We start from the raw sequence: 56,539 nt of genomic DNA, 5'->3' as shown, positions 1-56,539 counted from the left end.
CACCGCGTGCGCCCACCGCGTGCGCCCACCGCGTGCGCCCACCGCGTGCGCCCACCGCGTGCGCCCACCGCGTGCGCCCACCGCGTGCGCCCACCGCGTGCGCCCACCGTAGTACGCACCCGTATCTCCCCAGTCACTGTCCGCGGCCACGCGTATCACTTCCCCGTCATACGAGCGGATATCCCCTGGTGTTGCGGCTTCTCGCCTCGTGTAACGGTGGAGAAGGCCCAACACGAGTGGATATCCGTTCATGTGCCGACGTCGGGCAGCGGCGGGGAGGCGCGGGGTGCCGCCGGGGGTGACGGGTGACGCGATACGTCGAGTGGGTCGAGGCCTCGCCCTGCCCGACGTACGCACCCGCCTACCCTGCCACTGTCCGCCGCGATGTGCGTCACCTCTCGGTCACACGAACGGATATCCCGTGAAGTTGCCCCTTCTGGCCTCCTGTGCAGACGGAGAACGAGCACCGCGAGGGGATATCCGTTCGTGTGCCTGGTGCTGGTGCCGTGTGCCGGTGATGCCGGTGGTGCCGACGAGGGGTGCCGGGGTGTCGGCGAGGTGCCGTGGCCGGTGGCTGGCGGGTGACGCGATACGTCAGGGGAGGGTCGAGGCCTCACCCGACCACTGTCCGCCGCGTTCGTGTCACCCCGGTCACGCGAGCCGATATCCCTCGCGTTGCCACTGCTCGCCTCCTGTGAAGACGGGAGGACGATCAGCACGAGGGGATATCCGTTCGTGTGCTGGTGCTGGTGCTGGTGCTGGTGCTGGTGCCGGTGGGGCGGTGGAGTGCCGCAGGGCTGTCGCTGGTGTCGGTGGTGCCGCGATGTCTCCGGTCACACGAACCGATATCTCCTCGGGTTGCTCCTTCTCGCCGCCTGTGCAGATGGGAGAACGAGCAGCACGAGGGGTTGTCCGTTCGGGTGCCGGTGGTGGTGACACGGGGGGCGGCGAGGTGCCGGGGGCACCGCGGGGTAGCGCGGGGTGGTGGGGTGGGTCGTGCGGGTGGGTTAGTCGCGGAGGTATTCGGCTCGCCAGCGGAGGACGGTGTTGTCGGCGGGGCTGGGGGAATGGTCGAGTTGGATGAGGTGGAGGTCGGGGGCGGTGAAGGACTGGATGGTGGCTCGGGTGAGGGGCCACGGGGGGCCTTGGGTCTCGGCGTCGGGTTGGTCGTCGGGGCGGGCGGCGGCGATGACGAGGAGTGTGCCGCCGGGCGCGACCAGCTCGGTGACTTGCTGGACGGCAGTCGGTTGCAGGTGGATCGGCAGCGCCTGGACCGTGTAGATCTCCACCACCAGATCGAACGCGCGATGCCAGTCGGCCGGAGGCGCCAGCAGGTCGGCGACCATGTAGTGCGCCTTGGAGCCCGGGTGGTTGCGGTGCGCCGCCTCGATCGCGCTGGGGGAGATGTCGAACGCGGTCGTGTCGTACCCACGGTCGGCGATCAGCTCGGCGTCCCAGCCGGTGCCCGCGCCGACAACCAGCGCGGTCTTGTCGGCGCCGTCTGGTTGCGACTCGTCGACCCAGTCGGCGAGCAACTGGTGCGCCGTACCGCGGTCCCACGGGACGACCGCCGATCCTTCCGCGGCAGCGGCGTACAGGTGCTCGAACCAGCCGGTCGGGTCGTCGCGCTCGAGGGACTCGCGGGCGATCCGCCGGGACACGACGTCGGGGTCCTCACTCATCACGCAAACCTTCTTCCGCCAGGTCCGGACCGGCGTGGATCGCACGCACGGTCTGCACCGTATCAACGTCGGCGGGCCGCTTGTCCTTGCGATAACGAATCACCCGGGCGAACCGCAACGCCATGCCGGCCGGGTATCGCGGCGAGGTCTGCACGCCGTCGAACGCGATCTCCACCACCACCTCCGGCCGGAGGTAGACAGCCCAGTCGTCCCGCCGTACGGCGAGCTCCTGGAAGCGCTCGGTCTGCCAGCGGAGCAACTCGTCGGTCAGGCCCTTGAACGTCTTCCCGAGCATCACGAACTCGCCGGTCTCCTCGTCACGCGCGCCGAGGTGCAGGTTCGACAGCCAGCCCGTCCTGCGCCCGTGGCCCCACTCCGCCGCGAGCACGAGCAGATCGAGTGTGTGCGTCTGCTTGACCTTCACCCAGCCCGACCCGCGCCGACCGGCCTCGTAAGGCACCGTCAGCGACTTCACCATGACACCCTCGTGTCCCCGCCGCACCGCGTCAGCGAAGAACGCCTGTCCTGCCTCTGCGTCGTCGGTCACCAACCGCGGCACCCGACGCTCCTCCGGCACCAGCTTCGCCAGGCGCTCGTGCCGTGCGGCGCCGTCGAGCCCGAGCAGATCGTCACCGTCCTGATGCAGGATGTCGAAGAAGTACGGCGTGAGCGGCACCGACTCCGGACCGGTCGCCGCACGCGTCGCCGTCCGCGACCCGGTGACCTGGAACGGCTCGGGCCGCCCGTCCGCCCGCAACGCGATCAGCTCACCGTCGAGGACAACCTGCTGCGCCTCCAGGGCAAGCACTGCGCTCACCACCTCCGGCACGCGCGTCGTGATGTCGTCGAGCGTCCGCGTGTAGACGACGACCTCGTCCCCGTCCCGATGCACCTGGATGCGGATCCCGTCGAGCTTCCACTCGAGCGCGGCCGGCGTCCCCGTCTTGGTCAGCGCCTCCGCGACCGTGGTCGCCGACTGCGCCAGCATCGGCTGCACCCCACGCCCGACCTCCAGGCCGAACTGCGCCAACCCCGCCTCACCCTGGGTCAGTACGGCGACCGCGACCGGAGCAGCCGCCCCGCGGAGCATCGCGGCGGTCCGGATCTTGTCCAGCGGAATCCCGGTCGCCCGCGCCACCGCGTCCGCCATCACACCGTCGAGCGCACCCTGCCGCAGCTCCCCGCCGACGAGCTGACGCAAGAACTGCTGCTCCTCTGCCGTCGCCCGCCCGAACAGCGCATCCACGGCCGCCCGCCGCCGGGCCTGCACGCCGGCTCCCGACATCTCGGCGAGCTCCGCAAAAGCCTGGTCGACCTCCTCGACCGTCAACGACGGCTCGGCGGCCGGCTCCGGCGCGTCCATCAACGTCCGCCAGCCCACGCCGGTGCGCCGCTGTCGCAGCTCGCCGGACAGGTACGTCACGACGATCTCGATCCCGGCCGGTTCTGTGGCCTTGGACAACAATCCGGCGATGAACTCCGCCTTCTTCAGCCGCGACCGGGTCCCGGCCAGCGCGGCCGACGTCTCGACCACCTCGGTGAGCAACATGAATCCAGTCTGGCCCATGGCACCGACAGGTTGGCTTTCACAACTTTCGAAGTGACACCTGCATCGAGGAGATTGAGCGAAACTTAGCACCGAAGGGGGAATGAACATGCGAAAGATGATTGCGGCGGCGGCCGGCCTACTGCTGGCCGGTCCCGTCCTCACGAGCATCGGTCCGGCGTCCGCCGCGCCGGCTGCTAGCACGACCACCACTGCCACAACCGCCACTGCCACCGCCTGCGCCATCGGGGCCGGCTCGGTGACCGCTGGGAAGGACTTCCTCGAGAAGTACGTCCAGGCCACCTCGCCGATCTCGGTGAATCCGATCGAGACGATGGCCAAACAGCCGTTCGCCGGCACCGTCGCCCTGAGCAGCGAGTGGGTCTGGGACAACGACCAAGGAGACAACGGCGAGGACACCGCGCTCTACGGCGCAGTCGTCACCGGCGGCGTCCTGTACGACGGCGCCATGCTCGTCGAGACGGGTAGCGGCGGGAAGATCGTCAGCAACCATATGGACCGCATCGGCGGTGGTTGGAGCAACTTCCGCACCCTGAACAAGTCGTGGTCGTCGGACGGCGGAAGCAGCTACCGGACGTACGCCCTCCGCAATGACGGCGTGCTCTACCGCTGGTTCGTCAGCGACGTCAACGGCAAGTCTGCCTGGCGCGCCGCGGGTTCGTACCCCGGGTTCGCGTCGGTGAAGGCAGTCGCGCTGATCAGTCGTACGTCGACGTACGACACGTTGCTGGCGACGACTCGCGGCGGGGCGCTGTACACGATCCGGATCCCGCTCAGCTCGCCGATGAAGCCTGTCGTCAAGGCAGTGCGGACGAGCACCTGGCAGGGCTTCGAGTCGCTGCTGACGACGCGCTGCGGTCAGTACGGCACGCTGCTGCTCGGCGTCGACAAGGACACCGGCTCGGCGTACCTGTACGCCGTTGGCCACGCCAACGGCACCGCGACGGTGATCAACAGCCTCGGCAAGGTCCCGGGCACGTTCAGCGACCCGGTCAACTACAGCTGGGCGAACTACTTCGACCCGCCGCTGAACGGCGAGTGAGCCTCAGGGCGCCGGCGGCAGGTCGTCGAGGAAGTCCGAGGTCGGTGTGAAGAACAGGCCGCCCGTGACCGCGGTCGAGAAATCGAGCAGCCGGTCATGGGTGCCCTCGGGCACCCCGATGAACATCCGGCGGAGCATCAGCTCCGTCACCGCCGGCGTCTTGGCGTAGCCGATGAAGTAGGTGCCGAACTCCTGCGCGCCGATCGTGCCGAACGGCATGTTGTCGCGCAGGATCTGCAACTGGTTGCCGTCCTCGTCCTCGACCACGTTCAGCACGATGTGTGCGTTGGCAGGCTTCTTGGCGTCGGGGAACTCGATGTCGTCGAGCTTGGTCCGGCCGACGGCCATCTCCTGCTGCTCGACGGTCAGCGCGTTCCAGGCCTTCAGGTTGTGCAGGTACTTCTGCACGATCACGTAGCTGCCGCCGGAGAAGTCGGGGTCATCGTCGCCGACGAGGACCGCGGCCTGGGCGTCGGACCCGGCCGGGTTCTCGGTGCCGTCGACGAAGCCGAGCAGGTCGCGCATCTCGAAGTACTTGAAGCCATGCACCTCGTCGACGACCTTGGCGGCGCCGTCGAGGACGTTCATGATCTGGCCGGCCAGCTCGAAGCACTGGTCCTGGTGGGACGCCCGGATGTGGAAGAGCAGGTCACCCGGCGTGGCCGGCGCGTGGTGGGTCGCGCCCTTGAGCTCCACGAACGGGTGCAGCTCGGCCGGTCGTGGCCCGCTGAACAGACGGTCCCAGACGTCCGAGCCGATGCTAGTCACACACGAGAGGTTGCCACCCGGCACGCGGAAGCCGACCGAGCGAACGAGGCCGCTCATCCGCTCCAGCAGGTCGCGGGTCCGGTCCTCGCCGCCTGGCTCGACCTCGACGACCAGGAAGATGGCCGAGCCGCTGAGCGGCATCAGCACGGACTGCGGCAGCGCATCCGTCGACCTGGACGTTTCCGGCGCCGGATCAGTGACCACCGTGTTCTCCCTCCGTCTGCTTGGCCCGATCTTCTAGAGTCCAGTCATGGACCCGCAACAGCCCGGGCCGCCACCGCAACACCAACCGCAACCGGGCCCATACTCCCAGCCGGGGCAGTACCCACCGCCGCCGCCCCACCCCGGCCCGTACCCAGAGCAGTGGGGAGCGCCGCCGCCGTACCCGGTCCAGTACGCCTACCGCGAGCCCCGCATCATCCCCGCCCCGTCCGGTACGCCGTTCCACCGGCTGGCGCGTACGCCGAAGCACGCGTGGTGGCGCCCCCTGGTCGGAACACTGCTCCTCGGCGCCTTCGTGCTGTTCCTGACGACCGGCGTGGTGGTCGCCTGGACGATCGCGCACCGCGCCTTCGCCGGACCGATCCCGACGCCGAGCGGGTCGGACATCTTCCCGAGCGACACCGAGAATCTCGCGGTCACGCTGGTGATGCTGGGCATTCTCACCCCGTGCGTCGGACTGGCCGCGTGGGTCGTCCAGCGCCGTCCGTTCTGGAGCGTCGCCTCGGTCCTGAACCGGATCCGTTGGCGCTGGCTCGCGCTCTGCTGCGTGCCGGCCATCGGGTACCTCGTGCTGACCTACGCGATGGGTGTTCTGGTCGACGCGATCTTCCCGCCCGAGGACGCGATCGGGAACGACGACGGATCGTGGATCGGGTTCGGCGCGTTCGTCGTGCCGGCGCTGGTGATTCTGTTGCTGGTGCCGTTCCAGTCGGCCGCCGAGGAGTTCATGTTCCGCGGCTGGTTGATCCAGGCGGTCGGCGCGTACGGACCGGACAACCCGAACGGCAGGGCGCGCTGGCTGCGGACGATCTTCCGTTCGCCGTGGCCCGGCATCGTCATCGGTGGCGCGGCCTTCGTGTCGGCGCACGGGTACACCGGGTGGGCGATGGCGGATGTCTTCCTGTTCGCGCTGACGGTCGGCTGGCTGACGATCCGGACCGGGGGACTGGAGGCGGGGATCGCGCTGCACGCGCTGAACAACCTGCTCGCCTTCCTGTTGCCTGCGGCAACCGGTCAGCTGTCCGGGTGGGCCGAGCAAGGCGGCGCCCCGTGGACGCTGCTCGCCTCGGACATCCCGTGTCTGGCGTTCTACGCCTTCGCGATCACCTGGCTGGCCAAGCGCCAGCAGGTCGCCAGAGTCAGCTGAGATGTCAGCTGAGATGTCAGCTGAGCAGTGTCGAAAAGCAGGCGAGAACTGTCGGCGAGCTCTGGCAGGCTGTGCCGCGTGACGAACGTGAAGATCGAGGCCGTCCTGTTCGACTGGGGCGGCACTTTGGCGACCTGGCACGACATCGACCTGCGCGAGACCTGGCGAGCCGTCGCCACGGTCCTCGACGAGGCGCAGGCCGACGAGCTGGCGGCCCGGCTCGTGGCGGCCGAAGGGTCGATCTGGCGGCGCTCCCGGGACGAGCATCTCAGCAGCACTCTTGAAGAGGTGTGCACGCTGGCCGAGGTCGTGATGAACCCCGCGGCGCAGGCGGAGTACGACCGGCAGTGGGACCCGCACACCGAGCTGGAGCCGGACGCGCTCGACACGCTGCGGGAGCTCCGCGCGCGGGGGCTGAAGGTCGGCGTGCTCTCGAACACGATCTGGCCCCGGCAGCGGCACGAGGCGATCTTCGCGCGGGACGGTGTCCACGAGCTGCTCGACGGCGCGGTCTACACCAGCGAGATCGCGCACACGAAGCCGCACCCGGAGGCGTTCCTGGCCGTGATGCGGGCGGTAGGTGTGTCCGAGCCGTCACGCTGCCTGTTCGTCGGCGACCGGCTGTTCGACGACGTCTGGGGCGCGCAGAACGTCGGCATGCGGGCCGCGCACCTGCCGCACAGCGCGATCCCGACCGAGCAGATCGGCCACACCGAAGGTACGCCGGATGCCACGATCCAGCGCTTGTCGGAGCTGCCGGCGCTGATCGACAGCTGGAACTGACCCCTACCTACCGAAGGACCCCCGGGCCGGATCGCGGCTCGGGGGTCCTGAGGGGTTTCGGAGTGGGGCGTTACGCGGCCAGCGTCGGGTCTGCCATCAGGCGGAGGCGGCCCAGCGCCTCGCGCTCGATCTGGCGGACTCGCTCCGCCGAGATGCCGTGCACCGCGCCGATGTCGGCCAGCTTGGCCTGGCGGCCGTCGTGCAGGCCGTAGCGGCGCCGGATCACGTCCGCGGACCGCGGGTCGAGCTGGTCGACCAGGCTGAACAGGCCCGAGCGGTCGGACGCGTCCGCGACCAGCTGGTCCGGACCCGGCGCGGTCTCGGCCGCGATCAGGTCACCCAGCGAGGTCTCGCCCTCGTCGTCGACCGGGCTGTTCAGGCTGATGTGGTCCCGGCCGATGCGGATCAGTTCGGTGACCCGCTCCTGGTCCAGGCCCAGCTCCAGCGCGATCTCTTCGATCTCCGGCTCGCGCCCGAGCTTGCGCTCCAGCGTGCGCCGCGCGGACCCGATCTGGTTCAGCTGCTCCACCACGTGCACCGGCAGCCGGACCACCCGGGCCTGCTGCGCGATACCGCGGGTGATGGCCTGCCGCACCCACCAGGTCGCGTACGTCGAGAACTTGAAACCCTTCCTGTAGTCGAACTTCTCCACCGCGCGGATCAGCCCCGTGTTGCCCTCCTGGACCAGGTCCAGCAGCGGCATCTGGGACCGCCCGTACCGGCGGGCGATCGACACCACGAGCCGGAGGTTGGCGGTCACGAACCGCTGCTGCGCGCGCCGGCCCGCTTCGGCCAGCCACTCCAGCTCTTCCTCCGTCGCATATTTGGGCGCTCCGCCCTTCTTACGTCCAACCCGCCCCTCGGCCAGCAGTTGCTCCGCGAGGAGTCCTGCTTCGACCGTCTCAGCGAGCTCGACCTCTTCCTCAGCCGTCAGCAAAGGCGTGCGCGCGATCTCTTCGAGGTAGAGACCTACACTGTCCTTGCCGTCGATACCGTCGTCCGTGGACCGGACACGAGCCATGCGAGCCACCGAAACTCCCTTCGTCGTTACATGGAGAGCAACGCTCGAGTAGGGTTCAAGATTCCGGTACCAGTGTGTAAACACCCTGAAGGTTCCCTGAGAGTTCCCGGCAGCGAATCCGCCGTGGAAACCGGTGTCCGGCAGCTTTGCCGAAGTATCAGGCCCGACACTCCGCGCCGAACCTGAGAATCCGTCCAGAAAACTGTCCCTGGATGTGTTGCACAACACACGCCCAGGGACAGATATTCCATCCCTTTCAGCTCAGGCCGAGCGTGTCCAGCTCCCACGACAGCGAGAACGCGACCTCGCGCCAGGCGTCGTACCGCCCGCTGCGGCCGCCGTGGCCGGCTTCCATTTCGGTCTTCAGTAGTACGTCGGCGTCACCGGTCGCGGTCGCGCGGAGTTTCGCCACCCACTTCGCGGGCTCGACGAAGAACACCCGGGTGTCGTTCAGGCTGGTGATCGCCAGGATGCGCGGATAGCGCTGCGCGGTGACGTTTTCGTACGGCGAGTAGGACTTCATGTACTCGTAGACGGCTTTGTCCTCGAGCGGATTGCCCCATTCCTCCCACTCGATCACCGTGAGCGGCAGCGACGGGTCCAGGATCGTGGTCAGCGCGTCCACGAACGGGACCTCCGCGACGATTCCGCCGAATGCCTGCGGCGCCAGGTTCGCGACCGCGCCCATCAGCAGCCCGCCGGCGCTGCCGCCCTGCGCGACGATGCGTTCGGGCCTGGTCCAGCCGGCCTCGACCAGGTGCTCCGCGGCGGCGATGAAGTCGGTGAAGGTGTTCCGCTTGGTGAGCATCTTGCCGTCGTCGTACCAGTGCCGGCCGAGCTCGCCGCCGCCCCGCACGTGCACGATCGCGAACACCACGCCGCGGTCGAGCAGCGACAGCCGCGGGATCGAGAACCACGGATCCATCGACGACTCGTACGACCCGTAGCCGTACAGCACGACGGGTGCGTTCCCGTCCTTCGCGACGTCCTTGCGCGCGACCATCGAGATCGGCACCTGCGTCCCGTCCGGTGCGGTCGCCCACTCGCGGTACTGCGTGTATGCCGTGAGGTCCACGCCGCCGAGCACCGGCTGCTGCTTGAGCAGTCGCCGCTCACCGGTCGCGACGTCCACGTCGTACGTCGAACCCGGCGTGACGAGCGACGTGTAGCCGAAGCGGTACCGGGTGTCGTGCCACTCGTCGTTGCGCCCGGGGGAGACGGTGTAGATGGGCTCGTCGAACTCCAGCACCTCGGGAGCGCCGAAGGAGCCGTCGGTACGGCGCATGATCGCCAGCTCGGTCAGCGCGTTGCGGCGCCGGTAGAGGATGACGTGGTCGGCGAACGCGTCGGTGCCGAGCAGGCGGCTCGTCTCGTCGCCCTCGATCAGCGTGGTCCAGTCGCCGGGGGAGTCCAGCGGCGCGGAGGCCAGCGAGAAGTTGGCGGCGTCCGCGTTGTGGGTGATCAGGAGCTGGTCGCCGGCGTGCTCGACGTCGTACTCGACGCCCTCGCGCCGCGGTGCCACCACGACGGCCTCGCCGGTCGGGTCGTTCGCGTCGAGCAGCCAGACCTCGCTGGTGAGCTTGCTGCCGAGCGCGATCATGATCGCCTGCTCGTTGCGTGTCAGGTCGACGCCGACCCAGAACCGCTCGTCCGGCTCCTCCTTCACCAGCACGTCGTCCGCGCTGCCCAGGGTGTGCCGCCAGACCTGGTACGGGCGCCAGGCGTCGTCGACCTTGGTGTAGAAGATCGTCGATCCGTCGGCCGACCAGGCCGAGCCGTAGTGCACCTCAGGCAGCTCGTCGGGCAGCAGCTCGCCGCTGGCCAGATCCTTGATCCGCAGAGTGAACCGCTCGTCGCCCTTGAGGTCGACCGAGTACGCGAGCAGGCGGCCGTCGGGGGACACGTCGACCGTGCCGAGCGAGAAGAACTCGGAGTCGCCGGCCACCTCGTTCCCGTCCAGCATCACCTCTTCGCCGGCGATCGCGCCGTCCGTCGCCGGCGGCTGGTCGCCGTCGACCTTGACCCGGCAGTGCAGCGAGTACTGGCTGCCCTCGATCGTGCGCGAGTAGTACCAGTACCCGCCGCGCCGCGCCGGAACGCTCAGGTCGGTCTGCAGCGTCCGGTCCGAGATCTCCTTGAAGATTGCCTCCCGCAACGATTCCAAGTGCGCCGTGCGGGCCTCGGTGTAGGTGTTCTCGGCGCGCAGGTACCCCAGCACCTCGTCGTCTGTCTTGTCCCGCAACCACTCGTACTCGTCGACGAACACATCGCCGTGATGCACCCGCTCGACCGGCTTGCGGGCAGCAACCGGCGGCGTGACAGCTGAAGTCTCGGACATGCCGCGAGACTACCCGCGCCACCGCACGGCGGCTAAGCGTGGACCGAGGCGCTCACCGCGGCCAGCGCGGAACCGACCGCCTGCCGCGACTCATCGGTGTGATCGAGTACGTCGAATCCGTGCCGGCCGTTGGGCGCCTCGATCACCTCGAGCCTCACCCCGGCCGCCCGCGCCGCGTCGATGAACGGCGGCTGAGTCGGCGCTACGTCGGCCAACTCATGCCCTACCACGGTCATCACCACCGATAGCCCTCGTGCGCCCTTGACTGCCTCGACCGGGTGCACGCCCCGAACTGTGACCAGCTCGGTGTCGCCCAGCACCGGGTACGTCAGCGCGACACAGCGGAGCCACTCCGGCGGGTTCTGCAGGAACGGTGCTGCGAGAGGGCCGCTGCCGGAGAAGAACCACAGCGCCAGACGGCCGCCGTCCACCCGCGGGTAGGCCCGGACGGCCGCGATCGCCTTCGCCAGCGCCGCGTTGGAGCGTTCGTCGTCCGGCCGTCCGTCGGGACTGTGATCGACGGCAGCGGCGACGCAGCCGCGGTCGGCGAGCTGACTGGCGTAGCCCTGGTAGATATTCCACGCGCTCGGCAGCGGTCGCCCCTCGGCGGAGTACGGCACGCCGTGGATCAGCAGGACCGCAGGCGCCGGCTCCGTGCTGGTCGGGAGGTAGAGCTCGAGGCCCTCGTGCGTCGTGCGGGCGACGTCTGGGGTGGGCAGGACGAACGCGGGATCAGCCATGGCGCCACGGTAAACGCGGGCAGGGCTAGACGTCGTACGTCGCCACTACGGGAGCGTGGTCGCTCCAGCGTTCGGCGTACGTCGGGGCGCGGTGGACGACGCAGTTCGTGGCCGTCGTGGCCAGCTCAGGGGAGGCGATCTGGTAGTCGATCCGCCAGCCGGCGTCGTTGTCGAACGCCTTGCCCCGCCAGGACCACCACGAGTACGGACCTGGTCCTTCGCCGCCGAACCGGCGGCCGAGGTCGACCCAACCGGCCCCGAACAGGCGGTCCAGCCAGGCGCGCTCCTCGGGCAGGAAGCCGCTCTTCTTGCGGTTCGCCTTCCAGGCCTTCAGATCCTCCTCGCGATGGGCGATGTTGAGGTCGCCGCACATCAGCACGTGCCGGCCGTCGGCGCGCAGTTCGGTCAGGCGGGCGGTGATCGCGTCCAGGAACGCGTACTTCTCCTCCTGGCGCGGCGGCGTCTCGAACTCGCCGGTGAACACGTACGTGCTCACCGCGGTCAGCGTCGTTCCGTCCTCCAGGACGACATCCGCCTCGACCCAGCGTCCGGTCCCGGCGAACCTCTCCGGACCGAGCTCGCCGCGCTCGTCCTTGATCGGCCGACGGCTCGCCACCGCAACTCCGGCGCGGCCTTTGTGCCCGTCGATCGCGGGCTCGGCGTGCGCGATGAACCAGTCGCCGCCGAGGAGTTCGCGCAGTACGTCGTCAGACGCCCGGACTTCCTGCATCAGCAGCACGTCCGGATCGGTGTCGTCCAGCCACGGCTGCATCCCGCGGCGGAAGGCCGCCCTGATCCCGTTCACATTCACCGTGGCAACCGTCAGCACGCCGGAACCTTACCCTCTGTGGTGCCCCGGCTTGACGACCATCAGCACCAGCACGACGAGCCAGAGCAGCGCGAAGATCCCGGACGTCATCGAGAGCAGCTTCGCCTTCGACAGCACGCTGCTGCGCTCCTCGGCTGTTCCGCCCGCGACCGCCAAGACGCCGGCCTGCGCCGGGACGACGAGGAACGCGAGGACCACGGCCGCGACCAGCGTCAGCACGATCGAGACGATCAGCCAGGCCTCGCCCATCACGTGCATGCTGCCCGCGAGGGCGAATCCGAACAGCGGCACGGCCAGGCCGGCCCAGGCGTAGACGTTGGTGATGCGGTGCAGCACCCGCAGCCCGCCCGCGTCCGGGGTCTCGGCCGTCAGCGTGCGCTTCGCGATCGACGGGAACATGCTGGTCGCCACGGTGACCGGACCGACGCACAGGATCGCGGCGAGGATGTGGATCGTCAGGAAGAACTTGTTCATCAGCTCACTCGGACGTTGTCGTGAGGATCGCGTCCAGGGACTGCTCGCAGAGGTGTTCGAGGGATTCCGGCGAGACGGTCGGGTCGTCGATCCATACCAGGAGGGTCTGTTCGACGTAACCCTGCCAGCCGTGGCAGGCGAGCTCGACGACGGGGGTGATCTCGATGCCACGCTCAGCGACCGCGCTGATCACCCATTGACTGAAAACGCGGCGCAGATCGGAGTGCAGCGTACGGATCTCCGGATCGCCGGCGGCCGACATCAGCAGCGTCGCCCGGTAGAGCTGCGGGGCTTCGAGTACGGCGCGGACGAAGGCGCGGATGCCGGACCGGAGCCGCTCGTCGGGGGGCAGCGACGGGTCCGGGGCGGTCCGCAGCATGACCTCCGCGGCGGCTTCCTCGATGACGGCGTACTGGAACTTCTTCTTCGAGCCGAAGTAGTGGAACAGCAGCGCGGGGGAGACGCCGGCCTCGGCGGCGACCAACTCGACCGTCAGCTCGCGGTGCGGGTCCGCCAGCAACACCCGTCGCGCCGCCGCAAGAATCTGCGCCCGCCGCTCATCAGGCCGCAGGCGTGCGGCGGAAGAGGTCTGGCTCATACCGCCAGTCTATTGAGTAATCGGTCAACAAGCACTTACTGTTGAGTATCCACTCAACAAGCTGGAGGTTCGCGATGCGTCCGTTGGCCGGTCAAGTCGTCCTCATCACCGGCGCCTCGCGGGGGATCGGCGCCGCGGTGGCCCGGAAGCTGGCCCGCGACGGCGCGAAGCTCGCGCTGGTCGGCCTGGAGCCGGACGAGCTGAAGAAGGTCGCCGAGGACTGCGGCCCGGACGCCGGCTGGTGGGAGGCCGACGTGACCGACACCGACTCGCTGCGTACGGCGGTCGAAGGCATCGCGGAGCGCTACGGCCACATCGACGTGGTGATGGCGAACGCCGGTATCGCCGCGCCGGGCTTCAGCCGGAGCATGGATCCGAAGACCTGGGAGCGCGTGGTCGACGTCGATCTGTACGGCGTCTGGCGCACGGTCCACCTCACGCTGCCGTATCTGCTCGAGAGCAAGGGCTACCTGCTGCTGGTCTCGTCCCTCGCCGCGATCGTGCACATCCCCGGACTCGCGTCGTACAACGTGTCGAAGGCCGGCGTCGAGGCTTTGGGCGACACGCTGCGGCCGGAGCTCAGGCACCTCGGCGTACGGGTCGGTGTGGCGCACATGACCTTCGTCGACACCGACATGGTGCGCGGAGCGGACGAGCACCCGGTGTTCGGCCGGGCGCGGACCGGGATGCCGCTGGCGAGCAAGACGTACCCGCTGGAGTTCGCCGTGGACAAGTTCGTCGACGGGATCAGGAAGCGTTCGCGGACCGTTCATGTGCCGGGCTGGATCGGCGCGCTGAAGGTTGTCCGCTGGGCGATCCCGCACTTCATCGAGTTCGGCTCGCGGTTCAGCGTCCCGAAGGCGGACGCGGCCGCACTCGCCGACATCCAGGCGCGCGGCGCGGAGGCGTCGTCCCGGCCGACCGGCGCGGGCGGCCTGGCCGACTCGGAGAAGGCTGCGCACAAGTGAGCCGCGAGTACGACGTCGTGCTGCTCGGCGCGAGTGGCTTCACCGGCGCGCTCACCGCGGAGTACCTGGAGAAGAACGCGCCGGACGGCCTGCGCTGGGCCGTTGCCGGACGCAACAAAGCCAAGCTGGAACGCTTCGGCAAGGACGTGCTGCACGCAGACGTGACCGATCCCGGCTCACTGCGCGCGCTGGCCGAGTCGACCAAGGTCGTCGCGACAACGGTCGGGCCGTACGTCCAGTACGGCGAACCGCTCGTGGCTGCCTGCGCCGAGGCAGGGACCGGCTATCTCGACCTCACCGGCGAGCCCGAGTTCACCGACCGGATGTACGTGCGCCATCACCAGCGCGCGACGGAGACCGGGGCGCGGATCATCCACGCCTGCGGGTTCGACTCGATCCCGTACGACCTCGGCGTGCAGTTCACCGTCGAGCAACTGCCAGAGGGCGTGCCGATCCAGGTGGACGGCCTGCTCCGTGCGGGTGGCCGGCCGTCGGGTGGCACCTTCCACACCGCGATCACCGCGTTCTCCCGCCCGAGGCAGAATCTCGAAGCGCACCGCGCGCGCAAACAGGCCGAGCCACGCCCGGAGGGACGGAAAGCGCGTGCGGTGGCCGGCCGGATCCACCGCCAGCAAGGGTTCTGGGCGGTGCCGCTGCCGACGATCGATCCGCAGATCGTCGGGTACTCTGCCCGGCTGCTCGATCGCTACGGCCCCGACTTCCGCTACTCGCACTACGCGGCGATGGAGCATCTCCCGATGGTTGCCGCCGGCATCGGTGGGGTCGGTCTGCTGATCGCGGGCGCTCAGCTGCCGCCGGTGCGGAAGGCGATGCTGAACCGGTTGCAGCCGGGCGACGGGCCGAGCCCGGAGCGTCGGGCGCGGTCCTGGTTCAACGTCCGGTTCGTCGGCCGCGGCGGCGGCAAGCAGGTGATCACCGAGGTCGCGGGTCGCGATCCCGGGTACGACGAGACGGCGAAGATGCTCGGGGAGAGCGCACTGTGCCTGGCGCTCGACGACCTGCCGGAGACGGCCGGCCAGACCACGACGGCCGCCGCCATGGGACCCACTCTCCGCGAGCGGCTGATGAAGGCGGGGATGACCTTTGCCACCCTCGAAGTCGACCACTACTAGCCGCGACGGCACTCGCATCGCCGTCTACGACTACGGCAACCCCGGTGCACCGACGCTGATCTGCGTCCACGGCTACCCGGACAACGCGTCCCTCTGGGGGCCGGTCGCCGAACGCCTCACCACCGAGTTCCACGTCGTCACGTACGACGTCCGCGGTGCCGGCCAATCCGACCATCCGGGCCCGACGTCCGCCTACGCCCTGGACCGCCTCCAGGAAGACTTCGAGGCCGTCCTGGACCACGCCTCACCAGACCGCCCCGTCCACGTCCTGGCCCACGACTGGGGCTCCATCCAGTCGTGGCACTTCATCACCGACGCACAGCCCCGCGTTGCCTCGTTCGTCTCCATTTCAGGGCCGTCACTCGATCACGCCGGGTACTTCATCCGTCAGCGCAACCGCGCCACTCTGAGACAGCTCCTCCACTCCTGGTACATCTTCTATTTCCACCTCCCGTGGCTCCCCGAGCTCGCCTGGCGCAAAGGCTGGGCATACCGTGCGTTCAACCGCCTGGAGACGCAGCCCACGAACGACAACAGGTCGATCGACGACTATGTGAACGGCATGAGGCTGTACCGCGCCAACGTCGTCCCGCGCCTCGTCCGCCCGGCGCAGCGACGTACCGAGGTACCCGTCCTGGCCGTGTCTCCGGACGCCGACCCGTTCGTCACCACCCCGCTGCAGGCCGACATCGGCCGCTGGGCGACCAATCTGACGGTGAAGGTCGTCAGGGGCGGGCACTGGTTGCCCCGGAACGATCCCGGACTTGTCGCCGAACTGGTACGGGAACACACCCGCGAGGTGGCAGGCTTGGAAGCATGAAGACGCTTCTCAACCTGATCTGGCTGGTGCTGGCCGGATTCTGGCTTGCTGTCGGGTACGCGGTGGCCGGCATCATCTGCTGCGTGCTGATCGTGACCATCCCGTTCGGCATCGCGTCCTTCCGGATCGCCGGGTACACGCTCTGGCCCTTCGGCCGGACCGTGGTCGACAAGCCGAGCGCCGGCGCGGGCGCGCTGCTCGGGAACATCATCTGGATCGTCTTCGCCGGCTGGTGGCTGGCGCTCGGCCACCTGACCACCGGGATCGCGCTGTGCCTGACGATCATCGGCATCCCGCTCGGCGTGGCGAACTTCAAGCTGATCCCGGTCTCGCTGCTGCCGCTGGGCAAGGAGATCGTGCCGTCCAACCAGCCGTTCGCGACCCGGTGAGGTCGCTGACGGTCCTGGGTTCGTGCGGTGCCTGGCCCGAGGCGGGCCGGGCGTGCGCCGGCTTCCTGGTCGAGTACGACGGCTTCCGGGTGGTGCTCGATCTCGGGTACGCCGCGTTGCCCCGCCTGCTCGAGCACTGCCCCCAGGGTGAGGTTGACGCGGTGGTGGTGACACACCAGCATCCGGATCACTGCGTCGACGTGAGTGGGCTGGCGCGGGTGCGGTACTACGAAGCTCCGGATGCGCCGCCCGTTCCACTGCACTGCACGCCCGAGACCCTGGATGTCCTGCGGGCACTGGAACCCAACCCCGATCCAGCCGATGTCTTCGCAGTGCACGATCTTGCGGCGACAACGCGGATCGGGCCGTTCGACGTGGTGACCGTGGAACTGCCGCACTTCAAGACGAATCTCGGTGTCCGGTTGAGTGCGCCGGGGATGACGGTCGCGTACACCGGCGACAGCGGCCCGTCCCCTGAACTGCGGCGACTGGCGGAGGGCGCCGACGTGTTCATCTCGGACGCGACGTACCAAGGCGCGCCGGTCAGCCCCTACCTGATGACGGCTGCCGAGGCGGCTCGAGGTGCGCGCGGAGCCCGGCGGCTCGTGCTGACGCACTTCTGGCCAGGCTCCGATCGCGCTGTCTCGGTGCGCGAGGCGGAGGCCGGGTTCGACGGCGAGGTCATCGCCGCCGACGAAGGGCTCGTCCTCAGTCTTTGACAGCCTCGACGATCTTGCGCACGTTCGCGATATCGCCGCAGTCGGCGGCGATCAGCCGGGCCCGTTCCTCGGCGAACGTGTCGCCGAGGTCGCGGCGTACCTGCTCGGAGACCTCGGTGCGGGCCGGGTTGAGCACGTCGCGTTCTTCCTCGTCGAGGTGATGGGAGAGGGCCTCGGACAGCTCGTGCAGCTTGGAGCTGAACTCCTCGCTGCCGGTGTCGTCGACCTCCATCAGCTCGAGCAACGCCTCGTTGCCTTCGTCGTGCTCGTGCTCGGAATGCTCGACCTCGTCGGCGTCGATCGCGTCCTTGCGCCGGAGCGTGGGATAGACCTTCGACTCCTCGGCCTCGGCGTGGGCGATCAGCACGGTGGCCAGGTCTGCGAGCACGGCCGCGCGGTCACTCTGGACATCACGCAGTTCGCGCAGCGCCTCCTCGAACCATCGGTGGTCGGCCAGGATGATCTCGACCACGTCGCCACCCGCCGCCGGAAGAATCTTCGGCATCCCTTGTCTCCTCTCTCGGATGCCTCCTGGTACCCGGATAGCCTGCGGACATGCCGACAGCCCTGATCCGCCGCCCGAGCTCACGCCTCGCCGAGGGCCTCGTCACCCACATCGAACGCACGCCGGTCGAGGTCGAGCTTGCGTTCGCGCAGTGGCAGCAGTACGTCGATACGCTGCACGGCGCCGGCTGGACGACGGTGGAGGTGCCGCCGATCGAGGAGTGCCCGGACAGCGTCTTCGTCGAGGACACGATGGTCGTGTACGGCGGCCTCGCGGTGATCGCCCGCGCCGGTGCGAACGAGCGACGCCCGGAGGCCGCGGCAGCCGAGGAGACCGTCGCGGCGCAGGGGTACGAGGTCCGCCACATCGCCGATCCCGGCACGCTCGACGGCGGCGACGTACTGAAGATCGGCTCGACGATCTACGTCGGACAGGGCGGACGGACCAACGCAGCGGGCATCGAGCAACTGCGCGAGGCGTTCGCGCCGCTCGGGGCCGACGTACGCGCGGTGCCGGTCCGGAAGGTGCTGCACCTCAAGTCGGCCGTCACGGCGCTGCCCGACGGGACGGTGATCGGGTACGAGCCGCTCGTCGACGACCCTGCCGCGTTCGAGCGTTTCCGGCCGGTGCCCGAGGAGGCGGGCGCGCACGTCGTACTGCTGGGCGAGGACAGGCTGCTGATGGCCGAGTCGGCGCCGAAGTCCGCGAAGCTGTTCGCCGAGCTGGGCTATGTACCGGTCGTCGTGGACATCAGTGAGTTCGAGAAGCTGGAAGGCTGCGTCACATGCTTGTCGGTGCGCCTTCGCCGGTGAGCACCTGGCGCGCAGTCTCGGCGAGTTGCAGCTCGCGCTTCTTCCCGCGTCCTCGAGCGATCTCGCACGCCTCCGCCAGCGCTGAGCGATAGACCGACGTATCCGGATGCCCGGGGGTCGCGTCGCGCACCACTTGGGTGAGCGCTTCGAGCGCGTCCGAGATGTCGCCGCACGCGAGCAACGCCCGTCCCAACGCGGCCCGATCGCGCAGCAACTGCGGATCCTCGGCTGCGAGCTTCTCGTCGGCGGCAACGATGTCCGCGAGCAGCTGAGCCTCCGACCGTGGCCCGCCGACCATCAGCCGGGCGCCGGTGGTGGCTTCGGTCGCCGCGCGGGTCAACTCGTGATGCGGCCCGAACACCTCCGTCAACTGCGGCGTGAGCAGCTCGAACCAGGCGATCGCCCGCCCGTAGTTCGCGGTCGCCAGCATCCCCTGGGCGACCCGCAGACGGACGCGCAAGGTGGCGGGGTCGTCGGCCGCCAGCACCTTCTCCCGCTCGGTCAGCGCGGACTGGTAGAACGGCAACGCCTGCCCCGGCTCGTGCTCGTCCCAGTACGCCTCGGCCTGCTTGTACGCCGGGTCGCTGTTCAGCTCCGGGTGATTGGCGAGCGCCGACACCGGCTCCCGCCGTACGACGGTTTGCACCGGGAGCGTGGCGACCTTCCGTCCGACGTACGTGCGTCCGCCGGTCGGGATGATCCGGTACTGGCCGACCTTCGACACCGGAAGCCAGAGCACGGTGTTGTACAGCGTCCGCACCGACGATCCGCAGTTCTCGCACACGTCGCGGTGCCCGTAGAACCTGCTCCCCATCGGGCCGGCCGTCTCGGTCGCCCGCCAGACCTCCGACGCCGCCGTACACGGCGCACAGAACGGGTAGACCCCCCGCCGTTCCTCATTCATCTGAGACATTGTGGTCAGTTTCGGGTTCGTCGTCTGCATCCGCCGCGCTGATCTGCACTTTTGTCAGCGCCGGGTCGTCGACGGCGAAGGTGCGGACCGGGCCCGGCGGGGTCTCCGCGGTCTCGAAACGGACCGTGACACGGCCCCGGCCGGAGCCCCAGACCCAGCCGCGACCGTAGTCGGGATGGGCGACGTCCTGGCCCGGGTGGAAGCCGAGCTGGTCACGTCGCCGGGCCGGCAGCTCGACCACCACGACCGGGGTCTCGGCGTGCTCGTCGTCGGTGAAGAGGTCGTCCTGGATCCAGTCGGCCAGTGACGAGACGCCTACGCCGAGCAACCGGATGCCGCCGCCGATCTCGCTCTCCTCGAGCAGCCGGCGCGCGACGCGCGCGATCACCCGGGCGTCGTCGGTCGGACCGGCGAGCGTCGAGGACCGGGTGTGCGTGGTGAAGTCGTGCATCCGGGTCTTCACCGTGACGGTCCGGCCGGACAGCTGCGCCTTCTGCAGCCGCTCGGAGACGCGGTGGGCCATCCTGTCGCCGATCGCAGCCAGCAGCGCCCGGTCGATGATGTCGGTCTCGAACGTGTCCTCGACGCTGACCGACTTGGTCTCGCGGTCGCTCACCACCGGCCGGTCGTCGGCCGCGACGGCGAGCCGGTGGAGGCTCGAGCCGTGCGCCGATCCGACCTGCCGGATCAGCTCGTCCTCGTCGAGCTGCTGCAGATCGCCGACGGTCCGGACGCCGGCCATGCTCAGTCGCTGCGCGGTCGCCGGCCCCACACCGGGGATGACGGTCACCTGCATGGGCGCCAGGAACTCCGCCTCTGTGCCGGCCGGTACGACGACCACGCCGTCCGGCTTGTCGAGATCGCTGGCGATCTTCGCGATCAACTTCGACGTGCCGGCGCCGACCGACGCGGTCAGGCCGCCGCTCACCTTCCGGATCGCGTCCTTCAGGTCCTGCGCGATCGCCTCGACGTCGTCGACCGTCAGTCCGCTCAGGCCGCTCGCCGCCAGGTCGATGAACGCCTCGTCCAGCGACAACGGCTCCACCAGCGGCGACAGCGCACGCATCTCGGCCATCACCGCCCGACTGCTCTGCCGGTACACCTCGAAGCGGGGACCCAGGTACGCCGCGTGCGGGCAACGCGATCGCGCTTCCGCGGTCGACATCGCCGACCGCACGCCGTATTTGCGGGCCTCGTACGACGCAGTGGACACGACTCCGCGGACGCCGATACCGCCGACGACGACGGGTTTGCCCCGCAGCGACGGCTTGTCCCGCTGCTCGACGGCCGCGAAGAACGCGTCCAGATCGACATGCAGCACCGAAGGATCCCCACGCACCTGTCCAGTGTCCCTTCCCGCACCGACAATTGTGGGATGACGTTCCCCGACCGCTGGGACGACGGCACCGATCCGTCCACGCCCGCACATCAGGTCCACTGGTACGACGACCGTACGGCGATCATCCGCCAGGCGCTCCACACCAACTTCGAGGGCCCGTTCCTGTACCTCCTGCTCGGCGACGAGCGTGCCCTCCTGCTGGACACCGGCACCGGGCACGTGCCGCTGCGCCCGTTGATCGAGGAGCTCGCGGGGGATCGGGAGCTGGTCGTAGCGCACACCCACAGCCACGGCGACCACGTCGGCGGCGACGGCGAGTTCGACCAGGTCGTCGGCAGGTCCGCGGAGGACGTCGCGCAGTACTTCGGTTTCGGCGACTGGCCGGACGGCGTGGTGCAGTTCGACCTGGGCGGGCGGGTGCTCGACATCGTCGCGATCCCGGGGCACCACGCCTCGCACATCGCGACGTACGACCGGAACACGCGGCTGCTGTTCAGCGGCGATTCGCTGTACCCGGGCCGGCTCTACGTCTTCGACTGGCCGGCCTTCCGGGCGAGCGTCGCGCGGCTGGCGGAGTTTGTTGCTGACGGCAATCCGGTCGAGTGGGTCCTGGGCGCGCACATCGAGCTGACGAACAAGCCAGGGCAGGACTATGAGATGGGCGAGGCCAAGCACCCGGACGAGCACGAGTTGCCGCTGCGTCCCGAGGTGCTGACCGAGCTGGCCGAGGTGGTCGCCGGGGCGGGGGAGGAGCCGATGCGGATCGACCGGGACCATTTCATCGTCTACCCGGTCTGAATCCACCACGCGATTGCGCCGTACACGGATGGGCACCTTCAGGCACACTGAGGCCAGGTCCTCGAGGGCCGTAGCTGGGGAGCCACAGGGGAGGCGCTGATGGGTGAGGAAGTCGACCGGGTCGAGTTCACCCGGGCGGACCGGACCGCGTTCCGGGGTCAGGTCCATCGCAATCTGGACGCCTTCGCGCGGATGCTGCGCGAGGCCCGGTTCGCGCCCGACCGGCCGATGACCGGGATCGAGATCGAGCTGAACCTGGTCGACGAGAAGTGCGACCCGGCGTTCAAGAACACCGAGGTGCTGAGCGCGATCGAGGACGACGCGTTCCAGACCGAGCTCGGCCAGTTCAACATCGAGATCAACGTCCCGCCCGGGCAGATCGACGGACTCGGGCTGGACACGATGGAGGCGAGCATCCGCGACAGCCTCAACGCGGCCGAGGACAAGGCGGCCCGGACCGGCTCGTCGATGGTGGTCGTCGGCATCCTCCCGACGCTGCTGACCGAGCACATCCGGCGCGACGCGCTCAGCACCAACCCGCGGTACGCGTTGCTCAACGACCAGATCTTCGCGGCCCGCGGCGAGGACGTGCAGATCTCGATCGACGGCTTCGAGCGCCTGCAGGTGACCGCCGACAGCATCGTTCCGGAGGCCGCGTGCACGTCGACGCAGTTCCACCTGCAGGTGACGCCGGAGGCCTTCCCGCGGTACTGGAACGCGGCGCAGGCGATCTCCGGCGTCCAGCTCGCCGTCGGCGCGAACTCGCCGTTCCTGTTCGGCAAGGAGTTGCTGCGCGAGACCCGGATCGCGTTGTTCGAGCAGGCCGCCGACACGCGGACGCACGAACTGAAGACGCAGGGCGTGCGGCCGCGGGTGTGGTTCGGTGAACGATGGATCACCTCGATCTTCGACCTCTTCGAGGAGAACTCGCGCTACTACCCGGCCCTACTGCCGGTGACGTCGGACGAGGATCCGATCGAAGTTCTCGACCGCGGCGACACGCCCGCGCTTTCGGAGTTGCGGCTGCACAACGGGACGATCTATCGCTGGAACCGGCCGGTGTACGACGTTGTCCGGGAGAAGCCGCATCTGCGCGTCGAGAATCGCGTCCTGCCGGCCGGCCCGACCGTCGTCGACACGATCGCGAACGGCGCGTTCTACTTCGGTCTGGTCCGCGCGCTGGCCGACGACGAACGGCCGATCTGGTCGCAGATGTCGTTCAGCGCCGCCGAGGAGAACTTCCACAACGCCGCCCGCAACGGGATCGACGCTGAGGTGTTCTGGCCGGGCGTCGGCACCGCCCGCGCGACCGAGCTCGTGCTCAGACGCCTTCTGCCGTTGGCGGTTCGCGGTCTGGACGCGTGGGGCGTCGACGTGGCGGTGCGGGACCGGCTGCTCGGGATCATCGAGCAGCGCTGCCTCACCGGGCGCAACGGCGCGTCCTGGCAGGCCGACGAGTTCCACCGCCTGTATACAAAGGGCTCGCACGGTCGCAAGGACGCGTTGCGCGGCATGCTCCGCCGGTACCGCGACCACATGCATGAGAACACGCCGGTCCACGAGTGGCCGGTGGACTGAACCGGTTCGAATGCCCGACGGACACAGGACAACGTAGGACAGGGATTGGCGGAACCCCGGTCCTTCTGACGGAACCCGTTCGATCTTGCCCAGGGCAACGGGATGGGCAGGTTCTTGGACGAGTTCGATAACGACCCGGACTACAGGGGTGGCGCGTTGGGTGACAGCCCTGCAAAGGTGTGGCCACCGGAAGGTTAGGCGGGCCCGCCGCGGGTAGTACTCGGGCACCGGCAGCCCTCTGTCACCGCCGCGACACAACAGGTGCAAATGCAGCGGATGCCGACTGCGGTCGGGAGCAGTATCGTTCGAGACGGGTCGACACACACCCGGAGGTGAGGCAGGGCGATGACGACCATCGTCGTGGGTTATGTGCCGAAGGCGGAAGGCCGTGCGGCTCTTCGGCGAGCAGCGGAGGAAGCGACGCTACGGGACGCCAAGCTCGTGGTGGTGAACTCGCACCGGGGCGGACGCAGCTTCGACACCGACGAGGCTGCGGCGAGTGATGCCGCATTGACGGAAGTACGGGAGCAGCTCGACTCCACCGGCGTGCCCTACGAGGTGCGGCAACTGGTGCGTGGCCTGGACCCGGCGGAGGACCTGGTGGCCGTCGCCGAGCAGGTGCATGCGGAGTTCATCGTCATCGGGCTGCGGCGCCGGTCACCGGTCGGGAAGCTCATCCTCGGCAGCAACGCGCAGCGGGTGCTGCTCGACGCGCCGTGCCCGGTGCTCGCTGTCAAGGCCGAGCCTGAGTTGTCTGATGGGGAGGAGGACTGAGGTGACTTCGACACGCAGCAGAAAATTGTGCCTCGCACAGCAGCCCGACGCCGACGAGATGCTGAGCAGAGATCCGTTCGCCTTGCTGGTCGGCATGTTGCTGGACCAGCAGATCCCGATGGAGCGCGCGTTCGCGGGCCCGGTCGCGATCTCGAAGCGGATGCTGGGTCCGTTCGACCCGGCCACGGTCGCGCACTACGACCCGGACGCCTTCGTCGAGGTGGTGGCCGGTCCGCCGGCCGTGCACCGGTTCCCGACCGCGATGGCGGCGCGGATCCAGACCCTGGCCAAACACCTGGACGAGCAGTACGGCGGTAACGCTTCGGCGCTCTGGTCCGATGTGAAGTCCGGGGACGACCTGCTGGCCAGGCTGTCGGCCCTGCCGGGCTTCGGCGCGCAGAAGGCGAAGATCTTCGTCGCGCTGCTCGGCAAGCAACTCAAGGTCCGCCCGCGCGGGTGGCGCGAGGCGTCCGAGCCGTACGGCGAGGACGGCGCGTTCAAGTCCGTCGCGGACGTGATCGACGTGGCATCGCTGGTGCGGGTGCGACAGTTCAAGCAGGAGCAGCAGGTGGTCCGGCAGCGGGTGGTGGCCCGTCCGCTGCGGCAGACACGCAACGGGTGAACACAGACGCATAACGGTTGAGCAGAAGGACCAGCGACGACGTACCCTTCGAGTACCGAGCAGATCAGGCCCTTGCCGGCGCGGGAATGCCCGCCCGGCAGGGGCCTGAGGGCACCGTTCCGGGGGGTCGTGCGACGCGTGGCCTTGGTTCGCGGATTACAATGGACTGTTGCCGCCGCCTGACCAGCGAGCAGCCGCACACCGCAGTACCCAAAAGCTCAGCAACACAACGTCGTACCGCCGTACAAACCCTGCGTCAGACGAGAGGTAATTCGTGTCGTCCAGCTCGTCCGAGAATCTTCCCGCCGAGCCGGCCCGGGCCGTGGCCGCCACCGCCCGCAGCACGGCTCCGAGGACCAGCGCCCGAGTGACCGACCCCGCTGCCAAGAAGGCGGCCGCGAAGAAGGCGGCGGTGAAGACCGCCGGCACCAAGGAGGACGGTATCCCCGCGAAGAAGGCCGCTGCCAAGAAGGCTCCGGCGAAGAAGGCAGTGTCCGAGGCGGGTCTGGCGATCGACCCGAAGACCGGCAAGCCGCGCGCGCTCGATGAGGTTGACGAGTCCGACTTCCAGCCGGACGCCGTCAAGGGGCTGGAGAAGGAGCTCACCGAGGACCAGGGCTTCATCGTCTCCGAGGCCGACGAGACCGACGAGCCCGAGCAGCAGGTGATGGTGGCCGGCGCCACCGCGGACCCGGTCAAGGACTACCTGAAGCAGATCGGCAAGGTCCCGCTGCTGAACGCCGAGCAGGAGGTCGAGCTCGCGAAGCGGATCGAGGCCGGCCTGTTCGCCGAGGAGCAGACCGCCGACGAGGCCGCCAAGCTCAAGGAGAAGGTCCGCGACGAGTACGAGTGGATCTCCGAGGACGGCCGCCGCGCCAAGAACCACCTGCTCGAGGCCAACCTGCGCCTGGTGGTGTCGCTGGCCAAGCGCTACACCGGCCGCGGCATGCTGTTCCTGGACCTGATCCAGGAGGGCAACCTGGGTCTGATCCGCGCGGTGGAGAAGTTCGACTACACCAAGGGCTACAAGTTCTCGACGTATGCCACCTGGTGGATCCGGCAGGCGATCACCCGCGCGATGGCCGACCAGGCCCGGACGATCCGTATTCCGGTGCACATGGTCGAGGTCATCAACAAGCTGGCCCGTGTCCAGCGGCAGATGCTGCAGGACCTCGGCCGGGAGCCCACTCCGGAGGAGCTCGCCAAGGAGCTCGACATGACCCCGGAGAAGGTCATCGAGGTGCAGAAGTACGGTCGCGAGCCGATCTCCCTGCACACTCCGCTCGGTGAGGACGGCGACTCCGAGTTCGGCGACCTGATCGAGGACTCCGAGGCGATCGTGCCGGCCGAGGCGGTCTCGTTCACGCTGCTCCAGGAGCAGCTGCACGCCGTCCTCGACACGCTGTCCGAGCGCGAGGCCGGTGTGGTCTCGATGCGGTTCGGCCTCACCGACGGTCAGCCGAAGACGCTCGACGAGATCGGCAAGGTGTACGGCGTGACCCGCGAGCGGATCCGCCAGATCGAGTCCAAGACCATGTCGAAGCTGCGTCACCCGTCGCGCTCGCAGGTCCTCCGGGACTACTTGGACTGATGTCATGACGCAGTGGATCGCCGGTGCACTCGCACTGGTGATCCCTGCGTTCTCCACAGCCTCGTTGGCCGCTGCCGTTCTTACGGCGGCGGCCTTGCTGTTGGCGTTGGCAGTCGTCGCGCAGGCGTCCCGCTCGTCCCTGCACGCCGCCGCGCCGATGCTCGCGCGGGCCACCTCGGTCCGTCGCCGCACCGCCGAGACCGTCTTCCTCCGCTTGTGCGACCCGGATGCTGCCGGTCGCGCACGTCCACGAGCACCGGGACAGTAGCGCTCTTCCTCGCTGCCTGTTCCTTCTCACTCGTGGAGCCTTGCTGTGCCTTCCTTCCTGGAGGCACCGGTCGCCGGTGCCTATCACTTGCTCACGTCCCTCGTCGCCGCCCTCGAACCGCTGACCGGCCCGTACGCCGCGGTCGTCGCGATCGTCCTGTGCACCCTCGTCGTACGGCTGTGTCTCGTCCCGCTCAGCGTGCGCGCCCAACGCGGGCTCAAGGCTCGCGCAGCGCTGATGCCTCAGCTGAAGCAGTTGACCGAACGCCACCGCGGCAACCCCGAACGCCTGCAACGTGAGGTGGCGAAGCTTCAGTCCGAGTCCGGTACGACGATGTTCGCGGGCTTCCTGCCGACGCTCGCCCAGCTGCCGTTCTTCTGGCTGATGTACACGCTGTTCTCCCGCGCAGTCGTCGCGGGGGAGTCGAACCAACTGATCAGCGGCAGCCTCCTCGGCGCCCCGCTCGGCGTGCACTGGCCGATCTTGACGGGTACGCCGGCGTTCGTCGTCGTAGCCGTACTGCTGGCTGTCGTCGCGTGGTTCTCGGCGCGGTTCCAGGTGCGCCAGCTGGATGCGTCCGCGACGACATTGTCCCGGCGTCTCGCGCAGGTCCTGCCGTACGGCACTTTGCTGACAGCCGCGTTCGTACCACTCGCAGCCGGGCTCTACCTGCTCACCACGACCACCTGGACGGTCGTCGAACGCACGGTCCTGAACCGGTGATCCGGATCCGTTGCTACCCGTTCAGGAATTCTGATACCGTCTTTATTAAAGCCGGTTGCATAACAGGTTGGGGCCGATGGACACTGTGCGAGGCGCGAACCAGGTCGCCTGCCTGCGTTTCCTGGCCGACACCGACGACGCCCAGACGGTAGGTGTCATCAGCACCGGGACCGGACTCTCGCGGCCGACTGTGCACGCGGTGCTCGACGATCTCGTCGAGGCCGGCCTCGTCGTAGCCACCGAACCGTCGACGGCCGGACCGGGTCGCCCCGCGCGTGCCTTCCGGTTCGCCCGGGAGGCCGGTCTCGTCGCCGGTGTCGACCTCGGCCCGCGCGGGGCGCGCGCCATCATCTGCGACCTGTCCGGGCGCCGTGTCGCGTACGCCGAGCTCAGGCAGGAGCCGACGCCGGACCTCATCCAGCGTGCCGTCCACACCGCGGCCGGCAAGTGCTCGATCGACCTCGAGCGCCTCCGCGCGGTCGGCGTCGCGCTGCCCGGCGTGATCGAGCCCAACGGCTACCTGCGGGCCAGCCTCGCGCTGCCCGACCTGGTCGGCGTGCAGATCGCGGACCTCGTCGCGCAGGACCTGGGCAAACCTGTTGCCGTTGACAACGACATCAAGCTGGCCGCGCTCGCCGAGCAGCGTGTCGGCGCCGGCCGCGGGTACTCCGATGTCGTCTACCTCCAGATCGGTCAGCGCCTGTCCGTGTCGATCGTCCTGAACGGAGTGATCCGGCAAGGACGCCATCGCCTCGCCGGGGAGCTCGGCGCACAGCGGGGCATGCGCTGGACGCGGAACGCGCAACGCGGACAGCTGATCTGGGCCTCGCACCCGACCGGCGAGGAAGTGCTGACGGCGGCAGCCGACGGCGATGCGTCCGCTCGCGCGGAGATCGACGACTTCTGCGCGCAGATCGCCGCGCGGATCGCGACGGTGTTGCTGACCGTCGACCCCGAGGTCGTCGTCGTCCGGGGCGGGCTCGCGCAGGACAGCGGCGTACTGCTGCGGCCGCTGGTGGCGGCCGTCGAGAAGGAACTGATTTTCCCCGAGCGTCCTCCGTTCGTCGCCTCTGCTCTGGGGCGCGAAGCGGTGGTGCTCGGGGCGGTCGGCAACACGTTCGACCGGTTCGGCTCGGACATCTACGGTGTCAAGGACTATCCGAGTCCGTGGCACCAGATCAGCACCGGAGCAATCCCCTGAACACTGAGAGGACCACCAAGTGAAGCTCGGAGTCAGCTCGTACTGTTTCCGCTCGCTCATGACGAGCGGTGAGATGGACCTGATCGCGGTCCTGGACTGGGTGGCTGCGTCCCCGGCCGGGCACATCGAGGTCGCCGCGATGGACGGCGAGTACTACCTGGAGAACCCTGACGTCGTCAACGCCACTGCCAAGCACTCCGAGGACATCGGCGTACCGATCGTGAACTACCTGGTCAGCGGCGACCTGCGGGCCGCGGAGGACAAGGAGATCGACCGGCTCCGTCGGCAGCTGGACGTCGCGCACCGGTTCGGCGCCCGCATCTTCCGGCACGACGTCGCGCCGTGGTCGTGGCGCGAGGACAACCCGGGCGAGTTCGAGACGGTCTTCGCGAAGGTCGTCGAAGGCTGCCGCGCCGTCGCCGACCACGCCGCCGGGCTCGGCATCGTGTCGACGATCGAGAACCACGGCTTCTTCATGAACGGCAGCGACCGGCTGGCCCGGCTCGTGCACGCCGTCGACCGCCCGAACTTCCGGGTCACGCTCGACCTCGGCAACGGACTCTGCGTCGGCGAGGTGCCCGGCAAGACCGCGGCCGGACTGATCGACGTCGCGGCCTCGATCGGCGTGAAGGACTTCCACATCCGCCGGTCGGCGGGAGACGGCTGGCTGAAGACGCTGGCCGGCGACTACCTGCTCGGCACGATCACCGGTCACGGCGACCTGGACATCGCGGGGCTGCTCGCGCTGGCCGCCACCAAGCCCGACGTACCGGTCAGCCTCGAGTTCGAGGGCCTGGAGTCGACTCCGGCCGCCATCGAGCGCTCCCTGAACAACATCCTCCGACTGGCAGGAGCTGCCTGATATGACGACGCGTATCGCAGTGATCGGGGTTGGCGCCATCGCGACCCAGCACCTGATCTCGTACCAGAAGAACCCCCGGGCCGAGCTGGTCGCCGTGTGCGACATCGACCAGGCGCGGGCCAAGGCGCGCGCCGACGAGTTCGGCGTACCGCGGGCCACGGATGTCGTCGACGAGATCCTGAACGATCCGGGCGTCGACGCCGTCAGCATCTGCGTGCCGAACCTCCTGCACGCCAAGATCGCGGAAGCGGCGCTGCGGGCGGGCAAGCACGTGCTGGTCGAGAAGCCGATGTCCGTGACGGTTGCCGAGGCCGAAGCGCTGGTCAAGGCGACCCAGGAGACCGGCAAGGCGCTGCAGATCGGCTACGTCCGGCGCTTCGCCCCGAATGCCCTGGTCACGAAGCGTTTCCTGGACGAGGGTGAGTTCGGCGACATCTACGCCGCGCGGGCCACGATCATCCGCGCGGCCGGCAACCCGGGCGGCTGGTTCGGCGACGTCAACGTCTCCGGCGGCGGCCCGCTGATCGACCTGGGCGTCCACATCATCGACCTGTGCTGGTACCTGATGGGCATGCCGAAGCCGGTTTCGGTGTCGGGGGCGACGTTCTCGCCGCTCGGCGCCCGGGACAACATCAAGCACCTGACCCGGTACCGCGCCGCGTCCGAGACCAAGGTGAACAACGTCGAGGACTACGCGACCGCGCAGATCCGGTTCGAGGGCGGGGCGGTCCTCGACGTCGACACGTCGTACTCGCTGCACGCGCGGAACTCGACGAGCGTGAAGATCCACGGCGACAAGGGCGGCGCGGAGATCGAGCCCGAGCTGCTGATGATCACCGAGCGGCACGACACCTTGCTGCACGTCCAGCCGCAGATCGACTCGCTCGGCTTCGACTTCCAGGTCGGGTTCGCCAACCAGATCGACCACTTCCTGCAGATCTGCCGTGGCGAGATCCCGGCCGACGCGACCGCCGAGCAGGGCCTGGAGATGGCCCGCATGCTGTCGGCGATCTACGAGTCGGCCAGGGTCGGCGCCGAGGTGAACATCGCCCGCTGAGCCCTGTGAGCCCGCTTGCCGGGTACGGCGAGGGCGCGTTCAGTCGCGGACCAGCCGGGCCTCGAGACCGTCGAGGATCCGGGTGAGTCCGTAGCTGAACGTGTCCTCGCCGCCTGCTTCGAGGTCGGCCCCCTGGTTGGCGGCGTACAGCGCGCGCATCCGCGGGTACGGCTCGGCCGCCTGCACCGCTGCCGGCCAGACCTCCGCCTGCCAGGACGGCATGTCCTTGCCGCTGCGCTTCAGCTTGCTGATCGTCGCCGCCTCGACCGACGCGATCCCGATGACGAACCCGAGCACGGTCTTCGAGGCGTTGTCCGCCTCGATCAGCTCGAACCCCGCATTCAGGTAGACCCCGAGCATCCGGTCCGACACGTGCATCAGATTCGGGCCGAGGTAGTTCATGCCGACGTCCGCGAGCGTCGGCGCGGTCCACGGGTGCCGCACGATCATCGCGCGCAGGCTCCGCGCCGACGCCTCCGCCGCATCCCGCCACCGGGCCGGATCCACGACCTCCGGTACGTCGATCTCGCCGTACACCTCGTCGACGACGAGCTCGAGCAGCTCCTCCTTGTTGGCGACATGCCAGTAGACCGCAGTCGCGACCGCACCGAGGGCAGCGCCGAGCTTGCGCATCGTCAGCGCCTCGAGGCCGTGCGCATCGAGCAGCTTGATCGCCTCCGCGACGATCTGCTCCTGCGTCAGCGCGGGCTGCTCGCGCCGCCGGCCGCGCTTGGGCCGGGTCCAGACGGACGTGTACTCCTCGGTCGCCATAGGCGCCATCGTAGCGCATCACTTGAACGATGTGCAGCGGACTTGACCGATGTTCAATAAAACTGCACACTGTTCAAGCAAGGTGAACAGCGTTCAATAAAATGACTCGAGGAGGTGCGTGATGACCGATCGTCATCCGCGTCGATGGCTGATCCTGATCGTGCTCTGTCTGAGCACTCTGGTCCTGGTGCTGGACAACGGCGTGCTCATGGTGGCGATCCCGGCGCTGACCGAAGACCTGGGAGCGTCGGCCCAGGAGATCCAGTGGATCGTCGCCAGCTACATCCTGGTCTTCGCCGGCCTCCTGCTGACTGCGGGCAGCCTGTCCGACCGGTACGGACGCAAGCGGGTGATGATCGCCGGACTCGCGATCTTCGGCGCCGCGTCACTGGTCGCGACATACGCCGGCAGCGCCGAGGTACTGATTGCCGGGCGGGTGCTGATGGGTATCGGCGGGGCCGTGGTGATGCCGAGCACGCTGTCGATCCTGATCACGGTGTTCGACGACGAGGAGCGCCGCAAGGCGATGTCGATCTGGAGTTCGGTCCTGATGGTGGGGCTGATCGGCGGTCCGGTGATGGGTGGCGCGCTGATCTCGAAGTTCTGGTGGGGTTCGGTGTTCCTGGTCAACGTGCCTGTCGTCGCGCTGGCGATCGTGGCGGCGCTCGTCTGGATGCCGGAGTCCAAGGGGCCCTGGCGCAAGCCGGATCCGCTAGGCGCTTTGCTGTCGATCGTCGGGCTGACCTCGCTGGTGTGGGTGATCATCGAGTTGCCGGACCGTGGCGTGACCTGGCCGGCCCTCGTGGTCGCGGTCGCCGGGCTGTCCGCCTTCATCGCGTGGGAGCTGCACACGCCGGTGCCGATGGTTCCGCTCGCACTGTTCCGGGACCGGAACTTCAGTGGCGGAAGCCTGTCGCTGGTACTCGTGCAGATCGGGAACGGCGGTTTGATCCTCGCGTTGACGCAGTACCTGCAGTTCGTGCTCGGGTACTCGCCCACGCACGCAGGTCTGGCGATGGCGCCGATGGCGGTCGCGGTGATCGTCGTGAACGGTGTCGGCGCGACGCTCGGCCAGAAGATCGGCAACCGGCCGATGACCGTGATCGGGCTGGTGGTGCTGGCCGGCGGCTTCGGGGTTCTGTCCACGTTGTCGGCGACCGACGGGTTCGGCATGGTGGCGCTCGCGCTGCTTGTCATCGGCGCGGGTGGGGGACTGGCCCAGCCCGCGGCGACCACGGCTCTGATGGGTGCGGTGCCGCAGGAGCACGCGGGTGTCGGGTCGGCGCTGAACGACGCCGTACAGCAGGCCGGTGCCGCGCTCGGGATCGCGATCCTGGGCAGTGCGCTGGCGAGTGGGTTCACCTCGGCGATGCCGGGCTCGGCGCCGGCGGCTGCCCGGCGTTCGATCGGCGAGGCGCTGGCAGTCGCGGGCAGCAACGGAGACACAGCGCTCGCCCAGGTCGCCAAGGCGTCGTTCGCGCACGCGATGTCGGGCACGTTCGTCGCGAGTGGGATCGCGGTCCTGGGATCCGCGATCCTGGCCTTCGTCCTGCTGCGTGACAAGAAGACCGCGGACAAGCCTGCCGAAGAGGTCGTCGCGGTCAGCTGAGCAGGGCAGTGGTGATGGGGTCGGCGTACTCCTCGAGCCAGGTCTGGCGATGCCGGATCGTGTCGCCGACCCCTTCGCTCCACATCCGCTGCCAGCCGCCGCCGAGAGTCTCCGCGCGGTGCTTCATGGTGTGCCAGGCGCGCCCGTCCCGGGCGATCGCGAGCTTCATCAGTCGCCGGCGGTCCGGTTCGGACAGGCCGTAGGCATCGGCGAGCAGGCGACAGCGCCGCAGCCGGTCGAGACCGCGCAGTTCGGGGTCGAGGTCGGCGTCGGGGCCGAACGGTGCCCACCACAGCATCAGGTTGACGACCTCACCGGCCCGACTCACCGGCCGGACCAGGTCGAAGTCGATCAACGCGTAGGCGCGCCCCTCGCGGAACACCACGTTCTCCGGCGTCACATCCTGATGCCCGAGCAGCTCGGCCGGGTCGTCGAGGGGCGCCAGTCCCGGCGGTTCGATCGGCGCCGGTACGTTCTGCGGGATCCCGAGTCCTTCGATCGCATCGTGGTACCTACGCAGCAGCCGCGCGACCGACACCGCTCGCTCCTCGTCGGCGATCCACGCCGGCCGGGGGCGCCCGGCGACCTCGCCGTCGATGTACGTGAGCGCCTGCCGCCCGGCCGAGTCGACGCCGAGGAACCGCGGGGCGCCCTCGAAACCGACCTTCTCCAGATAGGTCAGGACGTCCCGGACGAGCTCGTCGCGCTCGCCCGGCGGTCGCCGTACCGTGTCACCGACGCGAACCAGCCCCTCGGTGACGTCACCCCCGAGCAGCGGAATCTCTTCGCCGTCCTCGATCACTGCCGTCCCCTCCATTGTGAAAGCGCACGAAGTACCCGATCAAACACCTGATTTGCCGACGTGGCAAAGAAGTTTGCTCGCCGACGGGTGGGCGACGCAGCATCGGCACATGACGACTGAACAACTCTCCGAGGACTACTGGAATTCCTTCTACGCAGAGCACGACCAGATCTGGAGCGGACGGCCGAACGTGGCGCTGGTCGACGAGGTGGCCGACCTGCCGCCGGGCCGGGCGCTCGACCTCGGCTGCGGCGAAGGCGCGGATGCGATCTGGCTCGCGCAACAGGGCTGGACGGTGACGGCAGTCGACATCTCGTCGGTCGCGCTCGGTCGAGCGGCGCAGCATGCGAAGGACGCCGGGGTCGCGGACCGGATCGACTGGCAGCAGCATGAGCTCGGGCAGACGTTCCCGGACGGTGAGTTCGATCTCGTCTCGGTCCAGTTCCTGCACTCCAAGACGGAGCTGCCGCGGGACGGCATCCTGCGCAGTGCGGCCGATCTTGTCGCGCCGAACGGAGTACTGCTGATCGAGGGACACATGGGGTTCCCGCCGGGGGAGCACAATCCGCACCCCGACATCCACTTTCCCGGCCCTGACGAGGTGATCGAGAGCCTCGCCCTGGCCGACGGCGAGTGGGAGACGCTGGTCAGTCGGGTCCACGACCGTGCGCAGGTGATGCGCGACGGCGAGCACATCAACCGCCGCGACTGCACGGTCAAGCTGCGCCGCCGTTGAGACTGTTCACCTTCACGTCACCATCGGGGCTGACTCTGAGCTCATGAACACGCCCGATCTGGTGCATGAGCTCGGCTTCCGCGTGCTGGACGAGGAGGACGACGACCCGGTGCTGCTGCGGGCCGACGGTACGCCGGTGGACACCTGGCGCGAGGGTTATCCGTACGGCGAACGCCTGCCGCGGGACGTCTACGACCGGGACAAGCGGCTGCTCCAGATCGAGCTGCTCAAACTGCAGTACTGGGTGAAGCGGTCGAAGCAGCGGCTGGTGATCGTGTTCGAGGGGCGCGACGCGGCCGGCAAGGGCGGCACGATCAAGCGGTTCATGGAGCACCTGAATCCACGCGGCGCGAGCATCGTCGCACTGGAGAAGCCGACCGACCGCGAGCAGACCCAGTGGTACTTCCAGCGGTACGTCGCGCACCTGCCGGCGGCCGGTGAGATGACGATGTTCGACCGCTCCTGGTACAACCGCGCCTGCGTCGAGCACGTGATGGGGTACTGCTCGCAGGACCAGTACGAGGAGTTCATGCGCCAGGCGCCGGAGTTCGAGCGGATGCTGGTCCGGTCCGGCATCCTGCTCGTCAAACTCTGGTTCTCCGTGTCGCAGGCGGAGCAGCAGACGCGCTTCACAATCCGCCAGATCGACCCGGTCCGCCAGTGGAAACTCTCTCCGACCGACCTCGCCTCCCTCGACAAGTGGGCGGCGTACACGGAGGCCAAGGAGGCGATGTTCCACTACACCGACACCGAACACGCCCCCTGGACAGTCGTCAAGAGCAACGACAAGAAGCGCGCCCGCCTCGAAGCCATGCGCCACGTCCTCAGCCTCTACAACTACACCGACAAAGACGAAGACCTCGTAGGCACCCCCGACTCCAAAATCCTGGGCCCCGCCGCCCAGGTCCTGGAGCACGGCGAAACCGCCAACCGCACCTTCCCCAAGCTGTAGACGCCGGGGCTACTTGGTGAGGGGTAGGTAGATGGTGAAGGTGGCGCCGTGGGGTTTGGTGTCGGTGGTGGTGACGCGGCCGTTGTGCGCTGCTACGAGGGCGGCGACGATCGACAGGCCGAGGCCGGAGCCGCCGGTCGTGCGGGTGCGGGCGGTGTCAGCCCGGTAGAAGCGTTCGAAGACGCGGGCCTTCTGTTCGTCCGACAGGCCGGACCCGGTGTCGCTGACCTCGAGGACAGCCTCGGTGCCGCGGGTGCCGACGGAGATCGTGATCGGTGCGTCGACGGGTGTGTAGTTGAGGGCGTTGCTGACCAGATTGCCCAGCACCTGCCGCAGTCGCGCCTCGTCGCCCTCGACAACCGGTGCCTCCGAGTCGGGCAGGATCGTGAGGGAGAGATTCCGATCGGGCTGGACGGCGGCGGCGTTGTGCAAGGTGTCGGCGGCGATGGGGAGTAGGTCGACAGACTCCATCCGGAGCGGGCGCTGCTGATCGAGCCGCGCCAGCAGCAGGAGGTCGTCGACAAGCAGGCCCATCCGTTTCGCCTCGTCCTCGATGCGGCGCATGGTGTCGGAGTCTGATGTGTCACCCCGCTGCCGCGACAACTCCGCGAACCCGCGGATCGACGTCAGCGGCGTACGCAGCTCGTGCGAGGCGTCCGCCACGAACCGTCGCATCCGGTCCTCCGACTGGCGCGCGGCCTCCTCCGACCGCCGGGCCGTGTCCTCGGACCGCCGGGCGGCGAACTCCGAAGCGGTCCGCTGCGCGAACGCGGTCTCGATCTGCCCGAGCATCTGGTTCAGCGCGAGCGACAACCGCCCGACCTCGGTCCGCGGATCGCGCTGTGGCACCCGTCGGCTCAGATCCCCGCCGGCGATCGCCACCGCGGTGTGCTCCACGTCCTCGAGGCCACGCAGACTTCGCCGTACGACGTACGTCCCGACGCCGGCCAGCAGCACCAGCAGGATGACGCCGGCAGCGACCTGGATCCCGACCAGCCGCTGGATCGTATGGTCCATCTCCTTGAGGCTCTGCGCGACCATGACCGACCCCTGCTCGTCGTCCGTCGGCACTGCCAGCACCCGCCAAGTGGCGCCGCCGGACTGCGCGTCGACGTTGAACGACTTCCCGTTGAGCGCGCGGACCTGGTTCAGGTTGAGCGTCGGCAACTTCGGCAGCGGCTCGGTCTCGTCCGGCCGCGCGTTGACCGGCCCGTTGTCGCTGTCACCCTCGGAGTTGCTGAACTGGACCACGAACTGGCTCGGCAACTGCCGCCGCGCCGGACCGGCCCCTGGCGGCAGCGGACGGCGGTCCGATGGCGCGTGTGACAGCGACACCGCGGTCTGCTGCAGCTGCTCGTCGACGCGGTCGATGAGGTAGCCGCGCATGATCGTCGTCGCCAGTACGCCGGACGCGCCGAGCGCGACGACCACCAGCGCCAGCAGCACCACGACGATGGTGACCCGCAACGGGTACCGATCGGCGAACCGTCGGTGGGTCTGTTGCATCAGTTGGGGCCTCGCGGGGTGCGCAGGACGTAGCCGACCCCGCGGACGGTGTGGAGCAGCTTCTGGTCGCCGGTGTCGACCTTGCGGCGCAAGTACGACATGTACGACTCGACCACGCCCGCGTCACCGGCGAAGTCATAGTTCCACACGGCGGACAGGATCTGGCCCTTCGACATGACCCGCTCCGCGTTCTCCAGCAGGCACCGCAGCAGCTTGAACTCGGTCAGCGACAGCTGGACGGCCTGACCGCTCTTGAACACCTCGTAGCTGTCCTCGTTCAGCTCCAGGTCCGCGTAGCGCAGTACGGCGGCCTCGGTCGTGGTCTGCTCGCGGTGACCCGACCGGCGGAGCAGTGCGCGCACACGGGCGACCAGCTCGTCGAGGCTGAACGGCTTGGTGACGTAGTCGTCGCCGCCGGTCTGCAACCCGAGCACCTTGTCCTCCACGGCGTCACGGGCGGTGAGGAACAGCACCGGCACCTGCCGGTCCTCACCGCGCAGCCGGCGGACCACCTCGAACCCGTCCAGGCCAGGCATCATCACGTCGAGCACGACCAGGTCGGGCTCCACGTCACGCGCCTTGCGCAGCGCCTCGGCGCCATGGGTCGCCGTGGTCACGTCGTACCCGGCGAAACGCAGACTCGCGGACAGCAGCTCGACAATGTTCGGCTCGTCGTCGACCACCAGCAGATGCGGACTCATGCTGACAGTCTGCCGTGAGTTCCCATGTGAACCCTGGAAGCTTCCTGGCAATCAGCTGTCAGTCCAGCTGATCACTCAGCGTGGCCCATGCTTGAACCCCCACTTCTGACCGGCCGCGTCGCGGGCCGAGCCGTCGTTGATCATCGTCGCGGTCGCGGTGTTGTCCGCCACCACCGCACTCACGTTCACGGTGCTGCCGGTCTTGATCGACCCGATGCCGTCCCGGGCCGAGTTCACCAGCGTCGCGGCGTCGACCTTGTACGTGCGGCTGTACCCGTCGTCGCTCTTGACCGTGATCGAGTCCTTGCTGACCGCGGTCACCGACCCACGCTGCGTCGCGACGGTCTGGTACCCGCCACCTTCCTTCTGTACGACGAACTCGCCGTGCAGCGCTCCGCCGAGCCCGAACTCGCCCCGCGGCCCGAAGCCGCCCTTACCAGGCCGGTCGGGCTTCTGCTGCTGCCCGGGCGTGGACGGCGACGCCGAGGGCGACGGTGTCGGATCCGCGTTGGTCGCCGCCCAGGCGACACCGCCGGCGGTAGTCGTCACGGCAACCGCGGCGACGGTGCCGATGAGCCGCCATCGCTTCTGCGAAAGCTTCATCCTGCTGCGCCTTCCGTACTGCGTGCCGGGCCGTCACCTGGCACTGGGTCTTTCCACGCTGCACCACGGAACTGAGACGAAGCTCCGGTGCACCTAAGAATCAGCTGGCAGTTCAGACAACGAAGAGAACAGCGGTCAGCCAGAGCGCGGCGGCCAGCGACGTACCGATGAGCTCGATGAGCATCGAGACGCCGGTTTCCTTGAGGGCGTGCTTGGTGGAGGTCCACGCGGCGGCGTGAGTGCGCAGGCGCTGCACCTCGGAGATGTAGACGCCGACCGGGAAGCCGATGAACATGCCGACCACCGGGATCACGAAGAATCCGACGATGCCGAGCAACACGCCGACGATCATCGAACGGCGCGGTATGCCCGCCTCGCGGAGCCGTCGCTCCGGTACGACGTACTTGACCACCTGACTGGCACCGATCAGGACCGCGGTGATCGCGAACACGACCCACCCGGTCGCGCTGTGATCGACGATCGCCCAGACCAGGATCGCCGCCAGGCTCAGGATCGCCCCGGGCAGGATCGGCACCACAATGCCCACGATCCCGACAAAGATCGCGATCCCGACCAGAACGGTCACACCAGTCTCCACACCCACACTGTGCCCCAAACCAGGCCCTCTAGGGTGGAGACATGTCCGTATTGATGCCACGCCTCCGGCGCGGCGGGTCATGGGGCTGTGACTCCCGGCCTTCCCTCGTCGCCCTGGTCGCTTCGCTCCCTCCGCTCCTCAGCCCAGGCCGGGAGGCCCCATGACCGGGCTGCACGAACTTGTCACCGCGCTCGCTGCCCCGTGGGTGGTTCTCTCGCCCCGGTCCGGTCAGGTCTCCGGCTCCGGCGCCGAGGGGGTGTACGCGCGGGACCGGCGGATCCTTTCGCGGCTGAGTGTCACCGTCGACGGCCGGGAACCGATTCCGGTCCACGTCGACGAGAAGGGCGCGGCCACCCATCAGTACGTCGCGATGGTCGAGGGACTCGGCGACACCAGGCATGACCCGACCGTCATGCTCTACCGCACCCGTACGGTCGACGACGACGGCCTGACCGAGCGGATCACGCTGGTGAACCGCTCCCGCTCGGCGATCGAGGGCCGGCTGGATGTTGCCCTCGGCACCGATCTGGCCGGCACGGCCGCCGTCCGCAGCGGCGCGGCCAAGGGCCTGCCGCAGCTCACGCCGCTCCCGGACGGCCCGGGTCGCACCCGCTGGGAGAGCGACGACACGCGCGTCGTCGTGACAGCCGACCCCGGTGTCTCGGCAACGCCACGGCTGGAGCCGGGGGAGGAGTTCACGATCACCCTGCGCGTCACCGCCGACTTCCCGAAGTCCACGACCGGATTCTCGATCGAGCCGCCGGCCGAGCGCACACCGTACGACGTCACCGTCCGCTGCGATGACAAGCGCGTCGATCGTTGGCTCGACAGCTCGCTGCAGGACATCGGCGCGCTCCAGCTGGCAGCCGGCAACGACCGGTATCTCGGCGCCGGCCCGCCCTGGTACCTGACGCTCTTCGGCCGCGACTCGCTCATCTCCTCCGGCATGCTGATCCCGGTCGACCCGGGCCTCGCCGCGGGAACGCTCCGCGCGCTGGCCGCCTGGCAGGGCACCAAGGTCGACGCCGACTCGGCCGAGCAACCAGGCAAGATCCCGCACGAACTGCGCGCCGAAGTCGCCGACCACGGCGGCGGCCTGGTCCTCCCCGCGGCGTACTACGGCACGCACGACGCGACCCAGCTGTGGATCATGACGCTGCACAAGGCCTGGCGCTGGGGCATGCCGGCCGACGAGGTCCGCGACCTGCTGCCGAACCTGCAGCGCGCCCTGACCTGGATGAAGGAGTCTGCCGACCCGGACGGCGACGGCTTCCTCGAGTACGTCGACGAGTCCGGTCACGGCCTGGCCAATCAGGGCTGGAAAGACTCCGCCGACGCAGTGCAGTGGCCCGACGGCACCCTCGCGACCGCACCGATCGCGTTGTGCGAAGTACAGGGCTACGCGTACGCCGCCGCCGTCAAGGGCGCCGAACTGCTCGAGGCCCACGGCGAGTCGGGAGACGAATGGCGGGAATGGGCCGTCGCGCTGCAGGAACGCTTCCGCAACACCTTCTGGGTCGACGGCTATCCGGCGATCGCACTCGACGGTGCGAAGAACCCGGTGGCCGGCCGCGCCTCCAACATGGGCCATCTACTCGGCACCGGCCTGCTCGACGCGGACGAGGAGCAGTTGGTCGCCGACGTCCTCGCCGGCGCCGACCTGAACAGCGGCTTCGGACTGCGAACGTTGTCCACGGCAATGACCCGCTTCAACCCGCTCGGCTACCACACCGGCAGTGTCTGGCCGCACGACACCGCGATGACGGTCCAGGGCCTGTTCGCGACCGGGCAGTCCGACGTGGCGTCGTCGTACGTCGAGGGCCTGATCCGTGCCGCGGAAGCGTTCGGCTACCGGCTCCCCGAGCTGTACGGCGGCCGCGGGGCGAGCGAGGAGAACACGCCGACGCCGTACCCGCTGTCGTGTCGCCCCCAGGCGTGGGCAGCTGCTTCCGCGGTCGCCGTAGTCGTGGCCGCCCTCGGCATCGAGCCGGACGTCCCCGGCGGCACCCTCGTCATCAATCCCGCGGAGTCGATGCCCTGGCACGCGCTCGAGGTGCGAGGTCTGCGGGTCGGCGGCGAGACGCTGTCCGTGCGCCTCGACGGCTCGGAGCTGACCGTGCTGGAAGCGCCTCAGAAGGCTGTGATCAGCGCGAACGCCGACAGCCCGAGGTAGATCGTCGCGACGACGAGGTTCCGCCCACGACCCGTCGTACAGACCGCTCGGAACCGTCTGCCGATCGCATCGGCGCCGACGGCGTACGAGAGGTCGAGGACCAGGCCGATCAGCATCGCGCCGACTCCGAGCAGCAGCATCTCGGTGCGGAGCTGATCCGGCGCGGCGCCGCGGGTGGTGAACTGCGGGAGGAACGCGAGGAAGAACAGGGCGGCCTTCGGGTTCAGCAGGTTGACCACGACGCCGTCGCGGAACACCCGCCCGAGCGGTGCGGGCGCGATGCCGTCGAGTGCGGCCGCTGACGCCCGCAGCGTCTTGATGCCGAGGTAGGCGAGATACAGCGCGCCGGTGACGGTGATCGCGGTGAACAGCGTGGGGGAGGCCTTGACCAGCGCGGCCAGGCCGAGCGCGGTGACGACGATGTAGACGAGCGTCCCGGTCTCGACGGCGAGCGCGGACACCACGCCGGCACGACGTCCCTGGGTGAGGCTGCGGAGCGAGATGTAGAGGTTGTTCGGACCCGGCATCCCGACCAGCACCACTGTCGCGCCGGTGAACCCCAGCACCTGACCGATCCCCATGACACTCCTTCTCTAACTGGACTGCTTGCCAGGACTAGCCTGGCGACGGAAGAAGCAGTCCACCCGAGCCAATAAGAGGAGAAGTGGACCGTTCTGGAGACCCCGCTGCCCTGGCCGATCTGATCGGCCACCGGCTGAGCGGTCGCGCCAGCGGGCTGTACCGGCGCCTGGCCGACGAGATCGCCGCGCTGATCGGATCCGCCGAGCTCCCCGTCGGCGCCCGCCTCCCGGCCGAGCGCCGCCTGGCCGACTCTTTGGCAATCAGTCGCTCGACGGTGGTCGCGGCGTACGACGAACTCCGCGCCCGCGGCCTCGTCGAGAGCCGGCGTGGCAGCGGTACGACGGTCGCACGCGCCGCGGGACGTGGACGTTCACGAGCGGACAAGCGGATGCCGACCGGGTACGGCGAGTCGCTCTTCCACCGGATCACGGTCGGCCCCGGCGAAGTCATTTCCCTGACGTACGCCGTCGATCCCGGACTGCCCGAACTGTCGTCCGAGCTCATCGACCTGGCGTCCGCCGACCTGCCCGCACTTCTCGGCGACGTCGGTTACCACCCGCGCGGGCTCCCGGTACTGCGCGAGCGCATCGCCGACCACTTCACCGACACCGGACTGCCGACGTCGCCGGACGAGATCGTGGTGACGACCGGCGCGCATCAAGCGATCGCCCTGGTGACGCAGATGTACCTGCGCAACGGCGCGGCGGTCGCGATCGAGCAGCCCAGCTGGCCGGGATGCTTCGACCTGTTCGGAGCGGCCGGCGGGCGAGTGGTCGGCGTACCGCTCGATGACGACGGGATCCGGCCGGATCTGCTCGACGAGGTGCTCGCCGAGCATCAGCCGGCGATGTTGTTCGTGATGCCGACGTTCCACAATCCGACCGGCCGGCTGATGTCGGCGAACCGGCGTCGGCAGGTCGCCGAGCTGGCCGCGCGACGCGGGGTCGTCGTGGTCGAGGACAACGCCTACTCGGCGTGGGACCCGTCCGGGCCGGCGATCCCTCCGCCGCTGGCGGCGTACGCGCCGGGGGACGGAGAGGTGCTGACGATCGGCTCGGTGCCCAAGGCCGTGTGGGGCGGGTTGAGGATCGGCTGGATCCGCGCCTCCCGGCCGCTGGCCGAGCGGCTGGCCCGGCACAAGGCGCTGGCCGACCTCGGCAGCCCGTTGATCGATCAGGCACTCACAGCGCGGTTGCTGCCGCGACTCGCGGAGCTGACGGCAACCCGGGCGCGGCTGGCGACGGCGCGGAAGAAGCTGATGGGGGAGTTGCTGACCGAGCGACTACCCGAATGGGAGTGGGCCGTGCCGGTCGGCGGGTCCGCGCTGTGGATCAGGCTGCCCGGCACCGATGCCCGCGTGTTCGCTCAGGTGGCGTTGCGGCACGGTGTCGAGGTCGTGGCCGGTCACGCGATGGATCCGTCCGGCTCGCACGACGACTACTTGCGGGTGCCGTTCGCCTACTCGGAACAAGTGCTTGATGATGCGGCGGCCCGGTTGGCGCGGGCCTGGCAGGAACTGCGCCGGCACGGCCCGGGCCCCGGAGTACCTGTCGTGTAACGGAAGGATGGCGGCCACCCTTCCGGGTGAGCCGCCATCGAAGCCTGTATGACTTTGGCGCCGCCGTTGGCGCGTTTGGAACAGCCTTGGGGTCTACCGCTCTTCTTCCGCGGCGACCGTCGGGGTGGCTTGGAGCCGGCCGGTCTCGTCGTGGATCGTGATCGCGATGTCGCGCAGCTTCTCCGAGTGCTCCCGACCGTGGTGGGCACAGAAAAGTAGCTCCCCACCGCTGGTCAGAGTGACTCGGACGTAGGCCTGCGCACCGCAGCGGTCACAACGATCCGCGGCCGACAGGGCCGAACTCGGGGCGAGTGCTGTAGTCATTGAGGCCTCATCTCATCTAGTTCCGTACTCACCAGATAGCAACATCCTGACACGCGGATCGCTTCCCGGTGGGGACAACGTGTCCGTATGTGAGACGAACCACCTGTCCCCGTATGACGCTTGCTGACGCGGAATCGTTTCGTGGGTGGGGGATTTTCTGGTGAGCCACGCCGGCGGAGTGCTTCTTCTCTCACTGTGCGCCATGGAGCCGTCACCGTGTGCTCAGAATCGGAGTGTCGTACACCACTCCGAATCGAGTCCGGATCGATACCTGTCGCGGCATGTTTCTCAGGTACCCGCCGGGATGCGGTCACCGGACCCGCCTGCCGCGTTTTGGGGGTCCGGCCGCATAGGCTGTCGGTAGCAGTAGGTAGTAAGTGTGTGAACCAGTGAAGGAGCCCTGTGGCCGCCCCGACGCCTCGCAGTACCGAGATCGACCCGACGTACAACGCTCGCCATCTGCTCGTGCTCGAGGGCCTGGAGGCGGTCCGCAAGCGCCCCGGCATGTACATCGGGTCGACCGACAGCCGCGGCCTGATGCACTGCCTGTGGGAGATCATCGACAACGCGGTCGACGAGGCCCTGGCCGGTCACGGTGAGCGGATCGACGTCGTGCTCCACAAGGACGGCTCGGTCGAGGTGATCGACCGCGCCCGCGGCATCCCCGTGGACGTCGAGCCGAAGACCAAGCTGAGCGGTGTCGAGGTCGTCTTCACCAAGCTGCATGCCGGCGGCAAGTTCGGCGGCGGGTCGTACAACGCGTCCGGTGGCCTGCACGGTGTGGGCGCCTCGGTGGTGAACGCGCTGTCCGCTCGGCTCGACGTCGAGGTCGACCGTGGCGGCGTGGTCTGGACGACGTCGTTCCGGCGTGGCGTGTCCGGTGAGTTCGACGGCGACGGCGCGACCGCGTCCTTCACCGCGGCCAAGGGCCTGCGGAAGGCCGGCCGCGCGAAGAAGGGCGTCACCGGGACCCGGATCCGGTACTGGGCGGACCGGCAGATCTTCACCAAGGACGCGACCTTCAACTACGACGAGCTGGTGACGCGCGCCCGGCAGACGTCGTTCCTGGTGCCCGGACTGCTGCTGGTCGTCCGCGACGAGCGTGGCGACGAGGTCACCGAGGAGCACTTCAAGCACGACGGTGGGATCAGCGAGTTCTGCGAGTTCCTGGCCACCGACCAGAAGGTCACCGACGTGGTCCGGCTGGCCGGGACGGGTCACTTCACGGAGACCGTGCCGATGCTCGACGACGCCGGCGAGATGACGCCGACCGACGTCGAGCGCGATCTCGACGTCGACATCGCGGTCCGCTGGGGCGACGGGTACGAGACCGAGCTGCGCTCGTTCGTGAACATCGTGGCCACGCCGAAGGGCGGCACGCACGTCGCCGGCTTCGAGCGGGCACTGTCGAAGAGTTTCACAAGCGCACTTGATGGCACCCGGCTGCTGAAGAGCGGCGAGGAGGTCATCAAGGACGACGTGCTCGAAGGTCTCACAGCGGTCGTGACGGTTCGGCTCGCGGAGCCGCAGTTCGACGGCCAGACGAAGGAAGTCCTCGGCACGCCGGCGGCCTCCCGGATCGTGGCGAAGGTCGTGCAGTCGGAGCTCGAGTCGTTCCTGACCTCGACCAAGCGGGAGTACAAGGCGCAGGCGCGTGCCGTCCTGGAGAAGGTCGTCGCCGCGTCGCGGACCCGGGTCGCGGCCCGTCAGCACCGGGAGCTGCAGCGGCGCAAGACCGCGCTCGAGTCGTCGGCGCTGCCGGCGAAGCTGGCCGACTGCCGCAGCAACGACGTCGACCGGTCCGAGCTGTTCATCGTCGAGGGCGATTCGGCCCTCGGTACGGCGAAGCTCGCGCGGAGTTCCGAGTTCCAGGCGCTGCTGCCGATCCGGGGCAAGATCCTGAACGTGCAGAAGGCGTCGGTCGGCGACATGCTGAAGAACACCGAGTGCGCGTCGATCATCCAGGTGGTCGGCGCCGGCTCCGGCCGCACGTTCGACCTGGAGCAGGCGCGGTACGGGAAGATCATCTTCATGGCCGACGCCGACTCCGACGGCGCCCACATCCGCTGCCTGCTCGCGACGCTGTTCTTCCGGTACATGCGGCCGCTGGTGGAGGCGGGCCGGGTGTACACGGCCGTGCCGCCGCTGCACCGGTTCGAGCTGACGAACCCGAAGAAGGGCCAGGACAAGTACCTGTACACCTACAGCGACGCGGAGTACCAGCGGAAGACGGCCGAGCTGATGAAGAAGGGCGTCCGCTGGAAGGAGCCACCGCAGCGCTACAAGGGGCTCGGTGAGATGGACGCCGACCAGCTGGCCGAAACCACCATGGACCCGCGCCACCGCACGCTCCGCCGGATCACCGTCGACGACGCCGAGGACGCAGCCAAGGTCTTCGACCTCCTGATGGGCAACGACGTAGCCCCACGCAAGGAGTTCCTGGTCCAAGGCGCCTACGAACTGGACGAGAACCGCATCGACGTCTGATGCCGCGCCTCGCTTGTTTCGACCTCGACAACACGCTCATCGATCGCGACGGTGCGTTTCTCGCGTGGGCGCGATGGTGGGTGGAGCGCGCTGGGCTGGCGCCGGCGGCGCTTGAATGGTTACTGGCTCACGACAAGGGTGGGTTCATGCCGCGCGGTGAGCTGTTTGCTGCGTTCGAGAAGGAGTTCGGGGTCGCGATCTCGGTCGACGAGTACGACCGGGAGCATCCGTCGTTCACGTGGGTTGAGCCGGCAGTGTTGGATGGCTTGGCCTCGTTGCGTACGGCGGGGTGGCGGGTGGCCGTGGTCACCAATGGTGGCGTGGTCCAGCAGAGCCGGAAGCTGACGCACACCGGGATCGCCGACGCGGTGGACTACTGCTGCATCTCGGAGGCGGTCGGTGTGCGGAAGCCGGACGCGCGGATCTTCTCGATCGCGGCCGAGCATGCCGGCGCGTCCCTGGCCGGCGGGTGGATGGTGGGCGACCATCCGGCGTACGACATTGCCGGAGGCATCAACGCCGGCCTGAACACGATCCGCATCGGGAGTCACCATGCGGTGGACTCACCGGTCGCGGATCATCACTTCGATTCTGTGCTCGAGGCGTTCGCCGTCCTGTCTGTCAGTTGAGCGCGTCGGCCAGGGCCTTGCGGCCGCCGACCACCGGGATGTCGATCGAGCTGTGGGACAGGTCGAGGGTGAGCCGGGTGCCGGGAGCGGGCCGGATGGTGAAGTCGCGGTCGCTCGACACGATCATCAGCGCCAGCCGGTTTCCGGCGGGCACGACGACGTCCTTCGGCTGCAGGTCGACGTCCATCCGGTACATCTTTCCTGGCTTCACCGGCGCATCGAACCAGTCGGAGACGCGGTTCGCCGGGTCCATCCAGCCGCGGGTGAGGATCGTGCCGTTGCCGGTCGGCGGGTAGCTGACCAGCGCCGCGGTCACGTTCGCCTTCGACGCGCTGAAGGCGAGCTGCAGCGAGGCCGACGGCGTACCGCTGATGCGGACCGGCTTGGTGAGCGGTGGCGTCTGGTAGACCAGCCGCACTCCCGAGGACGGCGCGTTCGCCGACGTGATGGCGGCGATCGACGCATCATCGGTGAGCGTCTCCGGGGCCGTGCCCGGTCGGGTCGGAGTGAAGGTCAGGCCGCCGCGGGTCGGTGCGCCCGGCGTGAGGTGAAGCCCGGCCTGACCGGCGGCTGGGTCCGGCCACTCGGCGTACGGCGTCGGGTTGGCGTTGCCACACTGCAGGCTGACGGTGGCGCCACCGGCGACCTTCTGACCGTCGGCCGTCGCAACGGGTGAGGCCAGGACCAGATGAGTCGAGTCGGGGATCTTCGCGATCAGCCGCGTCGTACTGGTGATCGTCCCGTCGGCGTTGGTTTGCGGCACGGTCAACGAGAAGCCGATCCGGAACGGTCTCGTGTCGGCGACCGCGAGTGTCGCCGTGTTCGACTGGTCCCCGGACACCGTCGTCTGGCGTGGCGGACACGACGCGGCCTCGCGGACGACCCACGATCGTGGCAGCCGCTCGACTCCGTTCTGTACGCCGTACAGGTAGCGGGTGAACCAGTAGTTGATGAGCACGTCCGGCGGGGCGCCGCCGTGGCCGCCCTGGTGGAAGTAGAACATGTGCGGCACGTGCTGCTTCTTGAGCGCGGCGTAGAACTGGGCCGCGTTCTTCGCGATGACATTGAAGTCGTTGTTGCCATGGGCAAGCAAGGTCGCGGCGCGGACGTTGCGCACGTCCTTCATGTAGTCGCGTTCCTGCCAGAAGCTGCTGCGGTTCCCGGTGGCACGGTCGATGTGGCGCTCGATGTCGTCGATCACCGGCTGGCAGATGGTCCGCGCGCCGGTCTCGTCGAGCCGCGAGTAGACGACGTCGGCCAGCACGTCCAGGTCCTCGCCCTGGAAGGCGTTGTTGTTGCCCGACGGGTTCGACGACGAATGCGGCGCCCGTACCATGCCGTTCGCGCGGTAGTAGTCGTACCAGTCGGAGATCGCCGAGATCGGCACGATCGCCTTCAAGCCGGCCACGCCGGTCGTCGCGACGGCCTCAGGCAGAGTGCCGTTGTACGACGTACCGATCATGCCGACGTTCCCGGTCGTCCAGCCGGCGACGGCCCGAGTGGAGCCGTCCCTGGTCGTGTACGCGCGGGCTCGACCGTTGAGCCAGTCGATCACCGCCTTCGCGGCCAGCGTCTCGTTCGTGCCACCGGATGTGGGGCAGCCGTCCGAGTGGCCGGTGCCCGGCGACTCAGCGTGGACGACAGCGAACCCACGCGGGACCCAGGTCGACTCGTAGATGGTGCTGATCACCGGGCTGGTCTCGTGCGCCGTCCAGAACGGCGCACGCGGGCGCGTCGCCGGTGGGGAACCCAGCTCGTGGTCGACACCCCAGTTGCTGTACTCGTCCGCCGTACCCGCGTAGTACGGACTGTCCTCGAAGATGACCGGCACCTTCAGCCCCTGGGTCAGGACCTCCGAGGGCGCGGTGAAGTCGGCGTGGATCCGGTCGGGCACGCCGTCGCGGTCGCTGTCGAACGGCGCCTGCACCCAGACCTCACCGCTGTACCAATCGGCGGGGTTGGTCGAGAACACGGCCTGGGCGAGACCGTCGACGAAGGTCGGCGCCGCCGGTGCGGCGGCCACCTCCTGCGACGCCTGGGCCGGACCGGCCACTGCGGCTGCGACGAGTGCGGTCGCTGCTGCAGCGCTCACCAGAACTCGGATCCTCATGCGTGGGCCCCTCCCAGCATTCGACGGGCGGATCGAACCTCTGAATCATCCGGCGCTGTCGCCCGAACCGCAACCGCTGGGCGCGGGGCGCACGGCGATGACAGTGCCGTCCACTTCCGGTGACAGCCTGCGACCGTCGACCGAGACGTCGAAGCCGCCGGGCCGGATCTCGACGTCGATGGTGTGACCGCGATGGCCGAGGCCACTCAGCGTGATGTTGCCAGCGGCAACAGGCTGCGGACGGATGTGGAGCGAGCCGTCAGGATTGGGCTGGATGCCGGCCAGGCCGGTGAGGATGGCCTCGGCGCCGGTGAGCCCGGCGATGATGTTGACGCGGCGGCCGGACGCGGGCGCGCCAGGTCTGTCGGAGTAATGGTCCTGCGGGAAGTACGGATAATGGTCGCCCATCCAGAACAGCCGGCGCAGGACGTCCCAGGCCAGCTCGGGACGACCGTGCTGCCAGAGCGTCAGCGCGAGTTGGGGCGCCTCGCCGGTGTACGCGCCGGCGCCCGACCAGTCGATGTCGGCGGTCTCGTAGTGCAGCTCGTCCTCGGCGCTGACACTGCTGACGCCGTACTCGCCGAGGAACGCGCCGGGTCGAAGGTGGCTGATCAGAGCGTCCGCGACTTCCGGCGGACAGTCGCCGGATCGCAGTACGTCGAACGCCTGCACGGAGTACGCGAGCTCGGTGTGACCGTCTGGATAGCGGCTGCGGAACCACCCGGCCCGGGGATCCCACAGCTGCCGGAACACCTCTTCCCGGATCTGGCGGGCCGAGCGCCGGAGCTCGTCGGACGGCAGCGCGGCCCCGGTGAGGTCGGAGAGCTCGGCGAGCGTCTCGAGGGTCCACGCGCGTTCCGCGTTGGGGCTGGCGACGACGTGTTCCCAGCCGGATCCGCGCATCTCCAGGAGATTGCTCTGGTCGCCGTAGTCCCGCAGTACGCCGGTTCGGTCGTCGGGCCGGAATCGCTTGTCGAGGGCGATGAGTACGTCGTACAGCCGGGCGATCAGCGCTGGATCGAGGCGGCGTTCGGCCGCGGCCGCCCGGGTCAGCGCGACGAGCGCCCAGCCGCTGTACGCGTAGGCGACGCCGAGGCCGGTGCCGTCCGGGGCGATCGCGTAGCGGTCGGTGAGGTCGGCATCGAGGAACGACTCGATGATGTCGAGGACGCTGTCGCCGAGCATCAGGCTCAGGAGGTTCGGGGCGTACCCGCCGGTGTCCCAGGCGTACGCGCACAGGGCGCCGCCGTCGAGGCCGGACGTTGCGATGAACGGCTGGGTGACGAAGCCGGGATGATCCCACCAGCAGACGAGTCCATTGGCGAGCGAGCGGCGGTAGTACTGCTCGAGCCCTGGGATGTCCGAGGTGAGGACCGGGACATTGCTGAGTGCGCGGGCGCGAGCGTCGTCAGCCACGGTCGCGTCCTGCACCTGGAGGACGAAGGTTGCTTCGCCGTTCGCCTCGAGGACCTTGGTCAGGCCGTCGTGATTGAGAGTCACCGGCTCCCCGGTGCCTGGACCGGGTGGAACCCAACCCCAGCTCGCGAGCGGGACGTCGTGGGCCTGGGTCGGCGCCAGGTCGGGACGCAGGGTGATGTCGTGGTGATTGGCCGAGCGGTTGCGGATCTTGATCGTGAGGACGTACCCGGGGGAGCCGTGGCCCGGGACGAGGGTCGACTCGACGGCCAGTGACGTCAGACCGTCGGAGTAGTGATGGTAGGTGCCACGACGGACGATCCGATCAGGGCGCCAGGTGCCGCCCGCAGGAAGCAGGCCGCGATTGCCGGCGCCGGGCCGAGCCGCGTCGACGAGGCGGTGCCCGTCGACGTCGAACGAGACGGTCAAAGTGCTGTCCGGCGCGGCGAGCGGGGGAGCGAACCAGCCGCCGACCCCACACACCGTCCCGGGCAGTTGGCGGACCGTGCCGGTGCCGCTGCCGACCCAGATCTCGGCCGGGGGGACAGCGCGGCGCAGGTCGAAGGCGAAGTCGTCGAGGGCGTACGGCGGCATGGGCGGCCTTCCTGGCTGCGACCTGATGGGACGGAACGACGGAATCGACGGAACCGGACGGAATCGACCGGCGGGCGTGCCGGACCGGTCCCGGCAGGTGATCCCGGCCTGCGTAGGACCGGTCCAACACGGGTTTGCCGATCGTGGCACGAAGACGACGATCGGCGCAATGCTTCGTACTGAAACCGATTGCAGGCTGGGTGTTGACGGCGTACCGGAGCACTGTTACGTTCCGGTGCACCAGCCGTTGGACCAGTCCAACGGACCGAATGTGAAGGACGGCCGGATGGCGAAGCTGACGATCCGCGACATCGCCGCGCTGTCCGGTCTGTCGAAGTCCACCGTCTCGCTGGTGCTGAACAACAGCCCGAAGGTCGACCCGGCAACCCGGCGGCACGTCCTCGCGGTGATGCGCCGGCACCGGTATGTGCCGAGTTTCGCCGCCACCGCGCTGGCCAAGGGGAGCACCCGCCTGATCGGCATGGTCGTGCCCGGCCTGTCCTGGCACATGGTTGCCTCGATCAACATCGGGGTGGCCGCGGTGACCGAGCGGAGCGGGTTCGACATCATCCTCTACACGGCGACCAACGACCGCGACTACGGTTCGCTGATCGACCGGATCCTGACCTCGAGCATGGCCTCCGGGCTGCTGGTGGTCAGTCACGAGCAGCCGCTCGAGCCGCTCGTGCAGCTGCACGAGGAAGGCCTGCCGGTCGTCCTGGTGAACACCATCGACGCCGACGTGGCGCTGCCGTCGGTCACCGCCGACAACTACGACGGCGCGCTGACGGCGATGGACCATCTGCTCCAGCTCGGCCACGAGCGGATCGCCTGTGTGCAAGGGCGGATGACGTACCGCTGCTGCCAGGACCGCTACCGCGGGTACCTGGACGCGCTCCGGGCGGCCGGCATCCAGCCGGATCCGGAGCTCACCAAGCCCGGCGACTTCCTGCCCGAGCAGATCCGCTCGCGGTCGCACGAACTGTTCGCGCTGCCGGCCGGCGAGCGGCCCACCGCGGTGTTCGCGCACTCCGACGTGACGGCGTACGCCGTGATGACCGCGGCCGCCGAAGCCGGGCTGCGGGTGCCGGAGGACGTCTCGGTGATCGGCTTCGACGACATCGAATCGGCGGCGCAGATCCGGCCGCCGTTGACCACCATCCAGCAACCGTTCATCGACATGGGCAAGCGGGCGGCGGAGCTGCTGCTGTCCGAGATCGGCCCTCGCGACCCCGATGACGAGGAGCCGGGGGAGGCGGTCGACGTCGTGCCGCCGGCCGCCGAGCTGCCTCGTCTGGTGATGCCGACCAGCCTGATCGTCCGGGCGAGTTGCGGGCCGGCGCCCGTGACCCGGTCCCCGCGCGGACGCTCGCAGACGACCAAGGCCTGATCCTCCGGATCGAGGTCCCGCCCGACCCGCTGACACGCCACGTACGACAGCGCCCCAGGCCTGACGCCGACGGGCGGTGCTGTCGCGCGCCCTCCGGAAGGACATCCTCCAGTGTTCAGAAGACTGGCCACCGGTGCGACCCTTGCCCTCATCGCCTCGGTCATCGCCACCGTGGCGATCCAGACCACGGCCCGTGCCGACGCGACGCCGTACGAGGTCCTCCCGACCGATGCCGTCGCCGGCTTCTCCGAGTTCAAGAGTCTCCCCACCGACGCGACCCGGCAGGTCGACATCGCCGGCAACCCCGACTTCACCAAGGCCCTCGAGATCACCGTCCCGAGCGCGCCCCAGAGCCCCGGGCTGGACGGCGAGTACGAGATCACCCTCGGCGTACCCGCGGCCGCCACGGTCACCGAAGGCGACGCGCTGGTGGCGACTGTGTGGGCCCGGGTAATCACGCCGACGCCTGGCGCGACCACCGGGAACGCTCACCTGGTCTTCGAAACCGACGGCTCGCCGTACAAGAAGTCCCTCAACGCGGCGCTGCTCTACGGCACGGAGTGGAAGAAGTTCGAGTTCCCCTTCCGCGCCGCCGCGACGTACACCGCGGGGACGAGCACGGCCGCGCACCTGAACCTCTGGCTCGGGTACGGCACGCAGAAGTTCCAGATCGCCGGCGTCTCGGTGCGGGACCTCGGACCGGGCAACCCGGCCGGCTATCCGCAGGTGACGTACGACGGGCGCGATCCGGACGCGGCCTGGCGTACCGCGGCCGATGCCCGGATCGACCAGTACCGCAAGGGGAACCTGTCGGTCTCGGTCGTCGACCCGGCCGGGAACCCGGTCAGTGGTGCGACTGTGTCCGCCGTCGAGCAGACGAGCGCGTTCAAGTTCGGCGCCGCGTCCGACGGCGCCCGGCTGATCGGTGATCCGTCCGGCGGGATCAGCGGGACGGACCTCGCGCAGTACCAGTCGAAGTACTCGACGCTGTTCAACCAAGGAGCCCTGGGCAACAATCTGAAGTGGAACCACTGGGAGAACCCGACCGAGCGCGAGACGGTCACCCTGCCGGCACTGCAGTGGATGCGGGAGCACGGGCTGCGGATCCGCGGCCACAACCTGATCTGGCCGTCGTGGGGACTGATGCAGCCCGACGTCGTCAACCTGCAGAACGATCCGGACGCGTTACGCGCGCGGATCAACACCCACATCACCGACGAGGCATCGACGCTGGCCGGCATCGTCGACGAGTGGGACGTCGTGAACGAGCCGTACTCCGAACACAACGTCCAGGACATCCTCGGCCCGAACGAGATCGCCAACTGGTTCCGGCTCGCGCACGCGGCCGACCCGAACGCGAAGCTCGCCCTCAACGACTACGGCCTGGTCGAGAACAACGGCTGGGAGAAGCGTCACCGCGACGAGGTGTACAACCTCGTACAGTCGCTCAAGTCTTCGGGTGCGCCGATCGACACGGTCGGTTTCGAGAGCCACTTCAACGGACTCCAGCTCACCTCGCCGGACGACCTGATGACGATCGTCGACCAGTTCGCCGGCCTCGGTGTGAACGTCGCGGTCACCGAGTTCGACGTGGACACCGACGACCAGCAACTGCAGGCGGACTACACGCGCGACTTCATGACCGCGATGTTCTCCAACCCGAACGTCAACCAGATCAGCAACTTCGGCATCTGGTCCAAGAACATCTACAACCCGCGCGTCGCGCTCTACAACGATGACTGGTCACCCAAGCCGAACGCCTTGGCGTGGGAGGACCTGATCAATCACCAATGGCACACCAGCGTCTCAGGCCAGACGAGCGCCGCCGGTACCTTCGGTACCCGCGGCTTCCTCGGTGACTATCTGGTGACGGTCACCGTGAACGGCATCTCGAAGCAGGTCAAGATCGCCATGCCGACCACGGCCGGCGCATCGGTCAAGGTGATCGCCGACGGCATCGCCACTACCGTCCGCACCAACCAGCCGAACCCGATCGGCGACGGCGGCTTCGAGACCGGCATCCGCGGCTGGACGTCCCTCGGCACCGGCCCGTCGACCGCCGCGAACGCGCACAGCGGCCACACCGCTCTCGCCCTGGGCCCAGGCTCCGGCGTCACGCAGAACGTCACCGGTCTCACCCCGGGCACCAGCTACCTCTTGTCCGGCTGGGGTCGCCTGAACGGCGTCGGCACCCAGTGCTACGTCGGCGTTCGCGGCGGCGCCACCGCTGGTACGCCGACCTTCCAATACGAGCTCACGTACGCCGACGAGCGCGCGTACACGCAGAAGCTGGCCGCCTTCACTCCACCGGCCGGGACGAAGTGGGTCCAGGCGTTCGCCTGGTCGAACCCCAGCGCAAGCTCGCCCGAGTGCACCCTGGACGACCTGGCCATCACGCCGACGGACGGTACGCCGCCACCCGCGCAGGGCCCGCCCGCAATCACGCCGTACCTGCCCACACCGTCTGTGCTGGCGAACGGGACGCTGGAGAACCAGTCGAACACCACCGGCTGGTACTGCCTCGGCACCTGCACGCTGAGGAACGCGTCGACGACTCCGCACACCGGCGCTGGTGACCTGTCGGCGGCTGGGCGAGAGGCGGCTTGGGCCGGTCCGGCGCAAGGAGTGTCGGTCGTGAACGGTGGGCTGTACGACTCGTCCGCCTGGGTGCGACTCGCATCCGGCTCGGCGGATACCGCGATGGTGAGTCTGAAGCTGACCACGTCAACTGGTTCGACCACGCTGAGACTCGGCTCGGCGCCTGTCACCTCCACCGGCTGGACGCAGATCACGGCATCCAACACAGCGGTGTCGTGGACCGGGACGCTGACCAAGGCAGAGTGGTGGGTCAGCACGACCACGGGTGCCGGAGACCTGCTGGTCGACGACGCCTCGTTCGCACCGCTCGCCAAGACCGTTGCCGGCGGGACCGGTCCGGCGGAGACGGCGTTCAACCCGGTGCAGCCCACCGCCGCCTGCGTCGTACACAACTCCGACTCCTACACCGCGTACTTCGGCTACTCGAACGCCAACAGCTACTACATCCCGATCCCGGTCGGCGCCGACAACGCGTTCAGCCCCGGACCGTCGGATCGCGGCCAGACCGTCTCGTTCCTGCCCTTCCAGCGCCCGCGCCGCGTCGCGGTGACCTGGGACGGCAGTCCACTCACCTGGCGGCTCGGATCCCTGTCCCAGACCGCGTCGTCGGCCTCGCCGGCCTGCAGCTAAGTCACTGGAGGAATTCTCATGTCATCACCCATCTCACGGCGGACACTGCTCCGGGGTGCGGCCGGCCTGGCCGGCGCGGGCGCACTCGCCGGCTGCTCCTCGGGCAACGACGCTCAGGGGTCGAAGGCCAAGACCACCATCACCTACTGGGACTGGTACGCCAGCCAGGCCGGCTGGGTCGACAACGAGATCAAGTTGTTCCAGCAGGCTCACCCGGAGATCGCCGTCAAGAAGACCACGCAGGTCAGCGACAAGTACGCCGACCTCGTGTCGCTCGCATACCGGAGCAACAACCCGCCGGACATCCTGATGGTGCCGAAGAGCCCGCAGGTCAGCCAGCAGGTGTCACAGGACTGGCTGATGCCGGTGGACAAGTGGGCGACGAAGTCCTGGCAGTCGCGCTTCCCGGAGAGCAGCTTCGTCGAGGGAGTGGACGTCTTCGGCAGCAAGGTCTACACCGCGCCGTTCGCGGCCCCGGCGCCGTCGCTGCAGCTGTACGTTCACCACGGCGTGTTCAAGGACGCCGGGCTGACGAACGACGACGGCAGTCCGAAGCTGCCGAAGACGTGGGACGACCTCACCGCCGCGGCGGAGGCGATCGCCTCGAAGAGCGGCGGGAAGGTCGCGCCGTTCGGCTTCGGCAACTCGACCAACACCACCCTGGCCTGGTGGCTGGATCTGTTCGTCCGGGGCGCCGGCTCGCCAGGTGGCGCCTCGGTCGGCGGGATCGACGGGATGGACTACCGGGTCGGGCACTGGACGTTCGGCAGCGATCGCAACTACCTCGACGTGATCAACCTCCTGATGGAGTGGAAGAACAAGAACTGGTTCTACCCGAACTCGATGAGCATCTCCGACGAGCAGGCGCGTGCGTTCTTCGAGCGCGGCCGGTTCGGGATGACAGTCGGGGGAGTGTGGAACCAGCCGGAGTGGAGCCAGCACAAGTTCACCGAGTACAGCCTGGTGACGCTGCCGAGCCCTGACGCGACTCCGAAGGCGTTGTTCTACGGGCCTCCCGGCGGCCGGTTCGTTGCCGTCTCGTCGAAGACACCGCATGCCGACGAGGCGTGGGCCTGGTTCGACTGGCTGTACAGCCCGGATGCGGGCAAGCGCTGGGTCGAGCAGGGCCAGGGCCTGTCGGTGTACGCGAAGAACAACGACCCGAAGAGCGTCACCTTCGCACCGTTCTCGCAGTACGTCGCGATGTCGGGCGCGGCCGTGGTCGGGCCGCAGCCTGCCATCCGCAACCCGAAGGTGTCGGCGGTTCAGCTACCCGCGGTGAAGCCGGACATCAACGACGTGCTGGCCGGCGTCTACACGGGGCAGCTGAAGGATCCGCAGGGCGCGCTGACCGAGCTCGAGGGCAAGATGAACCAGGCCCTCGGCGACGCGATCAAGAAGGCGCCGGGAGTGAGCGCGAAGGACTTCGCCTTCGCTGACTGGGATCTCACCAAGGCCTACACGACGAAGCCGGGCGCCTGATGGTG

Annotated in this window: 52 protein-coding genes and 1 pseudogene (1 of these 53 running past the window's edge); 30 read left to right on the top strand and 23 right to left on the bottom strand. The window is 68.7% G+C overall.

Translation table 11 applies throughout. The features are described 5' to 3' along the window. Nucleotides 1–1,007: 1,007 nt before the first annotated feature. Both ACIA58_RS25615 and ACIA58_RS25610 read right to left on the bottom strand, forming a co-directional pair. Nucleotides 1,008–1,682 carry a class I SAM-dependent methyltransferase gene (locus ACIA58_RS25615; RefSeq protein WP_396406286.1) on the bottom strand — a complete coding sequence of 225 codons (675 nt, stop codon included), beginning with the start codon at nt 1,680–1,682 and terminating at the stop codon, nt 1,008–1,010. Further along, nucleotides 1,675–3,231 (bottom strand): ATP-dependent DNA ligase, encoded by a 1,557-nt coding sequence (locus ACIA58_RS25610; RefSeq protein WP_396406285.1) that lies wholly within the window; start codon nt 3,229–3,231, stop codon nt 1,675–1,677. The genes ACIA58_RS25615 and ACIA58_RS25610 overlap by 8 nt, the downstream gene beginning before the upstream one ends. 106 nt (nt 3,232–3,337) lie before the next feature. Between ACIA58_RS25610 and ACIA58_RS25605 the strand changes: the two genes are divergently transcribed. Next, a complete protein-coding gene (locus ACIA58_RS25605; RefSeq protein ID WP_396406284.1) occupies nt 3,338–4,291 on the top strand; it encodes a hypothetical protein in 954 nt (317 codons plus the stop codon). 3 nt (nt 4,292–4,294) lie between these two features. Here ACIA58_RS25605 and ACIA58_RS25600 read toward each other — a convergent pair whose 3' ends face one another. After that, nucleotides 4,295–5,263, bottom strand: coding sequence for a Dyp-type peroxidase (locus ACIA58_RS25600; RefSeq protein WP_396406283.1), 969 nt, complete (start codon nt 5,261–5,263; stop codon nt 4,295–4,297). A 46-nt stretch (nt 5,264–5,309) separates the two neighbouring features. Here ACIA58_RS25600 and ACIA58_RS25595 point away from each other — a divergent pair, with 46 nt between their 5' ends. Then, nucleotides 5,310–6,428: a lysostaphin resistance A-like protein gene (locus tag ACIA58_RS25595; protein WP_396406282.1), complete on the top strand. Its 1,119-nt coding sequence runs from the start codon at nt 5,310–5,312 to the stop codon at nt 6,426–6,428. A 78-nt stretch (nt 6,429–6,506) separates the two neighbouring features. Further along, nucleotides 6,507–7,211, top strand: coding sequence for an HAD family hydrolase (locus ACIA58_RS25590; RefSeq protein ID WP_396406281.1), 705 nt, complete (start codon nt 6,507–6,509; stop codon nt 7,209–7,211). A gap of 70 nt (nt 7,212–7,281) precedes the next feature. Here ACIA58_RS25590 and ACIA58_RS25585 read toward each other — a convergent pair whose 3' ends face one another. The 7 genes and pseudogenes from ACIA58_RS25585 to ACIA58_RS25555 all read right to left on the bottom strand — a co-directional run bounded on the left by ACIA58_RS25585 (nt 7,282) and on the right by ACIA58_RS25555 (nt 13,211). Continuing rightward, a complete protein-coding gene (locus ACIA58_RS25585; RefSeq protein WP_396406515.1) occupies nt 7,282–8,163 on the bottom strand; it encodes an RNA polymerase sigma factor RpoD/SigA in 882 nt (293 codons plus the stop codon). Further along, a pseudogene (locus ACIA58_RS25580) lies at nt 8,135–8,206 on the bottom strand (hypothetical protein); the annotation flags it as partial. The pseudogene ACIA58_RS25580 and the gene ACIA58_RS25585, both read right to left, overlap by 29 nt. 282 nt (nt 8,207–8,488) lie before the next feature. Then, a complete protein-coding gene (locus ACIA58_RS25575) occupies nt 8,489–10,570 on the bottom strand; it encodes a S9 family peptidase (RefSeq protein ID WP_396406280.1) in 2,082 nt (693 codons plus the stop codon). Between the two features lie 32 nt (nt 10,571–10,602). Further along, nucleotides 10,603–11,310, bottom strand: coding sequence for an alpha/beta hydrolase family protein (locus ACIA58_RS25570; protein WP_396406279.1), 708 nt, complete (start codon nt 11,308–11,310; stop codon nt 10,603–10,605). 25 nt (nt 11,311–11,335) lie between these two features. Beyond that, nucleotides 11,336–12,139, bottom strand: a complete 804-nt coding sequence (gene xth / locus ACIA58_RS25565) for an exodeoxyribonuclease III (RefSeq protein WP_396406278.1) — start codon at nt 12,137–12,139, stop codon at nt 11,336–11,338. A 9-nt stretch (nt 12,140–12,148) separates the two neighbouring features. Beyond that, nucleotides 12,149–12,613: a DUF2269 family protein gene (locus ACIA58_RS25560; RefSeq protein WP_396406277.1), complete on the bottom strand. Its 465-nt coding sequence runs from the start codon at nt 12,611–12,613 to the stop codon at nt 12,149–12,151. A 4-nt stretch (nt 12,614–12,617) separates the two neighbouring features. After that, on the bottom strand, nt 12,618–13,211 hold the full coding sequence (locus ACIA58_RS25555) for a TetR/AcrR family transcriptional regulator (protein ID WP_396406276.1): 594 nt from the start codon (nt 13,209–13,211) through the stop codon (nt 12,618–12,620). Between the two features lie 74 nt (nt 13,212–13,285). On the opposite strand from ACIA58_RS25555, the gene ACIA58_RS25550 reads away from it, so the two are divergent. Genes ACIA58_RS25550 through ACIA58_RS25530 form a run of 5 tightly spaced genes read left to right on the top strand, consistent with a single transcriptional unit; the run spans nt 13,286 to nt 17,240 of the window. Continuing rightward, nucleotides 13,286–14,179 carry an SDR family oxidoreductase gene (locus ACIA58_RS25550; RefSeq protein ID WP_396406275.1) on the top strand — a complete coding sequence of 298 codons (894 nt, stop codon included), beginning with the start codon at nt 13,286–13,288 and terminating at the stop codon, nt 14,177–14,179. After that, on the top strand, nt 14,176–15,312 hold the full coding sequence (locus tag ACIA58_RS25545) for a saccharopine dehydrogenase family protein (protein WP_396406274.1): 1,137 nt from the start codon (nt 14,176–14,178) through the stop codon (nt 15,310–15,312). Before ACIA58_RS25550 ends, ACIA58_RS25545 begins: the two co-directional genes overlap by 4 nt. After that, entirely contained in the window at nt 15,284–16,132 is an 849-nt protein-coding gene (locus tag ACIA58_RS25540) for an alpha/beta fold hydrolase (RefSeq protein ID WP_396406273.1), read from the top strand. The genes ACIA58_RS25545 and ACIA58_RS25540 overlap by 29 nt, the downstream gene beginning before the upstream one ends. Then, nucleotides 16,129–16,521 (top strand): YccF domain-containing protein, encoded by a 393-nt coding sequence (locus tag ACIA58_RS25535; protein WP_396406272.1) that lies wholly within the window; start codon nt 16,129–16,131, stop codon nt 16,519–16,521. The genes ACIA58_RS25540 and ACIA58_RS25535 overlap by 4 nt, the downstream gene beginning before the upstream one ends. Then, a complete protein-coding gene (locus ACIA58_RS25530; protein WP_396406271.1) occupies nt 16,518–17,240 on the top strand; it encodes an MBL fold metallo-hydrolase in 723 nt (240 codons plus the stop codon). Before ACIA58_RS25535 ends, ACIA58_RS25530 begins: the two co-directional genes overlap by 4 nt. Here the strand turns inward: ACIA58_RS25530 and ACIA58_RS25525 are convergent. Beyond that, nucleotides 17,230–17,745, bottom strand: a complete 516-nt coding sequence (locus ACIA58_RS25525; protein ID WP_396406270.1) for a hemerythrin domain-containing protein — start codon at nt 17,743–17,745, stop codon at nt 17,230–17,232. The two genes, ACIA58_RS25530 and ACIA58_RS25525, sit on opposite strands and share 11 nt — an antisense overlap. Before the next feature lie 50 nt (nt 17,746–17,795). Between ACIA58_RS25525 and ddaH the strand changes: the two genes are divergently transcribed. Then, entirely contained in the window at nt 17,796–18,557 is a 762-nt protein-coding gene (gene ddaH / locus ACIA58_RS25520) for a dimethylargininase (protein ID WP_396406269.1), read from the top strand. On the opposite strand, the gene ACIA58_RS25515 is transcribed toward ddaH, so the two are convergent. Together ACIA58_RS25515 and ACIA58_RS25510 are read right to left on the bottom strand one after the other, a co-directional pair. Beyond that, nucleotides 18,526–19,461, bottom strand: coding sequence for a hypothetical protein (locus ACIA58_RS25515; RefSeq protein WP_396406268.1), 936 nt, complete (start codon nt 19,459–19,461; stop codon nt 18,526–18,528). The two genes, ddaH and ACIA58_RS25515, sit on opposite strands and share 32 nt — an antisense overlap. Then, nucleotides 19,454–20,809: a DNA polymerase IV gene (locus tag ACIA58_RS25510; protein WP_396406267.1), complete on the bottom strand. Its 1,356-nt coding sequence runs from the start codon at nt 20,807–20,809 to the stop codon at nt 19,454–19,456. Before ACIA58_RS25510 ends, ACIA58_RS25515 begins: the two co-directional genes overlap by 8 nt. Nucleotides 20,810–20,845: 36 nt before the next feature. Between ACIA58_RS25510 and ACIA58_RS25505 the strand changes: the two genes are divergently transcribed. From ACIA58_RS25505 to ACIA58_RS25460, 10 genes are all read left to right on the top strand, one after another. Continuing rightward, the gene (locus ACIA58_RS25505) at nt 20,846–21,607 is read left to right on the top strand and encodes an MBL fold metallo-hydrolase (protein WP_396406266.1); all 762 of its coding nucleotides are present in this window, start codon (nt 20,846–20,848) and stop codon (nt 21,605–21,607) included. Between the two features lie 99 nt (nt 21,608–21,706). After that, on the top strand, nt 21,707–23,185 hold the full coding sequence (locus ACIA58_RS25500) for a glutamate--cysteine ligase (protein ID WP_396406265.1): 1,479 nt from the start codon (nt 21,707–21,709) through the stop codon (nt 23,183–23,185). A 345-nt stretch (nt 23,186–23,530) separates the two neighbouring features. Continuing rightward, nucleotides 23,531–23,959, top strand: coding sequence for a universal stress protein (locus tag ACIA58_RS25495; protein ID WP_396406264.1), 429 nt, complete (start codon nt 23,531–23,533; stop codon nt 23,957–23,959). 1 nt (nt 23,960) lies between these two features. After that, nucleotides 23,961–24,581 (top strand): HhH-GPD-type base excision DNA repair protein, encoded by a 621-nt coding sequence (locus tag ACIA58_RS25490; protein ID WP_350856673.1) that lies wholly within the window; start codon nt 23,961–23,963, stop codon nt 24,579–24,581. Between the two features lie 274 nt (nt 24,582–24,855). Then, nucleotides 24,856–26,172 (top strand): RNA polymerase sigma factor, encoded by a 1,317-nt coding sequence (locus tag ACIA58_RS25485; RefSeq protein WP_396406263.1) that lies wholly within the window; start codon nt 24,856–24,858, stop codon nt 26,170–26,172. Nucleotides 26,173–26,176: 4 nt separating this feature from the next. Further along, a complete protein-coding gene (locus ACIA58_RS25480; RefSeq protein WP_396406262.1) occupies nt 26,177–26,440 on the top strand; it encodes a DUF6412 domain-containing protein in 264 nt (87 codons plus the stop codon). 45 nt (nt 26,441–26,485) lie between these two features. Continuing rightward, nucleotides 26,486–27,163 carry a YidC/Oxa1 family membrane protein insertase gene (locus ACIA58_RS25475; RefSeq protein WP_396406261.1) on the top strand — a complete coding sequence of 226 codons (678 nt, stop codon included), beginning with the start codon at nt 26,486–26,488 and terminating at the stop codon, nt 27,161–27,163. A gap of 76 nt (nt 27,164–27,239) precedes the next feature. After that, a complete protein-coding gene (locus tag ACIA58_RS25470; protein WP_396406260.1) occupies nt 27,240–28,364 on the top strand; it encodes an ROK family protein in 1,125 nt (374 codons plus the stop codon). A gap of 19 nt (nt 28,365–28,383) precedes the next feature. Further along, nucleotides 28,384–29,226, top strand: coding sequence for a sugar phosphate isomerase/epimerase family protein (locus ACIA58_RS25465; protein ID WP_396406259.1), 843 nt, complete (start codon nt 28,384–28,386; stop codon nt 29,224–29,226). Between the two features lies 1 nt (nt 29,227). Then, the gene (locus tag ACIA58_RS25460) at nt 29,228–30,283 is read left to right on the top strand and encodes a Gfo/Idh/MocA family protein (RefSeq protein WP_396406258.1); all 1,056 of its coding nucleotides are present in this window, start codon (nt 29,228–29,230) and stop codon (nt 30,281–30,283) included. A 39-nt stretch (nt 30,284–30,322) separates the two neighbouring features. On the opposite strand, the gene ACIA58_RS25455 is transcribed toward ACIA58_RS25460, so the two are convergent. Continuing rightward, the gene (locus ACIA58_RS25455) at nt 30,323–31,054 is read right to left on the bottom strand and encodes a TetR/AcrR family transcriptional regulator (RefSeq protein ID WP_396406257.1); all 732 of its coding nucleotides are present in this window, start codon (nt 31,052–31,054) and stop codon (nt 30,323–30,325) included. A gap of 121 nt (nt 31,055–31,175) precedes the next feature. Here ACIA58_RS25455 and ACIA58_RS25450 point away from each other — a divergent pair, with 121 nt between their 5' ends. After that, nucleotides 31,176–32,663, top strand: coding sequence for an MFS transporter (locus tag ACIA58_RS25450; RefSeq protein ID WP_396406256.1), 1,488 nt, complete (start codon nt 31,176–31,178; stop codon nt 32,661–32,663). Here the strand turns inward: ACIA58_RS25450 and ACIA58_RS25445 are convergent. Next, nucleotides 32,656–33,480 (bottom strand): aminoglycoside phosphotransferase, encoded by an 825-nt coding sequence (locus ACIA58_RS25445; RefSeq protein WP_396406255.1) that lies wholly within the window; start codon nt 33,478–33,480, stop codon nt 32,656–32,658. The two genes, ACIA58_RS25450 and ACIA58_RS25445, sit on opposite strands and share 8 nt — an antisense overlap. 94 nt (nt 33,481–33,574) lie before the next feature. Between ACIA58_RS25445 and ACIA58_RS25440 the strand changes: the two genes are divergently transcribed. Together ACIA58_RS25440 and ppk2 are read left to right on the top strand one after the other, a co-directional pair. Next, complete coding sequence (locus ACIA58_RS25440) at nt 33,575–34,201, top strand: SAM-dependent methyltransferase (protein WP_396406254.1); 627 nt, start codon at nt 33,575–33,577, stop codon at nt 34,199–34,201. 43 nt (nt 34,202–34,244) lie between these two features. Next, the gene (gene ppk2, locus ACIA58_RS25435) at nt 34,245–35,153 is read left to right on the top strand and encodes a polyphosphate kinase 2 (RefSeq protein WP_396406253.1); all 909 of its coding nucleotides are present in this window, start codon (nt 34,245–34,247) and stop codon (nt 35,151–35,153) included. Between the two features lie 9 nt (nt 35,154–35,162). On the opposite strand, the gene ACIA58_RS25430 is transcribed toward ppk2, so the two are convergent. The 4 genes from ACIA58_RS25430 to ACIA58_RS25415 all read right to left on the bottom strand — a co-directional run bounded on the left by ACIA58_RS25430 (nt 35,163) and on the right by ACIA58_RS25415 (nt 38,561). Beyond that, nucleotides 35,163–36,659 (bottom strand): sensor histidine kinase, encoded by a 1,497-nt coding sequence (locus ACIA58_RS25430; RefSeq protein WP_396406252.1) that lies wholly within the window; start codon nt 36,657–36,659, stop codon nt 35,163–35,165. Then, nucleotides 36,659–37,360, bottom strand: coding sequence for a response regulator transcription factor (locus tag ACIA58_RS25425; protein WP_396406251.1), 702 nt, complete (start codon nt 37,358–37,360; stop codon nt 36,659–36,661). Before ACIA58_RS25425 ends, ACIA58_RS25430 begins: the two co-directional genes overlap by 1 nt. A gap of 75 nt (nt 37,361–37,435) precedes the next feature. Then, complete coding sequence (locus ACIA58_RS25420) at nt 37,436–37,963, bottom strand: hypothetical protein (RefSeq protein ID WP_396406250.1); 528 nt, start codon at nt 37,961–37,963, stop codon at nt 37,436–37,438. A gap of 112 nt (nt 37,964–38,075) precedes the next feature. Then, nucleotides 38,076–38,561: a DUF456 domain-containing protein gene (locus ACIA58_RS25415; RefSeq protein ID WP_396406249.1), complete on the bottom strand. Its 486-nt coding sequence runs from the start codon at nt 38,559–38,561 to the stop codon at nt 38,076–38,078. Between the two features lie 160 nt (nt 38,562–38,721). Here ACIA58_RS25415 and ACIA58_RS25410 point away from each other — a divergent pair, with 160 nt between their 5' ends. Next, entirely contained in the window at nt 38,722–40,734 is a 2,013-nt protein-coding gene (locus ACIA58_RS25410) for a glycogen debranching N-terminal domain-containing protein (protein ID WP_396406248.1), read from the top strand. Here the strand turns inward: ACIA58_RS25410 and ACIA58_RS25405 are convergent. Then, nucleotides 40,692–41,315, bottom strand: a complete 624-nt coding sequence (locus ACIA58_RS25405) for a LysE family translocator (RefSeq protein WP_396406247.1) — start codon at nt 41,313–41,315, stop codon at nt 40,692–40,694. The genes ACIA58_RS25410 and ACIA58_RS25405 overlap by 43 nt on opposite strands. An 83-nt stretch (nt 41,316–41,398) precedes the next feature. On the opposite strand from ACIA58_RS25405, the gene ACIA58_RS25400 reads away from it, so the two are divergent. Next, the gene (locus ACIA58_RS25400) at nt 41,399–42,874 is read left to right on the top strand and encodes a PLP-dependent aminotransferase family protein (protein ID WP_396406246.1); all 1,476 of its coding nucleotides are present in this window, start codon (nt 41,399–41,401) and stop codon (nt 42,872–42,874) included. A gap of 93 nt (nt 42,875–42,967) precedes the next feature. Here the strand turns inward: ACIA58_RS25400 and ACIA58_RS25395 are convergent, their stop codons facing one another. Then, on the bottom strand, nt 42,968–43,198 hold the full coding sequence (locus tag ACIA58_RS25395) for a hypothetical protein (protein WP_396406245.1): 231 nt from the start codon (nt 43,196–43,198) through the stop codon (nt 42,968–42,970). Between the two features lie 402 nt (nt 43,199–43,600). Here ACIA58_RS25395 and ACIA58_RS25390 point away from each other — a divergent pair, with 402 nt between their 5' ends. Together ACIA58_RS25390 and ACIA58_RS25385 are read left to right on the top strand one after the other, a co-directional pair. After that, nucleotides 43,601–45,685, top strand: a complete 2,085-nt coding sequence (locus tag ACIA58_RS25390) for a type IIA DNA topoisomerase subunit B (protein ID WP_396406244.1) — start codon at nt 43,601–43,603, stop codon at nt 45,683–45,685. Next, nucleotides 45,685–46,314 carry an HAD family hydrolase gene (locus tag ACIA58_RS25385; RefSeq protein ID WP_396406243.1) on the top strand — a complete coding sequence of 210 codons (630 nt, stop codon included), beginning with the start codon at nt 45,685–45,687 and terminating at the stop codon, nt 46,312–46,314. The genes ACIA58_RS25390 and ACIA58_RS25385 overlap by 1 nt, the downstream gene beginning before the upstream one ends. Here ACIA58_RS25385 and ACIA58_RS25380 read toward each other — a convergent pair. Then, a complete protein-coding gene (locus tag ACIA58_RS25380; RefSeq protein ID WP_396406242.1) occupies nt 46,307–48,406 on the bottom strand; it encodes a Xaa-Pro dipeptidyl-peptidase in 2,100 nt (699 codons plus the stop codon). The genes ACIA58_RS25385 and ACIA58_RS25380 overlap by 8 nt on opposite strands. A gap of 63 nt (nt 48,407–48,469) precedes the next feature. Further along, nucleotides 48,470–50,434 (bottom strand): MGH1-like glycoside hydrolase domain-containing protein, encoded by a 1,965-nt coding sequence (locus ACIA58_RS25375; protein ID WP_396406241.1) that lies wholly within the window; start codon nt 50,432–50,434, stop codon nt 48,470–48,472. 169 nt (nt 50,435–50,603) lie between these two features. Here ACIA58_RS25375 and ACIA58_RS25370 point away from each other — a divergent pair, with 169 nt between their 5' ends. The 4 genes from ACIA58_RS25370 to ACIA58_RS25355 all read left to right on the top strand — a co-directional run. Then, a complete protein-coding gene (locus tag ACIA58_RS25370; protein WP_396406240.1) occupies nt 50,604–51,824 on the top strand; it encodes a LacI family DNA-binding transcriptional regulator in 1,221 nt (406 codons plus the stop codon). 111 nt (nt 51,825–51,935) lie between these two features. Further along, entirely contained in the window at nt 51,936–55,052 is a 3,117-nt protein-coding gene (locus ACIA58_RS25365) for an endo-1,4-beta-xylanase (protein WP_396406239.1), read from the top strand. A gap of 18 nt (nt 55,053–55,070) precedes the next feature. Next, nucleotides 55,071–56,534: an ABC transporter substrate-binding protein gene (locus ACIA58_RS25360; RefSeq protein ID WP_396406238.1), complete on the top strand. Its 1,464-nt coding sequence runs from the start codon at nt 55,071–55,073 to the stop codon at nt 56,532–56,534. Continuing rightward, on the top strand, nt 56,534–56,539 hold the 5' end (the start) of the coding sequence (locus ACIA58_RS25355; RefSeq protein WP_396406237.1) for a carbohydrate ABC transporter permease. 975 nt of this gene lie beyond the right edge of the window; 6 of the gene's 981 nt are visible here — the first part of the coding sequence; its start codon is at nt 56,534–56,536; its stop codon lies beyond the right edge, outside the window. Before ACIA58_RS25360 ends, ACIA58_RS25355 begins: the two co-directional genes overlap by 1 nt.

The sequence above is a fragment of the Kribbella sp. NPDC051586 genome (assembly GCF_044453965.1).
In the GTDB taxonomy this organism is placed as follows: Bacteria; Actinomycetota; Actinomycetes; order Propionibacteriales; family Kribbellaceae; genus Kribbella.
Note: the sequence above shows the minus strand (reverse complement) of the source record. Positions and strands in the feature narration are given on the sequence as shown.

Coding starts and splice junctions, on each gene's coding strand:
- ACIA58_RS25525 (WP_396406270.1), bottom strand. CDS start 17,745: ATGCCGAAGATTCTTCCGGCGGCGGGTGGCGACGTGGTCGAGATCATC.
- ACIA58_RS25605 (WP_396406284.1), top strand. CDS start 3,338: ATGCGAAAGATGATTGCGGCGGCGGCCGGCCTACTGCTGGCCGGTCCC.
- ACIA58_RS25460 (WP_396406258.1), top strand. CDS start 29,228: ATGACGACGCGTATCGCAGTGATCGGGGTTGGCGCCATCGCGACCCAG.
- ACIA58_RS25450 (WP_396406256.1), top strand. CDS start 31,176: ATGACCGATCGTCATCCGCGTCGATGGCTGATCCTGATCGTGCTCTGT.
- ACIA58_RS25395 (WP_396406245.1), bottom strand. CDS start 43,198: ATGACTACAGCACTCGCCCCGAGTTCGGCCCTGTCGGCCGCGGATCGT.
- ACIA58_RS25560 (WP_396406277.1), bottom strand. CDS start 12,613: ATGAACAAGTTCTTCCTGACGATCCACATCCTCGCCGCGATCCTGTGC.
- ACIA58_RS25420 (WP_396406250.1), bottom strand. CDS start 37,963: ATGAAGCTTTCGCAGAAGCGATGGCGGCTCATCGGCACCGTCGCCGCG.
- ACIA58_RS25480 (WP_396406262.1), top strand. CDS start 26,177: ATGACGCAGTGGATCGCCGGTGCACTCGCACTGGTGATCCCTGCGTTC.
- ACIA58_RS25470 (WP_396406260.1), top strand. CDS start 27,240: ATGGACACTGTGCGAGGCGCGAACCAGGTCGCCTGCCTGCGTTTCCTG.
- ACIA58_RS25410 (WP_396406248.1), top strand. CDS start 38,722: ATGACCGGGCTGCACGAACTTGTCACCGCGCTCGCTGCCCCGTGGGTG.
- ACIA58_RS25440 (WP_396406254.1), top strand. CDS start 33,575: ATGACGACTGAACAACTCTCCGAGGACTACTGGAATTCCTTCTACGCA.
- ACIA58_RS25445 (WP_396406255.1), bottom strand. CDS start 33,480: ATGGAGGGGACGGCAGTGATCGAGGACGGCGAAGAGATTCCGCTGCTC.
- ACIA58_RS25615 (WP_396406286.1), bottom strand. CDS start 1,682: ATGAGTGAGGACCCCGACGTCGTGTCCCGGCGGATCGCCCGCGAGTCC.
- ACIA58_RS25430 (WP_396406252.1), bottom strand. CDS start 36,659: ATGCAACAGACCCACCGACGGTTCGCCGATCGGTACCCGTTGCGGGTC.
- ACIA58_RS25515 (WP_396406268.1), bottom strand. CDS start 19,461: ATGAATGAGGAACGGCGGGGGGTCTACCCGTTCTGTGCGCCGTGTACG.
- ppk2 (WP_396406253.1), top strand. CDS start 34,245: ATGAACACGCCCGATCTGGTGCATGAGCTCGGCTTCCGCGTGCTGGAC.
- ACIA58_RS25555 (WP_396406276.1), bottom strand. CDS start 13,211: ATGAGCCAGACCTCTTCCGCCGCACGCCTGCGGCCTGATGAGCGGCGG.
- ACIA58_RS25405 (WP_396406247.1), bottom strand. CDS start 41,315: ATGGGGATCGGTCAGGTGCTGGGGTTCACCGGCGCGACAGTGGTGCTG.
- ACIA58_RS25500 (WP_396406265.1), top strand. CDS start 21,707: ATGGGTGAGGAAGTCGACCGGGTCGAGTTCACCCGGGCGGACCGGACC.
- ACIA58_RS25595 (WP_396406282.1), top strand. CDS start 5,310: ATGGACCCGCAACAGCCCGGGCCGCCACCGCAACACCAACCGCAACCG.
- ACIA58_RS25425 (WP_396406251.1), bottom strand. CDS start 37,360: ATGAGTCCGCATCTGCTGGTGGTCGACGACGAGCCGAACATTGTCGAG.
- ACIA58_RS25570 (WP_396406279.1), bottom strand. CDS start 11,310: ATGGCTGATCCCGCGTTCGTCCTGCCCACCCCAGACGTCGCCCGCACG.
- ACIA58_RS25370 (WP_396406240.1), top strand. CDS start 50,604: ATGCTTCGTACTGAAACCGATTGCAGGCTGGGTGTTGACGGCGTACCG.
- ACIA58_RS25550 (WP_396406275.1), top strand. CDS start 13,286: ATGCGTCCGTTGGCCGGTCAAGTCGTCCTCATCACCGGCGCCTCGCGG.
- ACIA58_RS25575 (WP_396406280.1), bottom strand. CDS start 10,570: ATGTCCGAGACTTCAGCTGTCACGCCGCCGGTTGCTGCCCGCAAGCCG.
- ACIA58_RS25375 (WP_396406241.1), bottom strand. CDS start 50,434: ATGCCGCCGTACGCCCTCGACGACTTCGCCTTCGACCTGCGCCGCGCT.
- ACIA58_RS25455 (WP_396406257.1), bottom strand. CDS start 31,054: ATGGCGACCGAGGAGTACACGTCCGTCTGGACCCGGCCCAAGCGCGGC.
- ACIA58_RS25505 (WP_396406266.1), top strand. CDS start 20,846: ATGACGTTCCCCGACCGCTGGGACGACGGCACCGATCCGTCCACGCCC.
- ACIA58_RS25535 (WP_396406272.1), top strand. CDS start 16,129: ATGAAGACGCTTCTCAACCTGATCTGGCTGGTGCTGGCCGGATTCTGG.
- ACIA58_RS25610 (WP_396406285.1), bottom strand. CDS start 3,231: ATGTTGCTCACCGAGGTGGTCGAGACGTCGGCCGCGCTGGCCGGGACC.
- ddaH (WP_396406269.1), top strand. CDS start 17,796: ATGCCGACAGCCCTGATCCGCCGCCCGAGCTCACGCCTCGCCGAGGGC.
- ACIA58_RS25385 (WP_396406243.1), top strand. CDS start 45,685: ATGCCGCGCCTCGCTTGTTTCGACCTCGACAACACGCTCATCGATCGC.
- ACIA58_RS25495 (WP_396406264.1), top strand. CDS start 23,531: ATGACGACCATCGTCGTGGGTTATGTGCCGAAGGCGGAAGGCCGTGCG.
- ACIA58_RS25360 (WP_396406238.1), top strand. CDS start 55,071: ATGTCATCACCCATCTCACGGCGGACACTGCTCCGGGGTGCGGCCGGC.